Consider the following 53,244-nt stretch of genomic DNA (forward strand, 5'->3'; position numbering starts at 1 on the left):
GGAGGTCCCGCCCGTGGTGACGGAGAAGAGGTCAGCCGGGTTCGTGACGTTTTCGCGCGCGACAAGGTTCTGACGGCCCATCGCGTTGAGCGCCGCGACGGCTTCCTGCTTCTGCGAGGTCGAGACGGCCGCTGCGGCCTCGGCCGCCGTCTTGAAGCCGCCAGCCTGCGAGGCGGACGTGGCGCTGGCGCCGGAGGCGGCCACGGACTCCTGCTTGGCCGAAATGGCGTCCGCCTTCGCCAGGATCGCGTCCGCTCTCGCAGAAACCGCGCCGTCCTTGGCGATGATCGCATCCGCCTTGGCCTGAATCACCGCCGCCTTGTCAGCCGCGACCTGGGCCGCATTGGCCGCCGAACTGGCCGTGTCGCCGTAGACCTCTTCAAGGTCCGCCACCGCCGCCGCGTTCGCCGCGCTGATCTGCTCGACGTCTTGAAGGCGGTCGGTGATCTCCGTAACCGCGATCCGAACCGGGCTCTCGGGGGACAGGTCGCCGGCGACCAAGCTTGGGGCCGTGTATGGCCCCATCACCCCACGGTCGCTCGGCGCGGCGGCTTGCGCTGTCCAGTAGGTGATGGCGATCCAGCATTGCGCGCCAGGCTGCATGCCGAGGATCGGCGCACGGACCACGCCTTCGACCGGAGGGCCGTCGAACGCGGCGTCCCATGGCCCATCTTCCGAGGCGCCATACTCGACCGTCACACGGCGCGGGTTCACCGATCCGACCAGACCGATGACGAGGAAGCCGGACTGGCGCGACCCGTCGGGAGCCTGGGTCAGTTGCGTGACCGACCAGTCGCCGGCCAGGGGCTTCTGGATGGCCTTCTCGTAGACCGTGACCTGAAGCGGCTGGACCGACGCCCGGCCGTCCGCTGTCACGGCCACGATCTGCACCTGAGCGCTCGTCACGTCGGATGCATCCGCCGGCAACTCGCGCAGAGGCGGCAGAACCGCCGTCATGGCGTTGGCGGGCAGGTCCGGCAGGGAAACCCAGGCCGACGACTGCCCCGCCGCCGGCGTCTGGCGCCACCGCACCGTGAAGCTCTTCACCGGCGACCCGCGCCAAGGCGGCATGGAGAAACCGATCCGAACGCCTTCCGCATCGGCCTGCCAGCCGAGCAATGTCGGCGTCGGCGGGTCCATCGACCGTTCGCGCGTCAGGCGGCTTTGCAGCGGCGGGATCGGCCCGGTTTCGGCCGCCATCAACAGCGGCGCGACATAGCGGATGCCGACGAGGGTGGCCGTCAGGTCCGGCCCCGGCGTGATACCGATGACCTCGACATCCTCGCTGATTCGCTCGGGTTCGCCGAAGGCGATCAGATCGCCGCCGCGGGGACTGACGTTCGGGTTGCGGAGGTCCGCGAAGCTGACGATGCGCGTGACGACTGGCTCCGTCGTCGCGGGATTGACCACCGGGACGCCGGTCAGCACTTGATCAGGCAGGCGCAGATCGAGCGCATAGGCCCGGCCCGGCTCCATTCGGACGGGCTGGCTCAGACGCAGACCGGAGACCAGACCGCCCGACCAGATGCGGTTCCTCACCGTCGCATTGGCGGTTCCGACCCGGTCCCAGGCCAGGCGAACCCGGTCGCCATAGCGGCAGACGATATGCTCGATGTCGGTCGACCAGCTATCGACACGGCGCTGATGCAGCCTTGCGGCGAGGTTCCACCGCCCATCGCGGTAGGCGCGCTCAATCGTCTGCTGGCCTTCCAGACGCAGGGCCTCGACCAGCGTCGCGGCCTCGATGACTTTCGTCGGATCGGCCGTCTCGCCATAACCATCCGCATAGACGTAGACCTCGTCGGCCTCGCCGCCCTGGTCGATGTTCTGGAACTCGACGCGCAGCGCGTGGACCGGGTCGGGGAAAACGATCTCCCAGCGGTGATCCTTCAGGTTGGAGCCGGCGAACAGTTGGCGCGGAGCGGGTTTCTCGGTCCAGGTCGAGGCCACCAGCTGCGTGCCGTCCCAGAACAGGGAGGCCCGGCCGTTCATGCCGAGCAGCTGCAGAACCGCGTCCTGCTTGCGGTCCTCGGTCAGATAGATGTGGGCCTTCCAGTTATACTGGTCGCAGAGCGCCGCCCATGTGCGCAGCCCCATATCCGCCTGGATCGAGGACAGCGGCAGCGCAGGCGCCGGGCCGGTCATCAGCCATCGCGTCACCGCCGCCGGGTTGGACGTGGGTGCGGGAGGCCCCCATGCGCTGCCGGTCCAAGTCTCGCAGATCGGCGTGATCCTGCAGGTGAAGGGCGCCAGGTTGCCCTGGTTCAGAGCCGAGGCCCGCACCGCGAACTCGATCAGCGACAGGGTCTCGTCCATCACCGGCTTGCGGAAGGCGATGGCTCGGATAGCGGTCCACCCGATATCGCACCTCCGCTTGGGGTTCGGGTCTTCCGACGGAGACCGCCTGACCTCGAACTGATAGCGGCCGAGCGGCAAAGAGATCGACCGCGTGAACCGCCAAGGGTCGCTCGACGACGACGTCAGGGGAATCGTCAGGCCGTTCGCCCAGGCGCCCGCGCCTGTCGGCACGCCGTTCTGATCGATCGGTCGATAGCGGATCGACACCGTCATAGAGGCCGCCAGCTTGCGGCCGTCGTCCTTGGCGAAATACAGGCCTTGCGGCATGAAGAAATCGAACTCGAACTGCTCGCCTTCCGCCGAAGCGGCCCGAACGACGGGCGTCGAGCCGTCCTGAGGTCCCGGCAACTCCTCCTGCAGGTCCAGCTGGTCCGTGTCGTTGGCGACGATGGAGAAGGTTCGGGGGCCTGGCGTCAGGTGATAGGCGACACGCACGTCGCCGGCGCCCATCGAACTGACCAGCGTGTCGCCGATCTTCAGGTCTTCAGCGGTGCAAGGGCCGTAGTGCAGACCCAGGATGCCGTAGATCCATTGGTCCTCGCCGAGCGCCTGGGTGAAGGTCTTGACGGCCAGGTCGGGCGCGACGACGACCTCGCCCAGCGCCAGGGGCATGGAGCCCCATTGCCGATACTGGTTGGACGCAGAGGACAGGGCGTAGCGGTCGTTCGCCTTGGCGACATTGGTCTCCGGCTTGAAGATGGCTGCAATCGCCATCTGCCCGGCCGTCAGAACGGCCGCCGCCGCCACTTGACGCGCCAGCATCGGCCAGGCGTTCAGAGGGCCTGCCGGGCCGCCGACCCACATGCTCACCGCGATCACGGCGATGGTCAGCAGGATTTGCCCGACGTCCTTCTTTCCGCCCCCGCCCCCGCCGAGCGGCTCGACCACGACATTGATCACCTGGCCCTCGCGCAGGACCATCGTCAGGGCGTCGTCGCGGTCCAGGCGAACCCCATCGACATAGATGTTCGTCCGCGCCAGATCGTCCAGCTTCAGATGCCCGCGCGCGACCGCCGACGTCAGCATGGTCCGCACCGTGCAGCCGGCCGGCGCCTCGACATAGGTCGTCGTGCGCGCGAACGGCTCCGGTGACAGAACGACAGGAACGCAGCCGTCAGCCATGGGACCTCACGATAGTCTGGCCGCGCCGTCAGGCGTGGCGGATGTCGGTGACGAAGGCGGGGACGAAAGCGCCCTTCAGCCTGTAGGCGGCGGCCGGATCGGTCAGATCGAACGTCGCGGTGCCGACGCGGATGTCGGCATGGAGAATGCGGGTCGCCGAGAGCATGAAGCCCACGTGTCCCGCCTGACCCAGCCACGAGAGCAGGGCGACGGCGCCGGGCTGCGGCTGGACCGGCCGCCATGTGGCGCCCAGCCCCTCGGCCAGGAGACGCGCCCGCTCGCGCCGACCGCCTGGCGAAACGATGCCGGCGGCGTAGAGGTCCTGATAGTCCGGCACGGTCACGCCGCACCATTCCCGAAGGCACCAGCGCGCCAGGCCGCGACAATCCCACCCCGAAGGCGCGTCGCCCTTCGCAAGGAAGGGGCGTCCGATCAGGTCCGCCGCCCGATCCTCCAGATCGGCCGGGACGGTCATCAGCATGGTCAGAACATGCCCGGCGTGGTCGAAGGCACGTATTTGACGGCGCAGGCGGGCTCTTCGCTGAAATCGCGCGGACGGATCACGGCGCTGACCTGCATAGCGTCGCCCTCTACGTTCGGCACCTTGGCGCCCAGCACGGCCCTTTCGACCACGTCCGGGTTTTCAACCCGAACCAAAGAAAGGTCGATTTCCGGCGGCGTCAGGGCGGCGTCGCAGGCTTCCTCGATGCGACGATCCACGTTGCCGATGGTCAACTTGCCCTTGCCGAACGGGTCTTCCTTGCTGGCGCCGTGCCAGACCAGTTCGAACGGATAGTGGGGATAGTTCGCGCCGTTGGACGTGATACCGTCGGGCCAGTCCGTGACCATGATCGGCGCGGGGTCCGCATCGGACCGGATCACGATCAGCTGCGCGACCGGCTCTTCCTCGCGTCGCCAGGCGGCCTCTACCATGTCTTCGGTGACGTCGGTCATGCCGTCTCCATCCAAAGGCCAACCTGCATGATGCAGGTCGGGCCGCGCTGTTCGACCATCACGGGCGCGCCATCGGCGGCCCAGCTGGCGATGCAGAGGCGGTCCGTGTCGGGTTCCACCATCCAGAAGTCGCCCGGCCCTTCGCGCCAGAACTGCTCCAGCACCGCGCGCTCGACGCCGTCGCATCGGACCTGGCCGACGAACTTGCGAACGGGGTCCAGGGCGACGCGCCGCGACTTGGGCCGTCCTGCGCCGGACTGATACTCGACCCGACCTGGCTGGGGCTCGCCGCCCGCGCCGCTGCGGAAAGGCTTCAGAATGTCGGGCCAGCCTTGATAGGCGAGGTCGGGATCGTCGTGTTGTCCCGGCGTCCAGAGCAACGGGGCCGCTCGCCCTGTCTCGACGACGGCCAGCATGGGCTTCAGCGTCAGGACCGTCACCGTCTGGTTGGCGGCCGTGGACTGAGCCTCGACCCAAAGACCGGCCTTCACCGTCGCGGCCGGCGCGATCTCTCGCTGCAGGACCGAATAGAAGCTGCCGCGCACACCGGCCCGGCCAGGGCTGTGGGTTCCGATTTCCGGCGCCCGAACCGTGAGGGGGCGGCTTGCGATCACCCCGCCGCCGGCATTGTAGAAGTTCGCGAAGGCGCGCGGCGCGACGGGCGTTTCGACCGTCCCCAGCAATCCGAGCGCACCGACCGACAGTTCGATAGTCTGCCCTGGCGACACGGGAACCCGATCCGCGGCGGCCGGCTCGACCTGAACCGACGCGCCCGAGGTCGGCACGACCTTCGACGCCCGCAGAACGGCGCGGCCAGGCGCGCCCCGGTTCTGCTCGTCGACCGACAAGGCCCCGGCCGAAAGCCAGTGCGCCGCGCCCTGAAGAAACCCGGCGTTCCACAGACCATTCGCCATCAGCGGTCCTTCCCTTTGGGGGTCTGCCGGTAGGACTTCGCCAGGGAGCCGTCCGCGCCCATTTTGCCGACGGCCTTGCGGACCATCGGCTCAAGGATCACGTCGATCCCCTCCGGCGTTTGCCGCGTCGTGGCCTGAAGCTTCTCGGACCCGTTGTTCACGACCGTCACCGGCATGCTGATCTGGGGAGAGACGACCATCCCGCCCCGACTGCCGCCGCCCATGGCCGCGTCGCGAAGCATGCGCTCGCTGCGCTCGGTGTCGTAGATGCGGGCTCCGGCGGGCATGTCCATCAGCTCCAGGCCGAGTTCACCGACCGGAACCAACCCGCGCGCGCCCTGCACGCCGCCGCGCGCCATGCCCTTCATCAAAGCGCCAGGCAGAAGGCCGCCAGTGTCGCCGACAGCCGGAGCGCCGGACTGTCCGCCGCCGAAGCCGCCCATGATGTTGGACAGCAGGTTGCCCAGGAAACCGCCGCTTCCCGACGACCCGCCGCCGAACAAGGCGTTGGTCAGGGGCTTGATCATCAACTGCTGGATCGCGACCTCCAGCAGCGCGTCCTTGATCTTCGTCAGGGCGGACACCCCCACAGCGCCCATGCGGTTGAAGGCGTCACCGGCGCTCGTTGCATTCGACCAGGCGTCGATTAGACCCTTGTTCACGCCGTCGAGGGCTTCGATGGCCTTGGCCTCAAGCCACTGTTGCGTTTCGGGTCCGGTCATCTGACTGTTGCGCCACGCCTCAAAGGGTCCGGCGGTATCGCGTATCACCCTCTCGCGCTGGGCGGCGTGAAGTGCTGGAAGGCGGGCGAGCAAATCCATTTTGCGCGCTTTCTCCATCGGGTCTCTTTCAGCCGCGATTGCAGCCTCAAGTTCGGCCCTCTGGCGGCGCTGCGCGATTTCCAGAAGGTCCAGCTCGATGGCGCGCCGCTCGTCCGAGGTCTTGGCGTTGGCGGACGCAAGCGACAGGATTTCAGCCTGGATATCGCTCTGCGCGCGCTCCGCTTCGAGCGCGGCCTCCCGCTGAGCATTCGTCATGTCCTGAATGATGCGGCCATCCTCCAGGGCGTCTGTCTCGGCATTCATTTCCGCGATCTGCTGGAAGAGAAGCTGGCGGCGCTCGTCCATCGCGCCCTTGGCCTCAAGGTCCTTCCGCATCTCCTCGATCTTGTCGTCTCGCTCCTTGCGGTCCAGCGCGGCCAGGCTCTTGGCCAGCTGGGCGCGATCCGTCGGCGCGTCGCCCGACCAGCGCTCCTGCGTGACGTCGCGGCGAGACGACACGACCTCGCGGTCAAGCTGCTCGTAAAGACGTTCGATCTCGCGCTGTTTCCGTTCGCCCTCGGCGGCACGACGTGCGGCGCCGCCATCTCCACCGCCGCCGCCGCCGCCACCGGCGCCGCCGTCGCCATTCCCGCCGGTTTTTCGGTTGAGACTTTGCGTGATAGCTGCCGACTGTCGCCGCAGCGCCGGATCATCCTGATCGACGCCACTGACGCCCTGATCAATGCCCGTGGCGTGTCGGCTACCCATTGCGATACCCGCCTGCCAAGCTCGCGAGTAGTTGGGGCTGAAAGGCAGAAACCTTGTCCAGTTTTGCAGTGAGACAGCCCAGCCCGGTCCTTTGTTCGATACGCGGTCCATCTCCACGATGAAGTTGCTCAGCCGCGCGCCCGCGTTGGCAAGAAATGTGGCCAACGGCTCGACGGCCCCATAAGCCATGGTCTTCAGCTGCTGGCCCGCCAACTCCGCTTTTCTGTCCGCCTCATCCAGCTTGCGAACGGTCTCGGCGTCCAAGACGACTCCCAAGTCCTTCGAGGCAGACAGTAAATCTCTTAGCCCGTCCTCCCCCTGCCTTAGCGCCGGCAAGGACGCCTCAATGCCGAATGCCCGCGCCGCAGCGACCTGTTCGGACCGATCGCTGATCAGTTCAAGGCGACCCGCTATCATCAGCATCAACTGATCAGCTGTCTGAATGCTGTCGAGATCGCCCTTGCTGATCTGAAGCTTATCGAACCAAGGCTTCAGCTTTGCGTCGCCGATCCCAGCTTTGAATTTGCCGAGGGTGCCGTTCAGCTTTTCGAGATCAGCCTCCAGCGCCTGGACTGGAACGCCGGTTTCGTCGGCGACATAGCGCCATTGCTGTAGCGCCTCCGTGCCGACCCCAATCCTGTCAGATGCATCGGTCAAGGCAGCAGCCGCCTGCGTCGCGTCGTTGGCGATAGCGACAGCGGAGGCGGCCCCCGCAGCGACCGCCGCGAAGCCCGCCGCTGCGGCAAGTCCCCACGGGCCGAACGATTGCAAAACAGACCCGACCGGGCCGGCCCTAGACGCAAATCCGTCCAAGCCGGACTTGGCCTCCCGCATGCCCGTGTCCAGGGCTTTCATTCCGCTCGTGGGCTGGCGCAGGGCGCGGTCGAGATCGCGCGCCATGCGACTGCCGGCCGGGCCGATGCTGGCCAGTTCCGCCCGCACCTGTTCCGCGCCCTTCAGCGACAGCCGAAGGTTGATGCCGCCGCCGTCAGCCATGGATGTCAGTCCTTCGACTTGGTGTCGGCATCTGCCTGTTCGGCCTCCGCCTCCAGCCGCCCCGCCTCGATGGCCCGGAAGGCCGAGAACGCCGCCGCGAAGTCCAGCTGTTCGCGGTTGTCCCCGACTTGGCCCTCGAACAGCAGGAGGGCTTCGCGATAACGCAGTCCCGAGATCACGCCCGTCATGCCCGCGCGCTCCCATATCCCCGAGGCCGTATGGGCGATGTCCCAGGCCGCGACGCCTTCCGGGGTCTGCGGGGCGTTTTGCAGGCGGGGGCAAATCTCGCCCTCGACCGATCCGCCCTTGGCGCACTTGTCGCCTTCGTCCACGCAGGCCCGGCAGCGCGCGGGACCGCCTGACCAGTGGTCCTTCGCCAGGGCGCGGAGACGAATGGTTTCGGCGCCCATGGGGCGCTTGGGCTGGTCGATCCAGGCCAGGAACGGCGTGAGCAGCGGAGAGTCGCTGCCCGGCGCCCCGTGGACCAGGGCGTCGTGGATCGCGTCGGGATCGGCGGGGTCGATCTTCTCGCCGGTCTGCTGGTTCTCCACGCCCGACCAGTCGATCAGGCAGAGGTTGGCGTAGCGCACCGCCGTCAGCAACGAGCTATAGCCGACGATCTGATCCAGGCTCAGGACATGCCCCTGATCCGCCATCTCGGGCTCCAGGCCCAGCGCTTCCAACTCGGCGCGGCCCTGGTAGATGCGCGACATGGCCTGCTGCACATCGGCCGTGACGACCATCTTGTCCGCGCCGTCCGGGCGGCGCAGCAGCCATTTGACGCCGGGCGCCATCGGCACCCACTGAGGTTCGGGCGCCTCCCAGGCGGGGTGCTTGGGCTGCATCAGGCGTAGGTCGCCTGGCTGTTGGTCAGCACCGCCGTCACCATCGAGGCGGCGGTTCCGATTTCGGCGCGGCCGCGCAGCGGAACGTCCAGACGGCCGGGGCCGCTCGTGCCGATGCCGACCCGCGCGAAGCGGACGTTGCGAATGGTCAGGACCAGCTTCATCGAAGCCGACAGCGCCCACTCCAACTCGAAATCGTAGGCGTCCTGGATGAAGGCCCCGACGGCGATCTTGCCCATATCGCGCATGGCGGCGCCCTTGAACCGGCCAGTCAGGTTGAGCGCCGCCGTCCGACCCTCGACCTGCACGTCGTCGACGAACTTCGACCCGTGGTAGCTATCCTCGCCGAGGACGTTGGCGATGGTGGCGTCACCCGAGATCACGGCGGCGAAAGCCGAGCCGTTGCGCTTCAACGTCCCGACCGAACGCGGAACACGATTGGCGATGGTGGGCGTCGTCGGCGTGCCGGCGATGGAGGCGCCGTATTGCTCGAGGCTTTCGCGGGCGAAGTAGTCGGCCGTGACGCGCGTGTAGCCGCGATCCGAACCGACGGGGAACTGCAGGTTCCGGGCGACCGCTCCGGTCGCGCCGTCGAACTGGGTGGGCGTCAGCTTCCGCTCGAAGGTCCGCGACGGGACCTGGACCGACGCGCTGTCGAAGGTGTGGACATAAGGGCCGGTTCCGGCCGTCGACGGCAGGCCGAGAAGTTCGGACAAGGCCCAGCCGATCTGGATCAGGTCCAGAGGCCAGGCGATCCGAACCGACGCACGGTGAACGTCGGGGGCGCCAGGCCGGGCGTCGATGCTGTTGGCGAAGCCGCCGCCCATCAGTTCGTCGTCCTGCGGCTCTTCCTGGGGCGAGGGCGAGAAGTCGTAGAAGTGGCGGCGGACGAAGGTCTGGCCGGGCGCGGCGGCCGGCGTGATCAAGGCGGTCTGCGAGGCGCTGTAGAGTTCGGCCAGACGGCCGCGCGGATCGTTCGAAGTCGTCATGACGGAGGCTCCGTTAGGGGAAGGTCAGGCCGTCCACGAATGGACGAAGGGCTGGGCCAGCTCGACCTCGGCGTCGGTGGCGACGCGGACGCTGTCGGTCGCCAGCAACAGCTTGGCGTCGGCGTCGGAGACCGCGATCACCTGACCGTGGACGAGACGCCGTGCGGAATCATCTTGGGTCACCGCCAGATGCTGAACAGCTGGCGGCGGCGCAACGCCGCCCTTGCGGCCGTCGCCGTCGTGGTCGAGCGGGTCGCGCTTCGGCGGCGCGGCATCGGCGGATGACGAACCCGGTTTGTCAGCGGCGGTCGTGTCGGCGTCTTTGGGCATCGGGATGTCCTTCAGGAGGCGGCGTTCGCGCCCGTGTAGAGGACGCGAACAGGGATCAGCGCCGTGGCGCAGGGCAGGGCGTTCTGAAAGGTGATCTCGTCCTCGTAGGCGGGCGGATCGATCTCGGCGCAGGTGTCCAGGGCGAGGCCGAGGGTGCGGTCGGCTTCAATCGCGGCGACGATGGCCGCGACCTCCAACCTGCGATGCCGGCGGCGTTCGGTTCGAAGCTTGGCGATGTCGTCGCCCTGGCCGGGCTTGATCTGGACGGCGTAGGCGATCACCAGCGTGACTTCGAGTTCGTCGGTCGGATCAGAGACCGCGCCGCGCACGAAGGCCAGCCTGTCTGGCGCGCCCTCGTCTTGGACCGCGACGGCGCGAAGAATGGTCCGGGCTGCGCCGGCGGGGTTGTTGGCCTCTTCCTTGACCTCAGTCCAACGGCTGGGTTCCGGCTCGTTGATCGGCACGGGCAGGTTCAGGGCCTGGCTCACGATGTCGGCCAGGCGGGTGGCGATGTCATCGCGGATTTCAGTCATCAGTCCTCTCGCTGCATCACGCTCATCTCGCCGGCGAGCGCATGCACGAAGTCGCCGGGGAACCCGTTCAGGATTTCGTCTAGCAGGGCGCGGCCCTTGATCCTGCGGCCGAGAGTCGCCGTCTTGGCCAGGGCGAACAGGGGGGTCGGAGCGGCGCTCTGGTTCTTGGCGTTGCGCCCTGTGGCGGTCAGGGTCCGGTTGTCGGCAGCGACGAGAACGCCAGATTGACGGTCAGCGGCGATGATCGGAACCAGGTCCACGCCGAGCGCTCGGGCGACCTGCTCCACATAGCTGTCGTCTTTTTCGAACCGGCCCCAGCTGTCTCGCCCGATCAGCCCCTTGCGCTTCTGCTGTTGCAGGCGACGAACGATGGCCTTGGAGGGACCGACCGGGATGGCGAGGAACTGCGCATTCCCGCGAACCTTGATCACGGCCCCGGTGTCGAAGACTTCGATCAGCAGCCTGGCGCGATTGTAGAGCCAGCCGGCGACGTCGAGGGAGTTCTTCTCTTTCGGATAGACGTTGCCGCGCCAGGTGTTGGCGAGGGCCTGGGCTCGGTGAAAACCGCCGCCGATGATGTCTTGCCGGAGGCGGCCCTTCCCGGCCTCGACCACCCGCTCCATGGCGCGCCAATATGCGCCGTGGAGGTCGCGCAGCTGAGCGTCGATGCTGTCCTGCAGCTTGCCCTGCAAAGCCAGGCCGAGGTCGCTCGTCGGGGCGCCCTCGACGGTCATCACCAGACCACGATCCCCCGTGGTGCCGAGTTGGCGTCCCCATGACGAGACGCCGCGAACGGTGCTCATTCCCGAGTGACCGGGCAAATCCAATCGCGTCCGCCTTGCGCCTCGTCAAGCCAGGGTTCGCCGTGGAAGATGAAATGCCGCCCGTTGATCGTGATGCGCTCGCCCGCCATCGGCCGAGGCGGCGGCGCGGGCCAGATATTTGCGAACTGAGGAATGAGCGCGGCGATCTGCGGCGGTTCGAGGCCCGACAGATCGGGCGCCTTCGCCGCGATCTCGGCAGCGGAAAGCCTGACGGTCATGCCCGCCATCATCGTCGGCATGCCCCCGGCGGACGTCCCCCGCTCGCCGCCTTCGAGGATGGCCGCAACCGTATAGGCCACGCCCTCCATTCGGAACCAGATGGCGGCTGTATCGTCAGCCAGTTCCGTGAAGACGGTGGCGTCGAGATCGGCCAGGAGGTCGCTGAAGCTCATAGAGACCTCCCGGCCGAAATCGTCTTAGGCCTTGGGCGACGGTTTCGGCTTGTCAGCCTTCTCCGGCTCGCCCGCTTCCTTATCCGTGTCGACGCCCGCGCCAGCCTCGACGGCAGCGGCGCCAACCTCGTCGTCGACCTCGCCGACCCAGCCAGCCGGCAGCGTGCGGCGGATGCCCTTATTTCCGGGCACCGGATAGGAGAAGTCGCGCTTCATGCGGATGTTCATGACGGTGCCCTCCTTACAGGGTCAGGCGCTTCATGACCTGCGGACGCAGGGCCACGGGTAGCACGTTGGATTCGGTGTGGACGTCGTAGCCCTTGCCGTGGGGCCGCTCGTCGGTCGAAACGAAGACCTTGGCGGCGGGGTCCGGCGCTTGGTTGGCGTCGTTGATCGTGTCCGGCGGGGAGACGTAACGTTTGAAGTACGGCGTGCCCAACGGGATCGCGATGGCCTCGTTCGGGTTGATGGCCGGACGGGTTTCCAAGGTGCCGTTGGCCAGGCGAACGGCGAACTCCTCATCGACCCGTTCTATAACGGCGCCGCCGTGATCGAAGCCGTCGTCCAGCGCGTCGCGGTTCGGGTTGCGCTGCGACGAGAAGTACTTGTAGGCGTCCTTCACCGTGGCGTGGCCGACGTACTGGGCGAAGAAGTTCTCGCCCGCCAGGATGCGAACGCCGGTCATCGGCGCACCCTTCAGAGCGCGTCGGATATCGGCCTTCAGGTTGCGGGTGACGTTCGCCACGTCGGTCCCGGCCGTGCCCAGTGCGAACGACTGCGGCGTTCCGTCAACGCCGAAGGTCTCGTACAGGTCGAGCAGTTCGAACCCATCGGCATCGAGGATCAGGCCGTTCAGCGCACCCCAGTCGAGGTGGGCGTGGGTCTGGTCGTGTTTGCCGCGCATTTCGATCAGCTTGCCGTTCAGCACGCCCCCGAAGGTTTCGAACAGACGCTCCTGGCCGTAGGCCAGCAGGTTCTGGAAGTCCGACGGCGTGATAGCGTCTTCCAGCGGGAAGTGCGGAATCTCGATCAGAGCCTGCGCATGGCGCTTGCTCATGTTCTTGTTCGTCGGCCCGCCGCGCTCGCGCGACGGGATGATGGTGAAATCGCCATCCTTAACGCCGACCTTCACGTAGGTGGTGGCGATCGGGGTGTCAGTGAACAGGCCGAGCTGCGCGAGGCGGCCGGTCTGGTACGGAGGGATGTTGATCGCCTCCGTCAGCTGCGCGTCGGCGAACTCCGGCGCGCTCATCAGGTCATGAACGGTGGACATGGCTTAGACCCCCCGGCGGGCGACGATGCCCACGGTTTCGAGTTGAGAGAGAGCAGTGGCCTTCTGGCCATCGGTGACGCCGCCGGCCCAGACCAGCGCCTGCTGGACGACCTCGGCGAGACGCGACAGGGCGACCACGCGGACGGCGTCGGCAGAGGTGGCGTCGACTTTCTCCAGCGAGATGCGCGACGCGACCTGTGTGCCGTCGGTCGCTGTGGGCGCCACGGGCTTGTACTTGCCGGTAGCCGTCACCTTCCCAAGCACGGCGCCGACTTCGACGATGCCGGAGCCGGACGCGATCACGATCTCGTCGCGGGAATAGCGGTTCGGACCTTCGGTCTTAACGACGTCGGTCTCGGTCTTCAGGTTGATCGGGGTCATGGATCAGGCCTCCTTCAGGCCGACGCGGCGCCGCATGCTCGCGGCGAGGCTGAAGCGTCCGCTACGCACAGGCGCGTGCAGTCCGCTGATTTCGTCTTCATCGGCATCGGCGGCCTGCTTGGAGGCGAGGGCCTTGCGGATGTCAGCGACGGGCGTCTCGGCCTCGATGAAGGCCTTCGCACGCTGAGGGACGCCGGCGATCTGGCAGAGGTCATTGACCTCCAGCGCATAGGCCAGGGCCTCCGAGCGGGCCGTCGCGACAGCATTGCCGTCCGGCGCCGGCGGAATCGGTGCGGCGGTGCTGTCGCCGCCCGTGGGTTTGGTCGTCATGGTAGGCTCCTGACGTTTGGGGGCTGCGGCGGCTGCCGCCTGGGTCGGCCGGGGCTTGCCCCAGCCGTTGGCGACCGCGAGCGCTTTGATCTGCTCGGGGACGTTTCGGAATGCGCCCGGCTCGTGCCGAAGCATGGTGAAGGCGAGGGGGTCGGGCTCACGCTCTGGGAACTCGATGATCTCGGCGCCCGTGCCGGTGCCGTCGTCGTTGCCGACGCGGTTCGCGTAACCGGCGGCGACCGCATCCTCGGGCGCGAACCAAACCTCGGCGTGCATGTCGGCCAGGGACTGCTCGACGGTGCGGCCAGAGCGGGCGGCGTAGATGCCCGCGTAGCTCTTCTCCAACGCCTTCAGGTAACGCAGCGAGGTCTCGTGATCCGCCGAAGTTCCCCACGTCATGGTGGCGGGGTTGTGGATCATCAGGATTGATCCCGGCGCCATCACGATCTCGTCGCCGGCCATCGCCAGCAGCGACGCGGCCGAGGCGGCGATGCCTTCGATCACGACCGTGACCTTGCCGGCGTGACGCGCCAGTGCGGCGTGGATCGCAGCGGCCTCCGAGGCGTAGCCGCCGTCGCTGTTCAGCCGGATTTGCACATCGGTGTCATGTCCGATTTCGGCCAGGGCCAAGGCGACCTCGGCAGCGGTGAAGCCGGGTTCGTCCCAGTAGAGAACGCCAACCGTGCCGGTGAGCACGATGGTTTGGTTTTCGACGATGACCGCCATGTGAAGCCCCTATGCGGTGACAGAAAAGCCCTGCTCGTCCTCACGAACGGCGGTGGGCGTGACCGCTTTTGCGGCGGTGTTGGAGAAGGTGAGGCCGAGCTCAGCCTCGCGGTCCCGGTCGGCCTTGATCCGGGCATCGACTTCTTCGGGGTCGAAACCTTCGGCCTCGATGATGTCCGAGCGAGACGTCCAGCCACGATCCTCGGCGAGGGCCTGGGCTTGGCGATCCTTCAGCGGATCGACCCAAGGCCAAGACGGCGGGATGTGCTTGGCGGCGACCAGTTTGTTCCGCTCGGCGATCCATTGCGCCGGCGAGATCGGCACGGCTCCGACGAGCACTGCCGCTTCCAGCCACCATTCCCAGACGGGGCGGCACATCTGAAAGATGAGCGTCATGTGCTGGAACTGGTCCATGCGGCGACGCTGCTCGACCTGGCCGCCGCGCTGGCTGCCGTAATTGGCCTTCGACAGATCGCCGCTGACGGTATGGTAGGGCAAACCGACCGCCGCGCTGATGGCGCACAGACTGCGGAACTGAAATGCTTCATAGGCGCCGCCGACATCGGCCGGCTGGCTGAAGGTGACTTCCTCACCCGGAAGCAGCACCTGCATGGTGCCTGGCTGAAGTTCGGCAATGCTCGCCTCAACCGACGTCTCGCTGAGACCTTCGCCGGCGCTTTCCGGCTGACCGTTGAATGCGGGCTCGTCCTCGGGACGCACCTTCTTGATGAACCCCGCGAACATCGCCGCCGTCCGCTTCCGGTCCAGTTCGGCGTCGTCGTACTGGTCCAGCAGATACAGGCGGACCATGCCCGGCGTGATGCCAGGCTGACCTCGAATCTGGCCGGGACGCAGCGGGCGGTACAGGTGAAGCACTTCGCCGGCAGGGACGCGGCTGCGCTCCATGCCGCGCCAGTTCATCGACGCTTCGCCGGGGTGGCTGCGTAGAAAGTGGTACGCGACGCGGCGACCGATGACGTTGAACTCGATGCCGGCGCGGATGACATTGCCGTTCGGCAGAGTCTCGTTGTGGGTCAGCGGCAACATCTCGGCTTCGAGAAGCTGAAGCTGCAGCGGAACGCTCAGGCCGTCGCTCGGCCGGCGGACACGGCGGCGGATGAAGCATTCACCCGCCTCGAACATGGCCCGCGCCGCCAGGGCCTGCATTCCATACAGGTCGGTCTGACCATCAGCGTCAGCCTCGTCGGTCCACCACAGGAAGGACGCCATCGTGGCCTTCTTCGTCTCGGCGTCCATGTTGAGGGGCGACGGCTTGATGCCCGTTCCCACAGCCGCCGAGGCAAAGGCTTCTAGCGCGTTAGCCGCGTAGGGGTTCTCCCGGCACAGTTGGCGTGCCCTTGCGCGGAGCTGATCGCCGCCTGACGACAGGAGCGAGTTGATGTTGCGCCGCTCGGCGACCCAACCTTTCAGGCGGCGGCCGAACCGGCTGGCCTCGAAGCCGAACGCTCGCGCCTTCGACCGCCCGCGTGACGGCCGCGAACTTGAGGCGCCCGCGTTTCTGGTCCACGGCCAGGCCACGTCAGAGGCCCTTCGTGCTGTAGGTTCGAACCTGACGGACCATGCGGCCGGATGTCAGGCGCCCCAGGTCGGCTCTGATCTCATCGCGGCGGCGACGGGTCTCGGAGAGGTCGTACTGTTTCGAGCGGTCGCCGCCCTGGACGCGGACAAGGCCGAACGACAGGACGGTGTTCAGGCGGGCGAGCTCGGTCTCCAGCTCTTCTCTGGTCGGTTCGGCCATATCTCATCCCCTGGTCATGTAGCTGCTCTTCACGACCCGGCGCTGGGGTCCGGCGCGGCGGCGGCGTTCGGGCGCGGCGGCGGATGAAGTCGACCCGTCGTCATCGTCGTCGGTGACGGGTTGAGGCTCAGGCGGCGGCAGATTGGCGATCTGGGCGACGAGGGCGTTCAGCTTGCCGCCCTTCGCCATCCAGCCGGCGAGAGCCGCATAGGCATAGACGCGGCAATCAAGGCCTTCGTTCGCGCGCCCCGGTATCGGCTCCCAAAACCGTATTTTGCGACCGCCGATTACCTTCACGCCGATCCGCTCAGCCGTGATCTGGTGGAACCAGCCGATGTCCCGGTCATGCGGATAGTGCATGTATCCGGGGCCGGGCCTCTCGACCTGAAGTTGGGAGGAGACCAGATCCTTCGCGGCTTGCGTGCCGATGATGTAGGGCCTGAACTTTTCCTTGTTCTTCGCGGTCGGGCGTTTCGCCGGCCAGATCGGTGAGCGTTGGCCTGGCCTGTCGCTGGCGCCCTTGATAGCCCAGATTTGGCGGGCCAGCCGGTCGATCGAGAAACGGTAGACCGATTCCGTGTGGTGCCCGCCGGAGTCATGACAGGCGGCGGCAATCGTGAATGCCCGTCCGTCTGTTCGTCGAAAGCGGCGCTTCAGATACTCGTCCAGCAGGTGCTGGGTGTGTGGATCGCGGAACGCGCCGGGGATGACCTCATAGTCGATGGACCAGCTCTCGAGGTCGCGACCCCAGCCCACCACCTCGATCTCAATGCGGTCGTCCTGCGTATCGATGCCGGCCGTGAGAATGGCGACTCCATCGGGCACCTCGCCCTCAGCCCACGTCTCGCGGCGGGCGGCCAGCATCTCGGCCTGAACAGCCTTTCCGGCGTTGCGGCGATAGGGCTGACCCTGCTGGGTGTTCCACCACGTCTGCAATAGGTCTTCGTCGCCCTGCGCCTCGATCCATTTGGCGGCGATCTTCGCCGGCCGGTCGCGCGGCCACGGGCTGTAGAGTTTTCCGGCCTGGAAGCCGGCGTGGCTGTTGTCGACACCCCACGTGCCGCAAGTCCAGCATTTGGCGCGATAGACCGCGTATCGGTCAGCCGCCCACCAGTCCCAAACCTGTTCGACGGGATCGGTCGGGCATTCCTTTGTCGCTCGGGCGTAGGCCTCGCGCGGGTCTTGTCGCTCACCGCAGCAAACGAACGGCCGCGTCTGGTGCCACCGAATGGTCTGCAGCGCGCCGAGTCGTTCGGCCTCGGTCCAGCCGACGCCGCAACCCTGGCAGAAAATCTGCGCCTTGTGGGTCTGGTGCTCGCGGGGGAGGCCCGGCGCTTCGGTCTTCGGCCACTGGACGGATGACCAGTCGAGGAACTGACGATAGGCGCAGTGCGGACATTCGACCGAGGCGCGCCGCTGGTCGGAGCCCTCATAGCTGCGCTCGATACGGCTTTCGCCGGAATAGGTTGGCGAGCAAACCCGAATGCTAAGGCCGCGCGTGCCGGCCGTAGCCAAACGCTCGTCGCCGATGGTGATGGGGTCGCCTTCCTTCAGAGGCAGATACTTATCGACCTCGTCGTAGAGGACGAGACGGATCGGCCGGCTGGCCAGGTTGGTGGGCGAGCCCGCGCCGACGAGGGCGAGATAGCCGCCGGGGAAGCCCTTATAGACCAGCGTCGAATCCGACCGCCGCGTCCGGCTGTCACCGACAAGGCTACGAAGGACAGGCGTGGCCTGGATGAGTGGGCCGATCCGCTCCTTCGAAAACTGCTCGGCCGCTTCTTCCTTCGGCTGAACCATCAGGATCGGGCAGGGGTCGAGGTGAGCGAAATAGCCGAAGGTGTTCTCCAGTAAGGAGGTCTTCAGCAGCTGGGTCGCGACCATCGCCGAGATTATCTCGACGCCCGGCTCGGTGACGGCGAGCATCGGCCCGCGCGCGATCTCGACCTGCTTAGTTCTCCACTTCCCCCGGCTGTTCCCCGCCTGCTTGGCGTGCTTCCGATATTCGTCCGCCCAATCCGGCACGCTCATCCTCGGCGGCGGCGTGAACCCGCGCCGCGAAGCCAGCGCCAGGCGAGCCAGCTTCTCCGAACGGGTTTTCGGGTTCGCCCATTTCGGCAAGCTGTTGGTGGACATGAACCGTCAGTGCCTCCACCAACTTCTCCGGCTCGATCCCCAGCTCAGCGGCCATGGTCGGGCCAACGCGGTCGGCGAAGCCCATCCAGACATCTCGTGATGCACGCGCCGATTCGAAAAGCGCCGTCTCGGCGTCGGCGATGTCGCAGAGTTCGTTGGCCTTCACGCGGGCGTCCAAGAGGTGCTTGAGCGCCAGCGCATTCTGTTTGACGGTTTCGGCCTCGACGGCGTTGGAATAGCCGCCGGCCGCGATGACGGCGACGAACCGTTGAAGGCCCGGCAGGCTGGCGAACTCGTCACCAACGTCGGATGCCAGGTCGCTGATCTCCTGAGCGAGGCCGGTTGACGCCGTCATCGTGGTTGACGGTTGACGGTTGACGGTTTGCGCGCCGGTTGACGCCTTGGTTGACGGTTCCGCGAACCGCCCCAGGCCGTGGTGGAGCATCAGCCGATCAGACGCCTCGACGTCGATCTTTCCGTCCACGATCTTCAACGCCCCCTTGGCTTTCCACTTGGAAACAGCCTGCTTGGTGGCGCCGTGCATTTCGCCGAAGGTCGCCATGCTCACGAGGGCCATCGTCAACCTCCGTCAACCGTCAACCAGATTTCGGGGGCATAGCTAGAGGAAGATCGCGCCCAGCCCGACCGTATTACGCCCTACCCCCTCGGGAAGGACCCGGATGCGAGGGGTTCGCGGGTCGGGGGCGGAAGGGGCGGGGCGTCAGACGACCCTCACAAGGGCTAAGCGCCTATCCATGACGCGGTGTGGGCGGCGGTCGAGCGCTGGAGGGCGCTCTCTATGCGGATGTCGGCTCTGACCGTCTTGGTGACGGCGCGTCCGAAGATGCCTCTGCGCTCGACGGTGTAGGACGGGCCGGTGATGGCGCTCGTCTGGGCTGACACCGCATCGGTGATGACGCGTCCGGTGCGATTGTCGATCACGACCCTTTCGTCGCCACGGAGCTTGAAGCTGGTCGGCATGGCGCTAGCCTCAGATTGCTGTCGGTCGATAATGCGGCCATCGGCCTTCAAGAACGGGTCGGCCATTGCTCGGATGCGGTCGGACTGTTCAGGGAAGTGGGCTGCGAGTTCTTCTTTGGTCATGGCGGACTCCATGTGCTGAGGACAGGTGCTTGAGGCCGCTGGTCGGGGCGGGTTGTCCAAGAGGCGCTTGATCTCTGGCCATCGTGCGTATGCGTCGTTGTTCATGACCTAGCCTCCATCTGCTCGATGGATCACGACCGAGAGGGCGCAGCCTGCGCGTTCTGCCAGTCAGGGCGCCACATCAGGAACGAAGATACGGAGACCGCCTGCTATCGCGAGGGCCGCCGCACCGCCTACTGCGTACCAAAGGCTCGTATTTAGATGCTTGGCTCGCTCGCAGTTCTCGACGTCAATCTGGGTTATCGCGGTCTGAATGGCCCCGGCAGCCCAAGAGCGGGCGTCGTTCTGAGTGAACGTCGTGAGGACGAGGGCCCCACGCCACCACACTGGCGCGATCCCGGGAAGCTGGATGGCGTCTGACCTTATCCCGCGAAAGGCGACGCACCCGCCGACGACGAACGCCAAAGCAGCGATGCCGAAAAGCCAGCGCTGGAAGGGCTCTACCTCCACGCTAGCAGACAGCGCTGCGGCGGCGAACTGGAGGGCCGCCACCTGAGTGACTCTCTGGTCGAGCGAGTGAGCGGCTGTTTGCAACGCTCGAACACGCTCCATGGCTTGCGCAACGATCAGTTCCGAAACATCGTTCGGCAACGTGTGTACGATCTCTTCCGCCAACTCCTTCTCGGTGTCATCCATGAGCCGTCCTCCACAATCTCCGCCCCCGCCGCCGCCGACCAGGCGTGACGCGCCAATGCGCGATAATACGCGATCCCCGCCGCCGCCGCCTCCTCCCCCGCCACCCCCGCGCCCGCAGGGCTGATCGACACGCTGGGTTCCTGACAGGATCACGACCGAGAGGCCGGCGACGGAACTTGAACCTGCGACCTCGACGCTGCGGTTATCGCTTCCGCTTACCCGCGTCCCCGCGCTCTCCCGGCTGAGCTACGTCGGCGCTCTCGGTCGTGTGGTGTGTCGGTGGCACCAAAGAAAAACCCCGCGCCCTGGGAGGTGCGGGGGTTTATGTTCCAGACGCGCGAAGCGACCTTGGCTTTTGTCCCACTGTTCGGACGCATCGTCAAGCAGCAGCGCGCAGCTCTCTGTGGGCTCGTTCCAGCCTGCCAATGTTGTCTCGGATGAACGCCACGGCAGTGCAGGCGGCCCGCACCGCGCCGGCCTGGGCCTGAGGATGGGTCTCGCTGGTCGAGCGCTCGACGACCGCGCGCCATCGCGTAATCAGGTCGGCGTCTGGCTTAAGCAACTCCATCAGCATGCGCCCATGCGCGGGCGCCATGTTGGCCAGCACCACCTCCAGTCGGAAACTGGCCTGGATCATTGCATCGGTGATGTTCTGTCCCGGCGCACCCTCAGTCGTCGACCGCACGAAGTCCGGCCGGCGCTCCTGGCCATTCTCCCCGTTGGCCGTCCGCACCAACTCATCCAGCCAATCGACGGCCGCGCGCTCGGCGCCGTTCTGGTCCAGCAGCGTGTTGAAGCAGTTCAGCCGCCATGCGCCGGTCAGGCGTCCGGTGCGTTTGTCCACGTTCACCGCAGTCGATGGCTGAGCCCGGAGGCGCGCGACCTCGGCGGCGTTCTCCTGACGCTCGGCCTTATGGCGAGCGGCGGCGCCGGGATCGTAGGGCTTTTTGCGTTTCCGGCTCATGCGGCGGCTCCATGCTCGGGGTGTTCGTCATTCTGATTGTGCGGATTGGGAAGGATCGCGCCCTCCGCTTCCAGCTTCGCCCGCATCGCCGCGCTCATGTGGCTGCCGGCGGGCAGGGGCGCCGAAGGCGTGGGCCTCTGCGCTGCGCGCCGGGCCGCCAGGGCTCTCGCGGTTGGTGTTTCGGACAAGGCCGCCAGGGTTTCCGCCACCATGGCCTGAACTTCTTCGACCGAATGCTTGACCACCGGCGCAGAAACAGCCGCCGCCACCGCCTGCGCTTGGACCACCGCCGCACGGGCGCGGGTGTAGGCGCGAGTCCAGCGGCCTGGAGAAGTGCCTTGGCGGGCCAGATCGGCGAGGCGACCGGGCTTGGGCAGGAACTCGGACTTCGGGTCCGCAACATGGGCCTTCATGCCCGCCTCAATCTGCGCGGGCGTCAGACCACCGAGAGCATCGAAATAGTCGGCCCAGAACGCCGCCGTCTCGCCGGTATCCCGTTCCGGCTGCGGGTAGGTGGCGAAGCGGCTGCCGATGATGTCCCTGATCTCGGCTTCGGTAGCGGGACGAAGGGCGGCGGCGCGCAGCGCGGGCATGACTATCGCCGCTTCACTCCGAAGCAGGTCGCTCTTGGCGATGACGTCGATGGCCTTGGCGTCAGTAGGTTCGTCGAGCAGCCACGAGGTCAACGGCTTGCTCAGCACCGGCGTAGTGACGGTCGAGGTTCGCTCGTTTTGCGGACAGCTTAGCGCTCGGGCGGTGTTCATGGGCTGGGCTTGCATGGCTCTGGGCTTCCGGGATCGAGAGGGCGGCTCGGTTGTCCGCGATGGATTGGGCGATGGCGGTGTCGAAGAACTTCCACGTCCCGACGGCTCGGCGCTGCTTGCGGGCCAGCGTCACGACCACCGGCATCACGTCGTGCTGCCAGGACGCACCGTCGCGGCGCCAGGCGTGCAGCCGGCCCAGCGTGGTCGCGAGACCGGGCTGGCGGGCGGGATCGAGGTGAACCGTGCCCGCCTCTTCGACCAGCAGGGCGGCATGGCGGCCGGCGTCGCCCTCGGGCCAATCATCGTCCTCCGGCTGGCTGGTGGACGTCTGGACCACCGTCACCGCCTGCACGTTCGTCGGCGCTCGCGCGTCAACAACAGCGAGTGATGGTTCTAGTGACGGTTCGAACGTAGTGAGGGTGGCACGTGGTGCAGTCTGTACCGGCACGTCGTGCAGTCTGTCGGCGTCGCAGACTGCATCTGGTGCAGTCTGAACGGATCGGCACCTCCTGCCGCCTGCACGTGGTGCAGTCTGTGTCTCGCCGCCGTCGGGGAACAGGGTGAACAGGTCAGACGTCTGCGTGCCGTTCTTGCGGCGGCGCGTGGCCTTCTCGATGGCCCTGACGCTGATCAACAGCTGAATGGCGTTGCGCACGGCCCGGTCGCTCAGGCCCGTCTCTGCAACGATCCGCTTCACCGGAGGGAAGCACTGCGCGTTCTCGTCCGCATAGTTGGCCAGGGCCAACAGGACCAGCTTGGTCGTCGGGCTCGGGGCCTCGAAGGCGAATGCCATGGAGATGCACTGGACGCTCATGGCGCTCTCGCCATGGCCATGACCACGTCGCACCAGGCGCGACGGGTCTCGTATGCGCGAACGCCCGCAATGACCGTCGTGTGGTCGCGACCTCCGAACAAGGCGCCGATGCGCGGGTAGGACAGGCCGAAACGGGCCTTTATGGCCGCCATGGCCTCGTGGCGAGCCCAGGCGAAGCGCTTGCTATGCCGCCGCGAAATCAGATCGGCAGACCTTAGACCATACCGAGAGGCAACGCCCTCGATCAGGGACATCTGCGCCTCTCTGGGAGACTGTCCGGCAGGCGCGGCCACGAGGACCGGCGTCAGGGGCGGCGTGGGCGGCGGCGTGTAGCCGATGCGCCTAGGCCGGAGCGGCTCCATAGGCCGCACCTGGTCGACGTGCATTCCGCAGATCATCGACACGGCCTGAACGCTGTAGCCCCGTTGCAGCAGGGCCGCTGCGTAGTCTCCGGGCGTTGACGCGTGCAGCGTCATACTGAAGCACTCCGGGCGCGCGAGGCGCTCCAGCCTTGACGGAACGCACGCGAAATCACCGCGGACTTCGTGGCTCCGGGGATACGCTGCGCCACGACCGACGCTGGATATCCGGCCGTTACGAAATCCCTCAGGACCAACTGGTCCAACTCCGGCGTCCAGTCCACGCTGGCGACGCGGCGGCGGCTGCGGGGGCTCAACCCCAGGCGTCGCACCATCTTTTGAATGCCGCTGCGCTGGATGCCGAAGCGGGCCTCTAGGTCGTCCAGGCTGACGCCGGCGGCCCACAGGGTCTTGAACAGCGCCTCTCGGGCGCTCCGATCATCCTTTGATCGCCGTTGCAGCCCTTGGCGCCTGATCTGGGCTTTCGTGGCTTCGTCCGTCCGATTCAGCGCGGCTGCGCAGGCTTCGGCCGAAAGGCCGTGATCCACATACATCGTGCGAAGCCTCCGAACGTCTTCTGGCGTCCAGGGCGCCGGCGGGTCAGGGCGCGCAGGGGATGGTGACGACTCGCGCAATGCGGTCTGTTCGAAAGACAACACGGCCCGCACGTCCGTCTCACAGCGGCCCGTGATCTTGGCGATCTGCGCCGCTGTCGCTCTGGAGCCCAGGCGACGACGCACACGTTCGATCTCGGCGCGGTCGACGTTGCCGCGCCGAGTGGTCGCGAACGCCCCGGCGCCGTTCAGCGCCGCCGCTGCATTCACACTGAACGCCATGACGATCAGACCTCGCCGAGAGCGGACAAATAGAGGTCCATGACGGCCTCTTCCTCCTGGCGCTTGGCCTTGTCCTGCTTCCTGATGCGGATGACCTTGCGCAGGACCTTGACGTCGTAGCCCTCGCCCTTGGCCTCGGCGAAAACCTCCTTCATGTCGGTCATGACGGCCTGCTTGTCCTCTTCGAGGCGTTCCAGCCGCTCGATGATGGTGCGCAGGCGGCCCGCCGAGGTGCTGGTCAGAATGTCGGGTTGGGCGTCGAAGTTGGCGGCGGCCATGTCAGGCTCCAGTTGGTTGGCCCCGAAGGGCGGCAAGGGTGAAATCGCGGCGCGCCCTCCGCTCCCGGCCGACCTGACGGTCTGCGCCTCGGGCGGCGGCGGCGCGTTCGCGCATCTGGGATTGGCGGTGAAAGGCCGCGAAGGCGTCGTCGACGGCCGGCATCGGCAGGGGCGCGTCGAACAAATCGGCGTCCCTGACCGGCTCGCGAAAGCAGCCGCAGTTCCGACACCGCGCCCAGGGCATCAGATCAGCCTTTGGCGGTGCAGGAGGATCAGCAATGCAGCGTGGGCATGTTGAAACAGACGTCCCATCAGGCTCGCACCTCCCTCAGGTGGGCGCTGCGCAGGCCCTTTCGCAGGATGCTGATGCGCTCTTCCAGATCAGCCAGTTCGTGGTCGCAGTTGCTAAAGTCCGATGCCGAGACGGAGCCGTCAGCCATCGACTCTTGCACTGCCGCCAGCACGTCCGACGCGTCGCGGATCAAGCCGCACGCATGGTGCATCGGATCGGCGACCACCGTCACAGGCGCATCAACCTCGCCACGCTGGGCATCGGAGTAGAGCGTGGTCCCGCCGGCGACCTGCAGCGCGCTGATCACGTCCCCCGGCATCGATCGGTCGGGGCGATTTGGGTTCTGATACAGCGAGAGGTCGCTTTCGCGAACGCGACACAGGTCGGCCGCCTTACGCAGCCCCCCGACATGCTCGATCAGGCGGCGGGCGAGGTGGGCGTGTTCGAGAGCAGAGAGCCTGTCCATGATATGTTCTCGTGGGCTTTCGCAGTGACGGTGAAGCTGGTGGGGGCGTAGGACGATCAGGCCGCCGGTCGGGGCGGCTCAGGCGGATGTTCGACGTGCGGGTCATTGGCGACGGGAAAGGGCAGGATGGTCGCGGAGCGAGGCCTGAGACCGTGCTCGCTCAGGAACTGACCTATGGCCGCGACCTCTTCGGGCGTGGCCTCGCGAAAACCACCGCACGGGGGATGATCGACCACCGCCCTCAGATCGGCGGCCAGGCCGATGGCCACGGCCAGGCGGTTCTCGAACCAGGTGTTGAACCACCGCATCAGCATGGGATGCTCCGGCGGGAGCGGAGGGGGAGGGGAACCCCCGCCGGAGCACACGCGCACCCCTTGGGGGCCGAGGCGCGCGCATCTACAGTGGCTTTGTCACAACCCACTGGAGAGGAAAGCAGATGTTCGATAATGCTGAGGTTGGCGTTCCCTGCCCGAAGTGCGGCCAAGAGAATGTGCGCACGGTCGGAAGCCTTCGCGCCAAGACTGAGTTTGAGTGCGCCGGATGCGGTGCAACCATCGTCCCTGATGGCGACCTCGAACAAGGAATGCGGAAGGCTGAGAAAGCCGTCGAGGACCTTCGGAAATCGCTCCGAAAGTTCGGCAAGCGATAGGGCCTCAAGAGCGATCTGCTCAAGCGTTTCGGAGAGCGTCGCCATCTATGCCGCCTCCCCTTGGGCAGGGGTGTCGTTGGCGGCTCGGCGAGCGATGACCGTTTCAGGAGCGGCGGGCTCATACAGGCGCCGCAGCGTCTTGATCTCGGCGGGCGACTTGTCCGCTAGTGGGCCGACCTTGAGTCCATCGTGTTCGTACAGCCAGAGAGCAAGTGGAAGGCTGACCGAGCGGATGCCGTTCACCACATGATAGGCCATGGACTTCGAGAGCCCGGCCTTGATCAAAGTCTGCGCGTGAGGATTAGCCATGGCTCATGCCTACGCTCCGTAGACGATCAGCGCAAGTCAAAAGTCTACGCTGCGGCGGACGACCTCAGATCGGAGCGGCTGCATAATGTAGACATGAGCGCGTCTTATCCCAACCATATCCGCGAGTGGCGCGAATTTCGTCACATGACCCAAGATGAGTTGGCCGATGCTGTCGGTTGTTCGAAGGCGTCAATCGGCCATTGGGAAAACGGCGTCCGAGAGGTCGCGCCGAAGTGGCTCTATCCAATCGCCAAAGTCCTCAATACGTCGCCCGGCTATCTGCTGGACCACGATCCGAACAACCTGCCGACCGCCGTGCTCGACATTTGGGCTGACATTCCATCCGAAGATCAGCCGAAGGCGCTGGAGATGCTTCGCGTGTTCAAGCGCACAGGCACAGAGGGCTGACCGCTTGACTCTCACCCGCTGAGGTTGGGAGAAGCACAAGATTACGGGGAGGGGTGATGGATCAGGATCGCAAGAGCGAAATTGAAGCGTTGCAGCGCAGGCTGGCTGAGCTTGAGGCCGCCGATGCAAATGGCGCCGACGCGAATCCGTCTCAAACCTTTCCTCCATCGCCTGTTCAACCTGCGAATAACAAAACTGCCTTGTTCGGCGTTTTCGCCATGATCGTTTTGTTGTTCGGTCTTGTGGCCTATTGCAATAGCCTGTCTCACGAGAGTGCGGCCCCCGCCACGTCGGGCTACACGCCCGCTGAAACGGCATATATGGAAAAGCGCGTCGCTGAGATTTCGGCGTCGGGTCCGGCATGGTCCTACCGCGACGACACCGATCCCATGACGGATCGGAAGACCCGCTTCGCGTGTGTAACCTCGACCAACGAAGTTCGCCTCAATCGTCCCTATGATGACGTAAAGGCCGAACTCTGCATTCGACAATCCCCTCGCTATGGCCTTGATGCCTACGTTCAACTCCTCGGAGAGGGACAAATCATCTGTCGCTCTTACGACAACTGCACGGTGAAGGTTCGGTTCGGCGATGGCGCTCAGCAGTCGTTCAGCGCGGCCGACGCTGCCGACGGCTCTAGCAACGTCACGTTCATCTCCAATGCCAGCAGATTCGTGACCGGCGTGAAGACGGCGGACGTCACACGTATCCAGATGACCTTCTACGAGGCTGGCGACCAGGTGATAGAGTTCAACACTAAGGGGCTGGAGTGGCCCCGGCCCGCCAGCTGACACCCGTCTTTAGTTCTGGGAGGGGACTTTATGGATGCAATCGACGAAGTCCGTCTAAAAATAGCGACCCTCGAAGCGCAACTGTCCATCTTGAACGTCGAGCGGTCGCCCGGCGACATGCGTGCTTTGGAACAGCGGGTCAGCAAGATCGAAGCCGTGTTGCCATCGATCGAAAACAAGTCGCTTGAGGGGCAAGCCATTGCGGTAATGGCAAGCGGCCAAGCTGCTATGTTACAAGACTCCCTGCTCCGACTTACCAATCAAGTCGCAATCGTCGCCGCGACATTGGGTTCTGCTATTCATGCGCTTAAACGAGGCGACACGTCTGCATCTGACAAAGCCCTCAGTGACGCGCTGGCCAGTCAAGAGCGGCTCGGATCGATGCTGAACGAAGTGTCGGGGCGGTCGCGATGACGGTTCATAGCTTCGAAGAGGCACGGCGCCAGCGAGAAGAGGCGGTGTTCGACGCGCCCGCGCCCTTGAAGAAAGGCGATGGCGGTGGCACATCTAAGAGCATGCCGGATTTGACATCCAGAATGCAGCGGATCGAGGTGGCCTGGGTGTCCGGTATGGCCTTCGTATTGGTCGCTTTCGCGTCAGGCTTCCTCTTCATCGCGGCAAAGATGGACTCGTCCTTCGCTCGGATGGACGACAAGCTAGACGCGCTCGGCAGTCAGGTATCCGAGGTGCGGTCGGATGTGGCGGTCTTAAAGGAGCGCACCGGTCCCAACAGGCCATAGGAATAGAAACGGCGGCCCCTTATGGAGCCGCCGTTGGTCGTTCTGGATGGTGGCCCGATTAACCGGCGGTAGCCGTTGACGCGACCTGCTGCGGTGCGGTGCACTGCTTCTGAACTGCAATCGTCTTCTAATACGGAGACGCGAAGCTGCTGGCGCTGCTCATGGACGAGGATAAATGCTGCGCTTGGTTGTCCTGCATCCCGACAAATCCAATAGCTGCGAACACGCAGGCAAAAAGGGTTAATGCCCCCAGCACGATAAGGCCCTTACGGGATGATCGATTGGATGCCAGGCCGATTTGTAAAATCTCGACCCCCTTCAGCACCAGATAGAACGCCATCATGTAGGTCATGATCTGAAGCATTCCGGCCATATTGATTTCCCTCCCAAGCGGCCCCCGCCGCCATCAACGGTTTTGTTACTGACAGCTAAGCCGCGAGTCTAGGCCGCCAGGTCTTCGGCCGACGGCGCGTCGCCCATGATCTCGATCACCCTCGGCTCCTCCCACAGGTCCACGTCGGGGTGGCCCTCCATGCTGAATACCGCAACGCCGTCCGCGCCGGTCAGCAGGATTTCCCCGCCCTGTCGGGCGCGCTCCTCATTCAAAAACTGGCGCACCTCGCCGCCGATCAGACGCCCATCTCGGCGCCAGAAGGCTTGCGCGCAGTAGATCGTCTTTCTGGCCATCTGCCTGCTCCTCTCTCCCGTTAACGAATCACTGGTTGCGGAGCGAAGTCGAGTCTCGACCGATACCCATGCGACCGTTCCTGACGTGACCGCCGAAAAGAAAGTCCACGAAGAGTAGACTTTTCGTTTGACGTTGAAGTCTACGCAGCGTAGCGTCTCTCCACACCCAAGGAGGGACTGATGCAGACCCAATCCACCAACACCGAAAGCTTGAACAAGCGCCAAATCGCCAAAGCTGCGACGCGCGCCAAGTTGATCGCCGCAGCCCGCAAGCTGTGGGCTGAGCCTGGCACTTACGAAGTCGTCGGCATCCGTGAGATCGCCACCGAAATGGGTATGAGCCCAGGCGCCGTGTTCGCTAATGTCGTCAGCAAGGCAGACCTGTGGCGGCTCGCCATGGGTTACGAGCCCCCTGTGGATGGACCCGCTGTTCGCAAGGTGTTGCGGGCCGCTGCTGGACGCGCCGCTGTCGAGGCGTTCAGGGCTCGGCGGGAGGCGGCGTGATGGGCGCCGTTGTCGCATTCCGCCGCCCGGCCCACGCCGAGAGCCTGATCAAATACACCGCGCGCCTCGATTGGCTGGACCGTCATGGCGAGCAGCACGTCGAACGCTTCGCCGCCTGGACTGCCCGTGAGGCGACCCGCGCCGCGTGGCGCCGGGCGCGGTCGCTGCGGCTGTCGGGCGAGGCCACCACGTTCCGCACCCAGCATTTCGAACAGGCCTATGTCTGATGGTCGAGTTCGTCATCACCACCGCCATCACGCCAAAGAGGGACGTCGACCTTTTCGGCGTGACCACCGTTATGGTGCAGGCGAAGCGCGATCCCGCAAGCTCGGGCGTCCCGGTCCTCTACGTGTCTCCCTATGTCAGCGATCCGATGGTCTTTGCGCAGCGATGCGCCGACGCGCTCGCCTGGCTGGACGGAGAGACGACAGTTTCACCACCGGCAAGGGCCGGGGCCGCGCCGAACAAGCCGGCCCCGGAAGCCGCGGCGCCCGTGGCGTCGCCGTCCGCCGCATACGCCATGCCCGAGTTTGTGGAGGATGTGGACTACAGCGAGCGTCTTCCGCTCTCCGATCCGATGAGCCTGGACGATTGGAAAGCCTGGGCCGCCGCCATGTCGCGTCGGGTGGAGCTTGCGCAGGACAGCTTGCAGCTGGCGGCGCTCAGCGCCGCCAACGACTACGGCATGAAGTTCTGCCCGCCCCAGTTGATGGCGACCGTGCGCAAGGCGCTGAACGACGCCTACGCTGTCACCTACAATCAGGCGGCGGCGGCATGAGCGGTTTTGAGTTCACCCCCGTTGAAGCGGCCTTGCTGTGCGCAATGAAGGGCGACGCTCGGTTGATCCGCGCAGCCTTCGCCGGCCAACCCTTCCGTATTGAAGATGAGGGCGTTGGCTCCGAGGTTGCGCGTTGGCCAGAGGTTGTCGTCCTCGGCCTGATCAAGCGTGGCTTGATGCGCGCCACCCAGCAGACCGAAGCCTGGGTTCAGCGCGGGACGCCGCCAAGGCCGTTCACCGTCGCACTGACGCCCGAGGGCCAAATCGCCCGCAAGCGCATCCTCGAAGGCCGCGCCGATCTTAATGAGGCGGCCTGACCATGCTTTCTCGCCAAGACCGCGAAACCCTTCAGGCCGCCCAGCGCATCAAGCGCGCCATTGCCCGCGACCGAAAGCGGGACGTCACCACCGCACGAAAGCCGGGCGGCAAGGCCAGCCGGGGCAGGGAGCGCGACACCGGCTATCTGGCCTTCCTTCGCCGCCAGCCTTGCGCCTGCGGGTGCGGTGCGCCGGCGCCCAGCGATGCGGCTCACATCCGCATGGCCAGCCCGGAGCGCGGCAAGCTGCCGACCGGAATGCAGGTGAAGCCGTCAGATCGGTTCGCCGTGCCGCTGAACCGCGTCTGCCATGAGCGCCAGCACTCCGGTTCAGAGGCCCGGTTCTGGTCCGCCCTGAACCTCGATCCATTCGTCATCGCTGACCGCCTCTACGCCGAATACCAGGGCGCCCCATCCCCCAGCAGGATAGACCAATGACAAAGACCGCCACGATTCCGTTCGAGGTCCGCAACCGCTGGACGGGTGAGGTTCAGTTCACCGCGCAGATTACCTGCGCGCCCGATGCGACGCCGGCCGTTAAGCTGGGCCTGGCGGTGAAGTGGGGCGTTAAGGAAAAGGCCAACCTCGCCGGGGCCAACCTCGCCGGGGCCAACCTCGCCGGGGCCGACCTCGACGGGGCCAACCTCGCCGGGGCCAACCTCGCCGGGGCCGACCTCGACGGGGCCAACCTCGCCGGGGCCTACCTCGACGGGGCCAACCTCGCCGGGGCCTACCTCGTGGCCCTTGGCGACATGCGCTTCGTCAAGACGCTCCAGCTTGAGCGCTGGATGATCGGCTACACGGCGGACACGATGCAGATCGGCTGTCAGCGCCACCCGATCACCGACTGGTGGGCGTTCGATGACAGCCGGATCGCCCGGATGGACCCTGCTGCCCTGGAGTGGTGGGGTCGCTGGAAGCCTGTGCTTCAGCAGATCATCGCCATGAACCCGGCAGAGCCGACCGGCTATGTCGCGGCGGCTGAACCGCTCGCCTCCAACAGGGAGGCCGCACAGTGAGCGCCCTTTCATACGAAGACGCCTTTGAGGTTGCGTCATTGCTGCGATCTCGGGCGGATGACCTGGAGACGCGCGCCGTCGAGTTCGACAAATGGCAGGGCGAGAAGTCTGGCTACACCGCCGCATCGCAAGCTTGGGCGAAAGATGTGCAGCAGAAGTGGCGGAATAGCGCCGTCGCTTACCGAGCGTTTGCGCGCGATCTGCTGACCCGCGCCTCCAACAGGGAGGGCTAGAGGATGGGCGTGACGGTTCACCATGGCGATAGCCGCGAGGTGCTGAAGGGTTTTGCGGATGCGTCGATCGACAGCGTCGTCTGCGATCCTCCGTATGCTCTGGTCAGCATCGGCAAGAGGTTCGGTGCTGAGAACGCGGCGGCTGCGAAGTCGGGGAAGACCGGCGCCTATGCCCGCGCGTCGGCAGGCTTCATGGGGCAACGCTGGGACACCGGCGAGACGGCCTTCGACCCTGAGTTCTGGGGCGGCGTCCGCCGTGTGATGAAGCCGGGCGCGCATCTGCTGGCGTTCGGCGGCACACGGACCTTCGGAGAACTCCAGGTCGCCATCGCGGCGGCCGGGTTCGAAATCCGCGACACCATCCTCGACTTAGTCGACCCCGATGGCGCGGTTCAGGCCTTCCTCAACAGCCTGAACGAGGAACAGATTCGGGCCTTCGTCAAATGCTACGACAACGCGACTTGGGGCGCGCTGCTCGCCTGGATTTTCGGCTCGGGATTCCCGAAATCCCACAACCAGAAGGGCGAGTGGGAAGGCTACGGCTCCGCGCTCAAGCCGGCCTTCGAACCTATCGTAGTCGCCCGCGTCCCGATGATCGGGACCATAGCGGCGAACCTGGCGGCGCACCGGACGGGCGCGCTGAATATCGACGGGTGCCGGATTGAGGCCAACGACGACCGATCAGGCGGCTTTGGGGCGGGCAACCGCCCATGGCAGACGGGCGCAAGGGGCGAGACGAACAAGGTTGAGGCCGGATCGTTAGGCCGCTGGCCCGCCAACGTCATTCACGACGGCTCACAAGAGGTGGTCTTTGCATTCCCTGATACCGCCAGTGGAACCGGAAAGAACTTCAAACGTGCATCTGCGGGCTATGAAGGACCCGCGCTGGGAAAAGACAGCCGAAAGCCAGGCGCCGCATGTGTTGTGCATGGCGACGCCGGTTCGGCCGCCCGTTTCTTCTACAGCTCCAAGGCCGACGCCGCCGACCGCTGCGGCTCTAAGCACCCGACCGTCAAACCCATCGACCTGATGGCCTACCTTTGCCGGCTGGTGACGCCTCCCGGGGGCGTGGTGCTGGACCCCTTCGCAGGTTCGGGATCGACCGGCATGGCCTGCCTGCGCGAGGGCTTCGACTGCATCCTGATCGAGCGCGAAGCCCAATACGTCGAGGACATTAACCGGCGCTTGAAGCACGTCGAAGGCGCGGATACTCCGCTCTTCTCGACCGATGCCGCGCCTCAACTCTTCGGAGACGCCGCCTGATGTCTGACCAGACCATCACATCGCCCGCTAGAATCACCGAGGTCGTGAAAGGCGATCTGTTCGGCGACGTTGGCGCTGAACGCTTCGACGAAGCCCTGGACGCTCTCCATCTCTTTGCGCAGGCAACGGGATGCCCGGCTGGTGGGAGCGTTATCGCTTGGTTCGCGGAGAAAGACCGCGAAGCCCAAGACGAGTTCCGCGCTCGATACGAAGCTGCAAAGGCCCGCGCCCAATCTGAGGCCCGCGTCTGATGGGGGAGAAGCAGGGACATACGCCGGAGCGATTGAGCGCCAATGAGCGCGACCGCGAAGCGATCCTCGACGCAGCTGCGGAGCATCCGGGTTCATCGCCTGTATGGATCGCTCGGAAGATCGGCGTCAGCAAGGGGCAGGCCTACTATCACATGACGAAGGCGGGCTACTGGCCCCTGCCTGATGCGGTTACCCACAGCGGAGGGCGAGGCAACCCGTTCACCGCTGCCGAGGATGCCGTGTTGCAGCGCCTGCGTATAGCCGGCGCAAACCCTTACGAGATCGGCCGCTCCATGGGGCGGGCGCACAGTTCAGTTCGTGCGCGCCTGTCGTATCTGGCGGCGAGGGCGCACTGATGGACTTCTTCGTCGGACTTCATCACCCAGGCGACGCCCAACACTTCGACCGAGCCTGCATCAGCCGCAACAGGCTCGCCAAGCGTCGGAAGCCCGTCGCATGCCGCGAGACGATCATCGACTGCGCGGGGTTCAAGACCATCGACCTGCACGGCGGATACCCGCATCCGGCGTCGGAGTGGGCGGCGGAGCTGCACCGTCTTTGGACGAATGGCGTTGTGAAGATCACGGTCGCGGTGTCCGAAGATTACATGTGCGAGCCGTGGATGCTGGTGAAGACCGGCATGACGATAGAGCAGCACCAAAGGCTGACGGTCGAACGATACGACGACCTTCTGGTGGCGCTGCACGACCTGTTTGACGGCCCGCCTCCGTTCGAAGTCATGCCGGTGCTGCAAGGCTATGCGATCACCGACTACCTGCGGCACATCGAAATGTATGGCCCCCGACTGAAGCCAGGGATGTGGGTGGGGGTCGGCTCCGTCTGCAAGCGCCAGGGCAACGTCGCGATCATCGAAGACCTCCTGTCCGCCATCAAGGAGGTGCGGCCGGACATTCGGCTGAACGGCTTTTGGCGTGAAGCTGACCGCCCTGCAAAGCCCGCTCGTGCGGAGACTCCTCTACAGCGCCGACAGCATGGCGTGGTCGTTCGACGCGGCCAGGGTTTGCGCGCGAATGGTCGGGCACCTGATGCGCGCGTTCAATCGCGAGAAGATCAGAACGCCCGTCGCACGCCGCTACTACCGGCGCCTGGGCAAGCACCTGCCGGACGCCAACGACTGGCGCGAAGCCAAGGCGTTCGAAAAGCGCGCGCTCACCCCCTCAACCGAACCGGAGCAGCTGCGGCTGTTCGCGGCGTAATGGAGCAAGCAGAATGATCCCCGCCATTTCCCGCGCCACCGGAGAAGACAGCCCCGCAAACAGCCAGACCCAGGAGCATCGCTCGTGACCGCGACCCAAGCCCCCACACCCGGCCCGCTGGACAGCGAGAGCGTGAAGCTGCTCGTGAAGGGCGATTTGCTTCGGATCGACACGGGCGGCGCGCTGTATGAGTTCGTGCGCCGGAAAGCGCCTCCCAGCGCTCTCATCGTCGCCAAACCCGCATTGGACGGGTCAGAACGCTACTACGACCGATGCCGGTTTTCGTTTGTCGAGCGTCCGAGCCTCGCCCCCACCGCTCCGGTCGAAGCGAGCGGGTCGGAGCGGGAGAGCGAAGCTTGGAAATGGCTCGGACAGCTTTACCCGAACGACGCGCCGTCTGACCTCGCATACGATGCTAACGAAATGGTTGATGCCTTCTTGGCTGGGTCGGGACGCTCTGATCGCATGGCGAAGGCGTTGGAGCGTATCGCAGGTGAACAGCAATACCGTTCCGGTTACTGCCAGACTGACATCACTGTAGAGCCTGCGCTGAGCGCTGATGAGGCGCAGACAGTGGCGCGAGAAGCGCTCGCTCACAATCCCGCCCTCCGCCCCCAACCGAGCGGAGAGACGCGGGCGGCGCTAGACCGGCTGAAGATGGCGGCCCACGTCTATGAAGACGACGAAATGGCCGCCGACTGCGCGACACTGGAAGCCCTCCTATCCGCCCGCCCCCTCGCCTTGGGAGGCCAGCAGGGGGAGGAACGTCTTAGCGCCGCGCTCATCGCAATGGTCGAGCATTTCGAGCGCGTTGACGCCGGGCCGGAAGACAAAGCAGCCATTCAGGCGGCATGCGAGGTCTGGGCTAGCGCCAAGCGTGACAAAGCCCTCTCCACCACCCCCGCCCGAGCCGAGGCCCTAGACGAAGGGGCGGCGGGGGAGACGATCCTCACGGCTTTGGTCGAGGCCATGCCGAAAGAGCATGACGTCACCGGGCCGCAGTTCGAGCGCATCGCCAAGGCCATCTTTAAGGCTCTCCGCGCCCACCCATCCCCGCCGCCCGCCGACGATGAAGACAGGGTGCGGGAGGCGGCGACGCTTTTGACAGAACTTCTCGACGGCCCCAGCCATGGAGGCTTCCACGGTATTAATGGCGCTCTGAGAGGCAAGCTAGCGACGATCCGTCAAACGCTTCAACGAGCCGCCCTGAAATCGGAGGGGCGGTCATGATCCGTCAAAACAAGGCCGGCGTGTATTACTGCGACGGCCGGGAGTGCGGTTACGAACTCTCTTATTCCCCGCCAACGGATGAAGATCACGCGGAGGTCCATTGCCTGGATTGCGGAGCGGGACTTTTCATCAACAACGCCGCCTTCAAACGGGACGCCTCCGCAAGAGCCGCCCTGAAATCGACCGCCGCGAAGGAAGGGGAGAAGTCGTGATGAAGATGACCGAGAAATGGAAAACGGAGTGCCAGCACGTTTGGATGGCCCTTCGATTGCAAGTCCCCACGTGCGCCAAGTGCGGTGTTTCCAAGATTCTCCACGACACCAAAGAGTATCAGGAAAGTCGAGAAAAATGGGGGGGCATCAAATGACCGCCCCCTCCCAAACCCCCGAAGCTGCGGGGCTGGAAGTGGCTTTGTCCGCTGTTCTGGCCCGCGCGATCTGCGAGAGCGAAGGAAAAGAGTGGGCCGCGCTAGATAACACCCGCGAGGATGTGGAGCGCTGGTTCCGGCTTGGTGAAATCACCGCCGCGTCCGCTCAAGCCGCAATAGACGCCGAGAAAGCCAAGGTCGCGGAGTTGGAGGCTTTGGTTGCCAGCTACCGAAAGACGGCCGACCTTGAAGCTCAAGGCTGTGACGCAGCCGAAGCCCGAGTGGATCGGCTGGCTGAGATCGCGAGCAAGCTGGATGCAGCGATTGCCTGGCTCGATTACCCGTTCATCGACAACCGAACGCCAGAAGCCGAACTGCGGCAACGCATCGGGTTCATGATGAAGGATGCCGAGCCAAACCGAGCCGCCCTACAGCAGGAGACGCAGCCGTGAGCACTCAAACCACGCTCTTTTACATCGTCGAGTTCACAGACGAGATCGTGCCCTGTGACTGCACCTTGGGCGGCTGGGCCAAATGGCTAAGCATGCCCGATGAAGATTGGAACCGGGACGCGCCTGCTGAGGATGGGGAGACGTTCAAGGCCTCGACAATCCAAGTGCTGGGCGATGTTCGGGTCGAGTTCATCAACGGCATGTGGACGGCTGTCGAGCCAATCCCCGAAGGCACGGAAATGTTTTGGCTGAGGCACTACGAGGGGGGCACGGGCTGGGATGCTGACTTCGCTGCCCCAACGATCACAGACGCGACCGACTGCCTTGATGAAGAGGACGGGCCGGTCTGGTTCGCCTGCACGAAGGATGGCCCCGATGTCCTTTTGACCTACTGCGCCGATGGTCCGCACATGGACGTGGAGCGACCCCAATGACCCAGACCCCCACCGATGCGCTGCGCCTGGTGCCTGTTCCGTATGTCGTTCTGAGCGAGGCTGCGGGCCTTCTCGACTGCGAAGGCTACGGACCACTCGCCCTGACGCTCAACAACCTCCTAGCAGCCGCCCCCGCATCGCCGCTGCCAGGGGGCGGGTGGCAGGACATCAGCACCGCGCCGAAGGATGGGACGCTTGTATTGACGTGGGGCTATCTTCACGACGATGGCGGCCCATACGATACCGACGGTCGTTCGTTCACCGGAGAGACGCCTAGCGTTCAGATTTCCGGCATGACTGACTTTGGCTGGTCGTGTCCCTTGCTTGGAGGGCATCACCCCACCCACTGGATGCCTTTGCCCGCCGCCCCGACAGGTGACGCATGACCGCGTCCGACCTAGACGCGCTGGAGAAGCTGGCGGATGAGGCGAGCATGGCGCGCGGCCTTTGGGACGAAATCCACTGCCTGAACAAGTTTCACGACCATGCCGACCCCGCCACCATCAAAGCCCTGATCGCTGAACTGCGGGAGGCTCGCGGACATTTGTCGCGGTGCGTTGAACTTGTCCCCGAACCTGGCGCAATCGATGCTGCCGACGCCTTCAATGGGAAGGGGGAGGGATGAGCGCGCACCGCTTCCGTTCGACCGAACTCACCAGGGCGATGAAAGCCGCCTTCGCATCAGGAGCGACCGATTTCGACGTGACCTTTGACGATCATGGGCGCCCCATCATTAAAGTGCGGTCGACGCCCGCGAACGACACCGAACAGACCGCACTGGACGAGTTGAATGCCTGGAAGGCCGAGCAGGGGGACGCTGCCTAAGGGCGTCTGGTTTCAGAAAAAGCGCCTGGCGACTGGCGAGGTCATCCGATACGGCTACCTCGGGCGCGGGCCGGGCGCCCAGGCGTTGGGGCGCGAGGGATCGTCCGAATTTCACACCGCCCTTGCTGAGGCGATGCGGCGCACTCCGAGCGAAGGCAAGGTCGCCTTCCTGATCTGGAAATACCGATCATCGCCCGAGTTCGCCAAGCTGCGGCCACTGACGCAGCGGGACTACAACCGTCAACTCGACAAGATCGGCGCTCGTTACGGCAAGCTGGGGCTGTCGGTGTTCGATCTTCGCGAGATCAGCCGCGAGTTCTACGGGTGGCGCGACTTGTTGGCCAAGACCTCGCCCCGGCAAGCCGACTACGCGATGGCCGTTCTGAAAGCACTGAACGAATGGGGCGTTCGGCGCGGATATCTCCACCATAACCGCGCGGCCGGTATCGAGAACGTCTATCGAGCGGATCGCTCTGAAAAGACGTGGTCAGACGAACAGGAGGAGGCATTCATGGCCGAGGCGTCGCCATCTATGGCGCTAGGCTTCCTCATGGCCTCAGAGGCGGGTATCAGCCCCGAGGACATCTACGTCATGCCGAAGACGGCCATTCGCGGGACGATCCTAGTTGGCCGGCGCCAGAAGACCGGTGTTCCGTTCGCAGTCCCGATCTCCCCCACGCTCCGGGCCGCATTCAGCGCTGCGCCCGCGAGCGATTCGGTGACGATCCTGAACAAGGCTGATGGACGCCCCTTCGATCCCAAGGGCAACGGCTTCCGGTCAGTCTTCCGGGCGACCAGGGAAGCGGCCGGGGTGGAGGATAGAACCCATAAGGATTGTCGTGGCACCTTCATGACCCGGCGGCGCGCCATGGGCTGGACGGCCGAAGAAGTCGCCCTGTGTGTCGGGCATCCCATCGCTGGCGAAAAGGGCGCGCAATCCGCCTACATCGACAGAATCGCCGTCGCCATCGCCAACGCAGAAAGGCTATGGACGCGCTGGTATGGATCGAATGAGGAACGCGATCTGCAAACTGCCGTGCAAACCGCAGACAAGAAAGCCGCCCCGAAAGGCGGCTAACTTACTGAAATCGCGATGGAGGCCTGACCGGGAATCGAACCCGGGTGCAAGGATTTGCAGTCCTCTGCGTCACCACTCCGCCATCAGGCCGCTTTTCATCCCCGATTTCTCGGGGGCGGTCATCGCGAGGGGCGTTCGCTATCAGATCGGATTGTCCGCTGCAACGCACGGACCTATAAGCGCGCGAGTTTTCCTCCCGGATTATCGTTGAAGGCTGCCTACAGATGGATTTCACCGCCGAGCGCAAGGCCATGGTCGACTCGCAGGTGCGGGTGAACGACGTGACGGATCGCGCGATTCACCTGGCCATGCTGGCCGTGCCGCGCGAACAGTTCTGCGCGCCCGACCGCGCCTTCGCCGCCTACTCCGAAGAGGCCTTGCCCATCGCGGGGGACCGCCGCCTGATGCCGGCGCGCGATGTGGCCAAGCTGCTTCAGGCCGCCGATGCGCGCGAGGGCGAGAAGGCCCTGGCCATCGCCGCTCCCTACGCCGCCGCCGTGCTGGCCCGGATGGGCCTGGCCGTGACCGCCCAGGAATCGGACGCGGCCGTCTTCGACGTGGTCGGACAGGCCTTGGCCGCCGAGGGCGTGGCCACGACCGTCCAGCCCCTGTCCCAGCCGGCCGGCCAGGACTGGGCCCTGATCGTGTCCGAAGGCGGGATCGAGGCCTTGCCCGAATCGTGGGGCGCGGCCCTGCGGCCGGGCGGGCGCATGGTCGTGGTGGAGCGCCGCGGCGCCATCGGCAAAGCGGCGCTGTTCGTCAAGTCTCCCGAGGGGCTGTCGCGGCGCGAACTGTTCGATTCGTCGCCAGCGGTCCTTGCCGAGTTGACGCCGGCGCCTACGTTCGCGCTGTAGGCGCGCAGGCGGGCGGCGACGGATCGCGCGGCCGCAACCGTGAAGAAAACTTAACTGGCGTGTGGTTCGGTCAGGCCGCAGTTACGCCTGATAAAACATTCGGGCGTTCTTTCAGGGCGTCGGGCTAAGGACGGACAATGTTGAAACGCTCGCGTGTGCTGGCTTCGGCCGCAGTGGTCGCCGTGATGACCGGCCTGGGCGCGCCCGCCTGGGCCGAGACCCTCCAGGACGCCATCGCCCTGGCTTATCGCACCAATCCCGATCTTTTGGCCCAGCGCGCCACCCAGCGCGCGCTGGACGAATCCGTGGTTCAGGCGCGATCGGGCCTTCGCCCGACGCTCAGCGCCTCGGCCGGGGTGGACTACACCCGCAGCGACTTCCCCGCCGTGACCCAGTTCGTGGATACGAACAACGACGGCGTGCCGGACACCCAGGTGTCCTCCTCCTCGTCCGAGACCCAGGGTGCCAATCTCGGCGTCAGCCTCAGCCAGAACCTGTGGACCGGCGGGCGCACGGCGCGCGCCATCGACCAGGCCCGCGCCAGCGTCCTGGCCGGCCGCGAGAACCTGCGTCAGATCGAACAGTCGGTCATGCTGTCGGTCATCCAGGCCTATGTGAACGTGACCCGCGACATGGAGATCCTGCGAATCCGCCAGGAGAACCTCAGCGTCCTCCAGCGCCAGCTGGACGAGACCAGCGCCCGCTTCGAGGTGGGCGAGATCACGCGCACCGACGTCGCCCAGGCCGAGGCGTCCCTGGCCCAGTCCGAGGCCGATCTGGCCAACGCCCAGGCGCAGTTGGCCACCTCGCGCGCCGCCTACGCCGCGGTCGTGGGCCAGTCGCCGACCGATCTGGAGGCGGCCCCGACCTTGCCGGCCGTGCCGACCGACTTCGACGCGGCCATCGAGGCCGCGCTGCAAGGCAATCCGGGCGTCCTGGCCGCCGCCTATCAGCTGCAAGGGGCCGAGGCCGCCGTCGCCGCCGCCCGTTCGGAATATATGCCGTCGGTGCGCGCCACCGCCTCCTATGGCGGGTCGTCCGACGACCTGGGCGACCTGGGCCAACTGGCCGACCGCCGCAGCTTCACCGCCGGCGCGACCCTGTCGGTGCCGCTGTTCACCGGCGGTCTGAACCGGTCGCGCGTGGCCCAGGCGCTGGAGCGCGCCAACGCCGCCCAGATGGCGGTCGAGAGCGAACGCCGCACGGTGCTTCAGAACGTCAGCTCGGCCTATGCCCAGGTGCTGTCGACCCGCGCCAATGTGACGGCGGGGACCGAGGCGGTGCGCGCCGCCGCCGTGGCCGCCGAAGGCGTCCGCCAGGAAGCGCAGGTGGGCCTGCGCACCACCCTGGACGTGCTGAACCAGGAAGTGACCCTGCGCGCGTCCCAGACGGCCGTCGCCAACGCCCGCGCCGCCGAATATGTGGCCCGCGCCTCGCTGCTGGCCGCCATGGGCCGACTGGACGGACCGGCGCTGAACCCGACCGTCGACGCCTACGATCCCCAGGCCAACTACGACCGGGTCCAGGGCCGCGGCGGCCTGCCGTGGGACGGGGTGGTCGAGACGCTGGACCGCGTGGCCTCGCCGCCCATCGTCGGGACGATCGACGCCCCCGACGCGCCCATCGACGCCCAGCTGAAGGGCGAGGCCGTGCGCACCGCGCCGCCCAGCTGACGTCGAACGGCCGTCCGGCGAAGGCGCCCGTTGATTCCATCGGGCGAAGATGCGACGACAAGGCGGAGATTCCAGACGATCCGTCGTCTGGCGTCGCCCCGTTCGCGGCGCGCGGATCGTTCCGTGAGCCAACTTCTTCCCAGGCCACGCCCAAGGTTGCGCCATGACCGATCAGTCCGCCCAGGAACCGACCATGGAAGAGATTCTGGCGTCGATTCGCCGGATCATCTCCGAAGACGACGCCCCGGCCGAAACGCCGGCCGCCGCATCGGAGCGTGAAGTCGAGGCCCAGCCCGCTGCAACGCCCCCGCCCGTCGCGGCCGAGACCGTCTTCGCCGCCCCGTTCGAGCCTGAGCCGGCCCCGGCCGGCGAGGACGACGTGCTGGAGCTGACGGACCGTTATGACGCCCCGGCCGAAACCATCGGCGACCTGGACGTGACCCCGGCCGAGACCTATCAGGCCGCCGAAGCGCCCGCGCCGACCCCGGCCCCTGCGCCCGAACCGTCGTACGACACCTTGGTCGGCGACAGCGCCGCCGCCAGCGCCGCCTCCGCCTTCGCCGGCCTGGCCGCCAGCTTCAAGAAGCCCGAGCCCGCCCCGGCCGCCTCGGGCGACCTGCCATTTGTCAGCGGCAACACGGTCGAGGCCATGGTCGCCGAAATGCTGCGCCCGCTGCTGAAGGACTGGCTGGACGCCAATCTGCCCGGCATCGTCCAGACGGCGGTGCAGAAGGAAGTCGAACGCATCGCGCGCAGCGCCTAGCCCTTCGCCTCAGCCCAGACTAATCCGAGGGCGGCTCCTGGAGGGGCCGCCCTTCTGCATTCCGAGACACCGCTCATATAGTGACGCGCCGCGCGCGGAGCGTTAGCGAACGAAAATGACCATGCTTGAGAAGACTTTCGAACCCCAGGCCGCCGAACCGCGCCTCTACGCCCAATGGGAGGAGAGCGGCCTGTTCGCGCCCCGCAGCGAAGGAGCGGCGGATGCCTATTCGATCGTCATTCCGCCGCCGAACGTGACCGGCAGCCTGCATATCGGCCATGCGCTGAACAACACCTTGCAGGACATTCTGGCCCGCTATCACCGGATGAAGGGCGAGGCGGTGCTGTGGCTGCCCGGCACCGACCACGCCGGCATCGCCACCCAGATGGTGGTGGAGCGCAAGCTGGCGGCCGAGGGCAACCAGGGCCGCCGCGACATGGGCCGCGACGCCTTCGTCGAGAAGGTGTGGGAATGGAAGGCCGAATCCGGCGGGACCATCGTCCAGCAACTGCGCCGCCTGGGCGCCAGTTGCGACTGGTCGCGCGAACGCTTCACCCTGGACGAGGGGCTGAACGCCGCCGTCCGCAAGGTCTTCGTCCAACTGCACAAGGACGGCCTGATCTATCGCGACAAGCGTCTGGTGAACTGGGATCCGCACTTCCAGACCGCCATCTCGGACCTGGAGGTCGAACAGCGCGAGGTCGAGGGCGCCTACTGGCACTTCGCCTATCCGCTGGCGGACGGCGTCACCTATGAACATCCGGTCGCCTTCGACGACGAGGGCAAGCCGACCGAGTTCGAGACCCGCGACTTCATCGTCGTGGCCACGACCCGGCCCGAGACCATACTGGGCGACACCGGCGTCGCCGTCCATCCGGACGACGAACGCTACGCCGGTCTGGTCGGCAAGTTCGTGACCCTGCCGATCACCGGCCGCCGCATCCCCGTCGTCGCCGACGACTACGCCGATCCGACCAAGGGTTCGGGCGCGGTCAAGATCACCCCGGCCCACGACTTCAACGACTTCGGCGTGGGCAAGCGCGCGGGCCTGCCGTCGCTGAACATCCTGGACGCCTTCGCCCGCGTCACCGACGTCGATACGCCGGACGTGCCGTCCGAATACGTCGGCCTGGACCGCTTCGCCGCGCGCAAGGCCATCGTCGCCCGCGCCGAGGAAGAGGGCTGGCTGAAGGCGATCGAAAAGACCAGGCACGTCGTCCCGCACGGCGACCGTTCCGGCGTGGTCATCGAGCCCTGGCTGACGGATCAGTGGTATGTCGACGCCAAGGTCCTGGCCCAGCCCGCGCTGAAGGCGGTGGAGCAGGGCGACACCGTTTTCGAACCGGCCAGCTACGCCAAGATCTATTTCGAATGGCTGCGCAACATCGAGCCGTGGTGCATTTCGCGCCAGCTGTGGTGGGGCCACCGCATCCCCGCCTGGTACGGCCCGAACGGCGAGATCTATGTCGCCGAGACCGAAGAGGACGCCCGCGAACTGGCGATGGCCGACTACGATTCCGAGGTCGCCCTGACCCAGGACGAGGATGTTCTGGATACCTGGTTCTCTTCGGCCCTGTGGCCGTTCTCGACCATGGGCTGGCCCGAGAAGACCGAGGATCTGGAGCGCTTCTATCCGACCAGCGACCTGGTGACGGCGGCGGACATCATCTTCTTCTGGGTCGCCCGCATGATGATGATGGGCCTGCACTTCATGGACGGCGTGGCGCCGTTCAAGCGGGTCATCATCAACGGCCTGGTCCGCGACGAGAAGGGCCAGAAGATGTCGAAGTCCAAGGGCAACGTCATCGACCCGCTGGGGATCATCGACGAACTGGGCGCCGATCCCCTGCGCTTCACCATGGCCATCCTGTCGGGCACGCGCGACATCAAACTGTCGAAACAGCGCATCGAAGGCTATCGCAACTTCGGCACCAAGCTGTGGAACGCCGCGCGCTTCAGCCAGATGAACGAGGCCAAGCGCGTCGCGGACTTCGACCCCGCGACCGTCGAACAGACCATCAACCGCTGGATCAGGGGCGAACTGACCAAGGCCGAACGCGCCGTCTCCGACGCCATCGAGGGCGGGCGGTTCGACGATGCGGCGGGCTCCCTTTATCGCTTCGTCTGGAACGTCTTCTGCGACTGGTATCTGGAACTGGCCAAGCCTGTCTTCCAGGGGACGGACGAGGCCGCCAAGGCCGAAACCCGCGCCATGACGGCCTGGACCCTGGACCAGACGCTGAAGCTGCTGCACCCGGTCATGCCCTTCATCACCGAGGAACTGTGGGCCGAACTGGGCAAGGAAGGTCCGCCGCGCGAAACCCTGCTGATCGGCGCCGAATGGCCGGTTCTGCCGGACGCCTTCATCGACGCCTCGGCCGAGGCCGAGATCGGCTGGCTGGTCGATCTGGTCGGCGAGATTCGCGGCCTGCGCGCCGAGATGAACGTGCCGGTCGCGGCCAAGCCGGCCCTGGCCTTCGTCGCGCCCGATGCGATCACGGCCGAACGGATCGCCCGCCACCGCGACCTGATCCTGACCCTGGGCCGCGTTTCCGAGGTCGGATCGGCCGAGGCCGCGCCTGCGGGCGTCGTCACCTTCGTCTCCGGCGGTTCGACCGTGGCCCTGCCCCTGGCCGGGGTCATCGACCTGGCCGCCGAACGCGCGCGTCTGGAAAAGGAGATCGCGGTCTTCGACAGCGACATCGGCCATGTGAACAAGAAGCTGGGCAATCCCAACTTCGTGTCCCGCGCCGCGCCCGAGGTTGTCGAGGAGCAACGCGCCAAACTGGCCGAGGCCGAGGCCGGCAAGGTCAAGCTGCAGGCGGCCCTGGCCCGTCTCGGCGAGATCGGATGAGCGGGGATGAAGGGGCGCGCTGATCAGCTATTGGTCGCGCGCGGCCTGTTCGACACGCGCGCCCGCGCCCGCGCCGCCATCGAGGCGGGGCGGGTCAAGGCGGACGGCCGCGTCGTCGCCAAACCGTCCGAACAGATCGCCGACGACGCCGAGATCGAGGCCGAACCCGCCCACCGCTGGGTCGGACGCGGCGCCCTGAAACTGGATCACGCCCTGACCGTGTGGCCCGTGGCGGTTCAGGGCCGGGTGGTGCTGGATGTCGGCGCCTCGACCGGCGGCTTCACCGAGGTCTGTCTGGATCGCGGCGCGGCGAAGGTCTTCTCCGTTGACGTCGGCTTCGGCCAGATGCACGACCGGGTCGCCGCCGATCCCCGCGTGGCGAACCTGGAACGCACCGACGCCCGCGACCTGACGCCGGACCTGATCCCGCAGCCGCCGTCCCTGATCGTCTGCGACGCCAGTTTCATCAGCCTGTCCAAGGTGCTGTTGGCGGCTCTTGACCTCGCTGCGCCTGACGCCGACCTGATCACCCTGGTCAAGCCGCAGTTCGAGGGCGACGGACCCAGGTCGGTCGGCAAGAAGGGCGTGGTCAAGGACCCCGTCGCCCACGCCGCGGCCGTCGACCGTGTCCGCGACTGGCTGGAGGCCCTGGGCTGGTCGGTCCGGGCCGTGACCGAAAGCCCGATCACCGGCGGCGACGGCAATGTCGAATTCCTGCTGTGGGCCAAGAACGGGGCCAGGAACGGGGTCGGAAACGCGGGCTGAGACGCCCCCGCCATCCTTTTGCGGTTGGCGAAGACGCTTCGGATCAAGGGTTTGCGCGGTTTGTCGAGCGATCTGCCCGCCTGAGGTCGCGTCTATGCGATAATGGCGCAGCCTCGTCGCGTCGGACCGGGGTGCTGCGGCGGGGGCGCCGGGATTTCACACTATTCACACCATTCAGACGGTGTTTTTCGTCGGGGCAGGCGCGATTTCACACCATTCACACCATTCAGACTCAATTTTTCCAAGTCTGAAACGGGATGGATCGGGGCTCGCGCGAAGCGTGGCCGCCCCTAAGGGTGAGAACCGCCGGAGGTCTCCCTCCGGCGGCTCCCGTCACGTCGTCGATCGACAGGGGGCCTGAAAATTAATCGACGACGCGATAGCGGCCGTACTGGTCGGGGCAGGTGCGGACATAGCGGGTGTCCGTGCGACCATCGGGCAGACGGATCTGGCTCTCGGCCAGGCGGCATCCGTCGGAATTGCGATAGGATTCGACCGGGCGCGAGCGGTCGTCGTAATAGCCGCCGCCGTCATAGGCGTAGTCGGCGCGACGGTCGTAGTCGTCGTAGCGATAGCCCTGATCGCCGGTGTAACGATCGTCGTAATAGCCATAGGTCGGCTGGCTGTAGCCCTGGTTGTAGTAACCGCCGGAGCCATAGCGGCTCTGATAGGTTCGGCAGGCGTCGGAACTGGAACGGCCGACCTGGGATCCGACCACGGCGCCCAGCACGCCGCCCAGGATGCTGCCCTCGGTGCGGCGGCCGCGCGCGGCCAGCTGCGAGCCGATGACGGCCCCCGCGCCGCCGCCGATCACGGCCCCGGCCCCGGTGCGTCCCTGACGCTCTCTCGCGCAGGGATCGTAGGACGGATAGCCGCGACCGTAGTCGTAGGACGGGCCATAGGCGCCGGTGCCGTAGTTCTGGCTATAGCCATAGCCGTAATAGTTCTGAGCCGACGCCGCCATCGGGGCGACGGTCACGCCGACGGCCAGGGCGGCCGCGGCGGCGAGCGAAGACTTGGAGAGACGCATTTTTCAACCCTTCCGAGGACCGAACGATTTCCGTCAACCTCAACGGCAAGCCTCGTGTCTCGTTGCAGTCCGATTTAAGACAGCGAAGCTGAACGGCGTTTGAGCGCCTTGTTCATCTTCGTTCATCTCCCAGGCGAGTGACGACCGGCCGCCGCCGCCGCGGCTTGAGCGGGCTTCCCACGGCGGCTAGAAGCCCGGCGATGGAGACTTTCACGATCGACCGCGTGGGCGGCCAGGGCGACGGCGTCGCCCGCACCCCGTCCGGGCCGGTGTTCGCCAGCCTGACCTTGCCGGGCGAGACGGTGCGGGGTCAGGTGGTCGACGGGCGGCTGGAAGGCGTCGAAATCGTCGTCCCGAGCCCCGATCGGATCGCGCCGGTCTCGCCGCAATATGGCGACTGCGGGGGCTGTTCGCTGCAACATTGGGCCGAGAGGCCCTATCTGGGCTGGAAACGCGAACAGGTTCGACTGGCCCTGGCGCGCGAGCGGATCGAGACCGAGGTGGAGGCGACCGTGGCCACGCCGCCGGGCGGGCGGCGCCGCGTGGCGCTTCATGCGCGTCGCAACGCCGACGGCCGCGTCGTCCTGGGGTTCAAGGCGCGGCGGTCCTGGCGGTTGGTGGCGGTGACGGCCTGTCCCGTCGCCGATCCGCGCATCGTCCAGGCCATCCCGGCCCTGACCCAGGTGGCCGCCGCCTTCTTCGAACATCCGAAGTCCGCCCCGACGCTGCATGTCACCTGGACCCTGGCGGGGCTGGACGTGGATGTGACGGGGGTGGAGCGGCGCTCGGGCGGCGGGCTGTCGGCGGACGCCCGGACCCAGGCGGTCCAGGCCGCCTATCGCGCCGACCTGGCGCGTCTCAGCCTTGCGGGCGAGACCCTGGTCATGGCGCGCCAGCCCACGGTGGCGTTCGGCCCGGCGACCGTCGCCCTGCCGGCCGGCGGCTTCCTGCAGGCCGCGCCCCAGGCGGAGGCGGCCATGACGGCGCGCGCCGTTGCGGCGGTGAAGGGCGCCCGCAAGATCGCCGACCTGTTCTGCGGCGCGGGGACCTTCACCTTTCCGCTGGCGACCGTCGCCCCGGTGATCGCCGCCGATGCGTCCAAGGCCGGCATCGACGCCCTGAGGTCCGTCGGCTCCGCTAAGGGCATGAAGGCGATCACGGCCGAGGCGCGCGACCTGTTCCGTCGTCCGATGACGCCCTACGATCTGAAGGGTTGCGACGCCATCGTGTTCGACCCGCCCCGCGCCGGCGCCGTCGAGCAGACGGCCCAGATCGCCGCGACCAAGGCTGCGGTCGTGGTGGGGGTGTCCTGCAACCCCCAGACCTTCGCGCGCGACGCCCGCGTGCTGATCGACGCCGGGTTCCGGCTTGAGACCGTCACCCCGATCGACCAGTTCCTGTGGTCCGCCCACGTCGAACTGGTCGGCGTGTTCAGGCGATAGGAACGACGATGACCGACACGAGCGATGCCTTCGACCCCGAGGACGGCGGCGGGTTCGACGCCGACGACTGGACGCGGCTGAAGCCTTTCGTCGGCGCGGTGGCGACGCTGGACGACGTCCAGGCCCGCCGCGCCATCTTCGCCCTGGGCGACACCGACGATCCGCGTCCCATCGCCATGGACCTGCCCCAGCCGGTGATCTGGTGGGATGAGGATGGCGAACAGGCGGCGGTCGCCGTCCAGGCCGAAAGCCATCTGGGCGCCGACGGCGAAGAGATGGAAATCCTGGGTCTGATCCTGCCGGACGGGGAAGGCGCGGTCGCCCTGCTGGAGGATGTCGATCTGGTCGATGACAGCGATCCGACCTGGCGCGACCTGGTGACCCGGGCCATCGACCCCTCGGCCGCCGGCGATCAAGCCTAGTCCAGGGCGGCCGCGACCCGGGCGACGAAATCGGGCTGATCGGGAATGTCGCCGTGGTCGGCGCGCGGGAAGACCAGTCGCCGCACATCCACGCCGCGTCTCTCCAACGCCTGGGCCAGGATTCGGCTGAGAGCCGGCGGCAGGGTCCGGTCGCGACCGGCCTCCAGGACCACGACCCGCCCCGGATAGCCGTCCAGGGCGGCCGGGATGTCGACGGCCGCCAGGGCGTCGGCCATCCGCACGCGAACCAGGGGCCGCCACAGGCCCAGCATTTCGTCCACCGCGGCGCGGGCGGTCGGGGTCGTGGTCTCCAGCACCAAGGCGTCGGCGCGGATGGCGCGAGCGGCCTCGGCGCAGACCGGGCCGCCCAGCGAATGACCCCAGGCGATCAGGCGGCGGCCTTCCGCATCGGCCAGGGCGCGGGCGCTGGCGGCGACGCTGTCGCCTGCGGCGCGATAGCTGGCGAAATCGGCCCGCCCCGGCGTGTCGCCCGATCCGGGATAGTCGAACATCAGCACATCGCCGAACGGCGCCAGCCTTCCGGCCACGGCCGCGCCATTGACGCTGCGACGAAACAGATTGCCTCCGCAGTACAGGATCAGCGGCGCATCGGACCGCCCCGTCCTGACCCGGGTCGCGGCGACGGCGCCGCCGGAATAGGGCAGGGACAGAACCTCGCCGCCGGGCACGGCCGGTCCGGGGGTCAGAACGATGTTCTCGGCCTTGATCCGCGCGTCGGGGTAAAAGAACTGGCCTTCCGGCACGCTGACGGTCATGCAGCCGGAAACGAGCCCGGCCAGGCAGACGACCGCTAACAGGCGCTTGAACATCGAAATCCCCCGCAAGATGCGGTTGAGCTAACCTCAAGTGGAGGCTTCAGGCAATCCGGCTCGCCGGCTCGCCGGGCGCCGTGTCGAACAGATCCATCTGCGGTCGGGCGTCGGGCGGCACGCGGAACTGGGTCTCGTCCAGCAGGCGATGGGGCGTATCCAGGCCATAGCGCTTGACGGCGGCCTTGAACCGGGCGCCGATCAGTTCGGCGACCGGGCCGGTCCCCTTCATCCGCTGGGACCAGTCGGCGTCATAGTCCTTGCCCCCTCGCGTCTGGCGGATCAGCGACATGACGCGCGCGGCGCGGTCGGGCCGGGCGTCGGCCAGCCATTCGCGAAACAGATCCTTGATTTCCAGCGGCAGGCGCAGGGTGACGTACATGGCCCGCGTCGCTCCCGCCTTGGCGGCCGCTTCCAGAATGGATTCCAGTTCGTGGTCGTTCAGTCCGGGGATGACGGGGGCGAAACCCACGCCGACCGGACAGCCCGCGTCGGCCAGGCGCGAAATGGCCTCCAGCCGTTTCGCGGGCGTGGAGGCGCGCGGCTCCATCGCCCGCGCCAGTCCGCGATCCAGGGTGGTGATGGAGACGAAGGCCGAGGCCAGACCCGCCTGTCCCATAGGCCCCAGTATGTCGGCGTCGCGCCCGATCAGCACCGACTTGGTGATGATGCTGAATGGATGGTTGAAGCGCCGCATCACCTCCAGGATCGACCGGGTCGATCTCAGCTCACGCTCGACCGGCTGATAGGGATCGGTGTTGCCGCCTATGTGGATGCGCCTGCATCGGTATCGGGGTGCGAGGAAGGCCTGTTCCAGCAGATGTGCGGCCTGGGGCTTGAAGAAGATCCGGCTCTCGAAATCCAGGCCCGGGGATAGGCCCATCCAGGCATGGGACGGACGGGCGTAACAGTAGATGCAGCCATGTTCGCAACCTTTGTACGGGTTGATGGAGCGGTCGAATCCGATGTCCGGGCTGTCGTTCCGGGCGATGATCGTGCGGGCGTGTTCCGGCGTGAGGGTAGTGCGCAGGGGAGCGGCCTGGGCGTCGTCGCGCGTCCAGCCGTCGTCGAACGACAGGTGCTGCTCAGGTTCGTAGCGGCCGGTGGCATTCGAACGCGCGCCTCTTCCCTTGGCGGTTTCCATGGGAAGGACGATGTATCATCGGCGGGAACAAATCAAGAACATTTGCTCTGCTCCCTTTGCGTTCGTCAGCCGGGGCTGATCACCATGCAGGTGACGCGCCGCTCGGCCAGCGCCTCGCACGCCGTCTTGGCGCCGGTTTCGGTCATGCCGACGAAGCGCGAGCGGTACCAGTCGCCGGCGGTCTGGACGTTGCGCTCGGCGCTGGCGAACTGGATGCGGAAGCGGCGGTTGAGTTCGGTCAGCCAGTCGTTGGCCACCTTCTCGTCGCGGAAGGCGCCGACCTGGACGGCCCAGCGTCCGGCGGGCGAGCGGGCGACGGTCCGGGCGGGCTCGCGCGCCGGGGGCGGCGTGGCGCGGCGGGGGGTGGTCGAGGGGGCGACCGCCGCATTGGACGGCGCGCCGTTCAGGGAGGCGGTGACGTTGTGGGGCGCGCGGGCCGTGGCGGCGACGCTCCGGCCCGCCGCCTGCGCGGTCGCGGCGGCGCGCTGGCTGGCGGCGCGCTCGGACGGCGCGGGCGCGACTCGGGTCGGCAGGACGGCGGGGGCCGGCGCGGCGGTGTAGGCGACGGCGGTGGAGCCCATGCCCTCGCCATCCTCGTCGTCGCGAAGCGAGGCGTAGGCGACAGGCGCTTCGCCGCCGATGGAATCGCCGCCGACGCCGAAACCGCGCTGTTCGAAGAAGGTCTGGGCCACCTGGATGCGCTCGCCCTGGGCGCGGCGGCGTTCGACCTCGAAGCCGGTGTCCATCAGTTCGGCGACATGGGCGTTGCGGCTGGCGGTGGAGCGTCCGCCCAGGACGATGGTGATCAGACGCCGCCCGTCGCGCACGGCCGAGGCCGCCAGATTGTAGCCCGAGGCGTTGGTGTAGCCGGTCTTCATCCCGTCATAGCCGCGCCCCGTCGGCAGCAGGCCGTTGGTGTTGCGATAGGTGCGGCCGTTATAGGCCCAGTCGTGCAGGCCGAAATAGCTGTAATACTGGGGGAAATCGCGCATGATCGCCCGCGCCAGGATGGCCTGGTCCCGCGCCGAGGTCAGCTGGCGCGCGTCGGGCAGGCCGTTGGCGGTGACATAACGCGTCTGCGTCATGCCCAGCTGTTCGGCCTTCATCGTCATCATATTGGTGAAGCGCGCCTCGGACCCGCCGATATGCTCGCCGATGGCCAGGGCCATGTCGTTGGCCGAACGGACGGCCGTGGCGCGCATGGCGTTGTCCAGGGTGATGGTCTGACCCGCCGCCAGCCCCAATTTCGAAGGCGGCTGCGAGGCGGCCCGCGGCGATATGGTCAGCACGTCGTCCAGCTTCGCCTTGCCCTGCTCCAACGCCTCGAACGTCAGATACAGCGTCATCATCTTGGTCAGGGACGCCGGATAGCGGCGGCTGTCGGCGTGCCGGGCGAACAGCACCTCGCCGGTCGCGGCGTCGACGACGATGGCGGCGTAGCGGCTGCTCTCCTGGGATTGGGCCTCGATCGGTCGAACATTCGCGCCCAGCACCAGGGAGACGGCGAGCAGGGCGAAAAGGCCGCGGCGGAGGAAGGCGATCATGGGCGATACAACCCTTTGGTAATCAAGCCCTTGGCGAGCAGGGTGCGGCAGGCCCCCCGGCCGACGCGACGAAAGGCCTAGCATAGGAACCTCGGGTTTCATGGTGGTTAACCGCCCGTCAACGCGAATTTGAACCGCCTATCGGAGTTATCCTTTCGGCTTGGCGACGATCCGATTGTGCAGCGCACAATGGCATCTTGCATTCATTTCGCACTTGCAGCATATTTCGGGTCTGCGAGGGGTCGCCTCGCTTTCAATTTTCCGCAGCGTTCCATTCCCCGGACGCGCATGCAGGACCGGACAGACGATCATGACCGACGCCGCCGAAACGATGAAGAAGACCGCCGATCAAGCCGCCGCCGCCACCGCCTCGGTCGGCGCCAAGGTCAAGGCTCAGGCCGAGACCCTCCAGGCCGCCGGGACCCAGGCCTTCCGCGAAGGCGTCGACAAGTCGGTCGCCTCGCTGGGCGAACTGAACGCGCAAGGCAAGAAGAACCTGGACGCCATCGTCGAGTCGGCCAGCGTCGCCCAGAAGGGCGCCGAGGCCCTGTCGCAGCAGGCCCTGGGCTTCGCCAAGACGGCTTGGGAAGACGGCGTCGCCGCCTCCAAGGAGCTGTCGACCGCCCGCTCGGTGCAGGAGTTCTTCGAGCTTCAGACCGCCTGGGCCAAGAAGTCCATGGAACGCTATGTCGCCGAACTGACCAAGACCAACGAGATCGTCACGGCTACGGTCAAGGACAGCCTGAAGCCGATCAACGAGCGCGTCACCGCCTCGGTCGAAACCTTCCAGGCCGCCCGCTGAGCCCAGCGACGCCCGCGATAGTCGGAAAGGCCCCGGAGTCCGCTCCGGGGCCTTTTTCGTTCCGCATCCGTGATTTGCCCTTCACGCAATCCGTGACTGGACGCCGCTTCAAATCGGGCCATCATTCCCTATCTGTTAGCCAAGACGACTCCCCGACTACGGAACACGAATGCCCATTCAAAGGCCCGGCGAGACGGGCGGCGGTCAAGGAACCGCCGTCGTCACCGAAACCAAGCCGAAGCTTCAGAAGCCCTCGCTCTATCGGGTGCTGATCCTGAACGACGATTATTCGCCGATGGAATTCGTCGTCTATGTGCTGGAGCGGTTCTTCCAGAAGAGCCGCGAGGAAGCGACCCGCATCATGCTGCATGTGCACCAGCATGGCGTGGGGGTCTGCGGCGTCTTCACCTACGAGGTCGCCGAAACCAAGGTCGCGCAGGTCATCGAAACCGCGCGCCGCCACCAGCACCCTCTGCAATGCACGATGGAAAAGGACTGAGAGGAACCTCCCTATGCCTTCATTTTCCCGTCCTCTCGAAGAAACCCTGCACCGCGCGGTGGGATACGCCAATGCGCGCAGGCACGAATATGCGACGCTGGAGCACC

General features: G+C 66.4%; 70 protein-coding genes and 1 tRNA gene (1 of these 71 only partly in view). 33 read left to right on the plus strand and 38 right to left on the minus strand.

The window, feature by feature from the left end:
• The 31 genes from DI624_RS04035 to DI624_RS04185 form a co-directional block, all read right to left on the minus strand.
• On the minus strand, positions 1-3,480 hold a 3,480-nt coding region (locus tag DI624_RS04035; protein ID WP_291536168.1), incomplete at its 3' end, for a hypothetical protein.
• 28 nt (positions 3,481-3,508) lie between these two features.
• Entirely contained in the window at positions 3,509-3,961 is a 453-nt protein-coding gene (locus DI624_RS04040) for an NlpC/P60 family protein (protein WP_291536170.1), read from the minus strand.
• Positions 3,962-3,963: 2 nt separating this feature from the next.
• A complete protein-coding gene (locus tag DI624_RS04045; RefSeq protein ID WP_291536171.1) occupies positions 3,964-4,434 on the minus strand; it encodes a DUF1833 family protein in 471 nt (156 codons plus the stop codon).
• Complete coding sequence (locus DI624_RS04050) at positions 4,431-5,348, minus strand: hypothetical protein (RefSeq protein WP_291536172.1); 918 nt, start codon at positions 5,346-5,348, stop codon at positions 4,431-4,433. The genes DI624_RS04045 and DI624_RS04050 overlap by 4 nt, the downstream gene beginning before the upstream one ends.
• Positions 5,348-7,873 (minus strand): hypothetical protein, encoded by a 2,526-nt coding sequence (locus DI624_RS04055; RefSeq protein ID WP_291536173.1) that lies wholly within the window; start codon positions 7,871-7,873, stop codon positions 5,348-5,350. Before DI624_RS04055 ends, DI624_RS04050 begins: the two co-directional genes overlap by 1 nt.
• Positions 7,874-7,878: 5 nt before the next feature.
• Positions 7,879-8,718, minus strand: coding sequence for a hypothetical protein (locus tag DI624_RS04060; protein ID WP_291536174.1), 840 nt, complete (start codon positions 8,716-8,718; stop codon positions 7,879-7,881).
• Positions 8,718-9,707: a phage tail tube protein gene (locus DI624_RS04065; protein WP_291536176.1), complete on the minus strand. Its 990-nt coding sequence runs from the start codon at positions 9,705-9,707 to the stop codon at positions 8,718-8,720. The genes DI624_RS04060 and DI624_RS04065 overlap by 1 nt, the downstream gene beginning before the upstream one ends.
• A gap of 24 nt (positions 9,708-9,731) precedes the next feature.
• Positions 9,732-10,037: a hypothetical protein gene (locus DI624_RS04070; RefSeq protein WP_291536177.1), complete on the minus strand. Its 306-nt coding sequence runs from the start codon at positions 10,035-10,037 to the stop codon at positions 9,732-9,734.
• Between the two features lie 11 nt (positions 10,038-10,048).
• On the minus strand, positions 10,049-10,570 hold the full coding sequence (locus DI624_RS04075) for a hypothetical protein (RefSeq protein WP_291536178.1): 522 nt from the start codon (positions 10,568-10,570) through the stop codon (positions 10,049-10,051).
• Positions 10,570-11,373 carry a DUF6441 family protein gene (locus DI624_RS04080; RefSeq protein WP_291536179.1) on the minus strand — a complete coding sequence of 268 codons (804 nt, stop codon included), beginning with the start codon at positions 11,371-11,373 and terminating at the stop codon, positions 10,570-10,572. The genes DI624_RS04075 and DI624_RS04080 overlap by 1 nt, the downstream gene beginning before the upstream one ends.
• Positions 11,370-11,786, minus strand: coding sequence for a hypothetical protein (locus DI624_RS04085; protein WP_291536180.1), 417 nt, complete (start codon positions 11,784-11,786; stop codon positions 11,370-11,372). The genes DI624_RS04080 and DI624_RS04085 overlap by 4 nt, the downstream gene beginning before the upstream one ends.
• Positions 11,787-11,810: 24 nt before the next feature.
• Positions 11,811-12,014, minus strand: coding sequence for a hypothetical protein (locus DI624_RS04090; RefSeq protein WP_291536181.1), 204 nt, complete (start codon positions 12,012-12,014; stop codon positions 11,811-11,813).
• Positions 12,015-12,027: 13 nt separating this feature from the next.
• Complete coding sequence (locus DI624_RS04095) at positions 12,028-13,038, minus strand: major capsid protein (protein WP_291536184.1); 1,011 nt, start codon at positions 13,036-13,038, stop codon at positions 12,028-12,030.
• A gap of 24 nt (positions 13,039-13,062) precedes the next feature.
• Positions 13,063-13,440, minus strand: a complete 378-nt coding sequence (locus DI624_RS04100; protein ID WP_291536186.1) for a head decoration protein — start codon at positions 13,438-13,440, stop codon at positions 13,063-13,065.
• Positions 13,441-13,443: 3 nt separating this feature from the next.
• Positions 13,444-14,496 carry a head maturation protease, ClpP-related gene (locus tag DI624_RS04105; RefSeq protein ID WP_291536187.1) on the minus strand — a complete coding sequence of 351 codons (1,053 nt, stop codon included), beginning with the start codon at positions 14,494-14,496 and terminating at the stop codon, positions 13,444-13,446.
• A gap of 9 nt (positions 14,497-14,505) precedes the next feature.
• Positions 14,506-16,035: a phage portal protein gene (locus DI624_RS04110; protein WP_291536189.1), complete on the minus strand. Its 1,530-nt coding sequence runs from the start codon at positions 16,033-16,035 to the stop codon at positions 14,506-14,508.
• Between the two features lies 1 nt (position 16,036).
• Positions 16,037-16,255, minus strand: a complete 219-nt coding sequence (locus tag DI624_RS04115; protein WP_291536191.1) for a hypothetical protein — start codon at positions 16,253-16,255, stop codon at positions 16,037-16,039.
• Between the two features lie 3 nt (positions 16,256-16,258).
• Positions 16,259-18,286, minus strand: a complete 2,028-nt coding sequence (locus DI624_RS04120; RefSeq protein WP_291536298.1) for a terminase gpA endonuclease subunit — start codon at positions 18,284-18,286, stop codon at positions 16,259-16,261.
• The gene (locus DI624_RS04125; protein ID WP_291536193.1) at positions 18,207-18,968 is read right to left on the minus strand and encodes a hypothetical protein; all 762 of its coding nucleotides are present in this window, start codon (positions 18,966-18,968) and stop codon (positions 18,207-18,209) included. Before DI624_RS04125 ends, DI624_RS04120 begins: the two co-directional genes overlap by 80 nt.
• 164 nt (positions 18,969-19,132) lie before the next feature.
• Complete coding sequence (locus tag DI624_RS04130) at positions 19,133-19,495, minus strand: hypothetical protein (protein WP_291536194.1); 363 nt, start codon at positions 19,493-19,495, stop codon at positions 19,133-19,135.
• Between the two features lie 168 nt (positions 19,496-19,663).
• The gene (locus tag DI624_RS04135) at positions 19,664-20,191 is read right to left on the minus strand and encodes a hypothetical protein (protein ID WP_291536196.1); all 528 of its coding nucleotides are present in this window, start codon (positions 20,189-20,191) and stop codon (positions 19,664-19,666) included.
• Between the two features lie 379 nt (positions 20,192-20,570).
• Entirely contained in the window at positions 20,571-21,155 is a 585-nt protein-coding gene (locus tag DI624_RS04140) for a hypothetical protein (RefSeq protein WP_291536198.1), read from the minus strand.
• Positions 21,152-21,841: a hypothetical protein gene (locus DI624_RS04145; protein ID WP_291536200.1), complete on the minus strand. Its 690-nt coding sequence runs from the start codon at positions 21,839-21,841 to the stop codon at positions 21,152-21,154. Before DI624_RS04145 ends, DI624_RS04140 begins: the two co-directional genes overlap by 4 nt.
• Entirely contained in the window at positions 21,810-22,733 is a 924-nt protein-coding gene (locus tag DI624_RS04150; protein ID WP_291536201.1) for a helix-turn-helix domain-containing protein, read from the minus strand. The genes DI624_RS04145 and DI624_RS04150 overlap by 32 nt, the downstream gene beginning before the upstream one ends.
• Positions 22,730-23,209, minus strand: a complete 480-nt coding sequence (locus DI624_RS04155) for a helix-turn-helix domain-containing protein (protein ID WP_291536203.1) — start codon at positions 23,207-23,209, stop codon at positions 22,730-22,732. The genes DI624_RS04150 and DI624_RS04155 overlap by 4 nt, the downstream gene beginning before the upstream one ends.
• A complete protein-coding gene (locus tag DI624_RS04160) occupies positions 23,206-23,928 on the minus strand; it encodes a hypothetical protein (RefSeq protein WP_291536204.1) in 723 nt (240 codons plus the stop codon). The genes DI624_RS04155 and DI624_RS04160 overlap by 4 nt, the downstream gene beginning before the upstream one ends.
• A gap of 5 nt (positions 23,929-23,933) precedes the next feature.
• A complete protein-coding gene (locus DI624_RS04165; RefSeq protein WP_291536206.1) occupies positions 23,934-24,206 on the minus strand; it encodes a DUF2312 domain-containing protein in 273 nt (90 codons plus the stop codon).
• A 1-nt stretch (position 24,207) separates the two neighbouring features.
• On the minus strand, positions 24,208-24,390 hold the full coding sequence (locus DI624_RS04170; protein WP_291536207.1) for a hypothetical protein: 183 nt from the start codon (positions 24,388-24,390) through the stop codon (positions 24,208-24,210).
• 127 nt (positions 24,391-24,517) lie between these two features.
• Positions 24,518-24,964: a hypothetical protein gene (locus DI624_RS04175; protein WP_291536208.1), complete on the minus strand. Its 447-nt coding sequence runs from the start codon at positions 24,962-24,964 to the stop codon at positions 24,518-24,520.
• Between the two features lie 56 nt (positions 24,965-25,020).
• Positions 25,021-25,278, minus strand: coding sequence for a hypothetical protein (locus DI624_RS04180; RefSeq protein WP_291536209.1), 258 nt, complete (start codon positions 25,276-25,278; stop codon positions 25,021-25,023).
• Between the two features lie 380 nt (positions 25,279-25,658).
• The gene (locus DI624_RS04185) at positions 25,659-25,922 is read right to left on the minus strand and encodes a hypothetical protein (protein WP_291536210.1); all 264 of its coding nucleotides are present in this window, start codon (positions 25,920-25,922) and stop codon (positions 25,659-25,661) included.
• Positions 25,923-26,015: 93 nt separating this feature from the next.
• Here DI624_RS04185 and DI624_RS04190 point away from each other — a divergent pair, with 93 nt between their 5' ends.
• Genes DI624_RS04190 through DI624_RS04205 form a run of 4 tightly spaced genes read left to right on the plus strand, consistent with a single transcriptional unit; the run spans position 26,016 to position 27,861 of the window.
• Positions 26,016-26,330 carry a helix-turn-helix transcriptional regulator gene (locus tag DI624_RS04190; RefSeq protein WP_291536211.1) on the plus strand — a complete coding sequence of 105 codons (315 nt, stop codon included), beginning with the start codon at positions 26,016-26,018 and terminating at the stop codon, positions 26,328-26,330.
• Positions 26,331-26,386: 56 nt separating this feature from the next.
• Positions 26,387-27,121 carry a hypothetical protein gene (locus DI624_RS04195; RefSeq protein ID WP_291536212.1) on the plus strand — a complete coding sequence of 245 codons (735 nt, stop codon included), beginning with the start codon at positions 26,387-26,389 and terminating at the stop codon, positions 27,119-27,121.
• A gap of 30 nt (positions 27,122-27,151) precedes the next feature.
• Entirely contained in the window at positions 27,152-27,535 is a 384-nt protein-coding gene (locus tag DI624_RS04200; RefSeq protein WP_291536213.1) for a hypothetical protein, read from the plus strand.
• The gene (locus DI624_RS04205; protein WP_291536214.1) at positions 27,532-27,861 is read left to right on the plus strand and encodes a hypothetical protein; all 330 of its coding nucleotides are present in this window, start codon (positions 27,532-27,534) and stop codon (positions 27,859-27,861) included. Before DI624_RS04200 ends, DI624_RS04205 begins: the two co-directional genes overlap by 4 nt.
• Before the next feature lie 127 nt (positions 27,862-27,988).
• Here the strand turns inward: DI624_RS04205 and DI624_RS04210 are convergent, their stop codons facing one another.
• Entirely contained in the window at positions 27,989-28,234 is a 246-nt protein-coding gene (locus DI624_RS04210) for a hypothetical protein (RefSeq protein WP_291536215.1), read from the minus strand.
• Positions 28,235-28,302: 68 nt separating this feature from the next.
• Entirely contained in the window at positions 28,303-28,548 is a 246-nt protein-coding gene (locus tag DI624_RS04215; protein ID WP_291536216.1) for a hypothetical protein, read from the minus strand.
• 180 nt (positions 28,549-28,728) lie between these two features.
• On the opposite strand from DI624_RS04215, the gene DI624_RS04220 reads away from it, so the two are divergent.
• The 19 genes from DI624_RS04220 to DI624_RS04310 all read left to right on the plus strand — a co-directional run bounded on the left by DI624_RS04220 (position 28,729) and on the right by DI624_RS04310 (position 38,515).
• Positions 28,729-29,052 (plus strand): TetR/AcrR family transcriptional regulator, encoded by a 324-nt coding sequence (locus tag DI624_RS04220; RefSeq protein WP_291536217.1) that lies wholly within the window; start codon positions 28,729-28,731, stop codon positions 29,050-29,052.
• Positions 29,052-29,279, plus strand: a complete 228-nt coding sequence (locus DI624_RS04225; RefSeq protein WP_291536218.1) for a hypothetical protein — start codon at positions 29,052-29,054, stop codon at positions 29,277-29,279. Before DI624_RS04220 ends, DI624_RS04225 begins: the two co-directional genes overlap by 1 nt.
• Positions 29,279-29,830: a hypothetical protein gene (locus DI624_RS04230; protein ID WP_291536219.1), complete on the plus strand. Its 552-nt coding sequence runs from the start codon at positions 29,279-29,281 to the stop codon at positions 29,828-29,830. The genes DI624_RS04225 and DI624_RS04230 overlap by 1 nt, the downstream gene beginning before the upstream one ends.
• A complete protein-coding gene (locus tag DI624_RS04235; RefSeq protein WP_291536220.1) occupies positions 29,827-30,147 on the plus strand; it encodes a hypothetical protein in 321 nt (106 codons plus the stop codon). The genes DI624_RS04230 and DI624_RS04235 overlap by 4 nt, the downstream gene beginning before the upstream one ends.
• Positions 30,148-30,149: 2 nt before the next feature.
• Complete coding sequence (locus DI624_RS04240; RefSeq protein WP_291536221.1) at positions 30,150-30,584, plus strand: hypothetical protein; 435 nt, start codon at positions 30,150-30,152, stop codon at positions 30,582-30,584.
• On the plus strand, positions 30,581-31,165 hold the full coding sequence (locus DI624_RS04245) for a pentapeptide repeat-containing protein (RefSeq protein WP_291536223.1): 585 nt from the start codon (positions 30,581-30,583) through the stop codon (positions 31,163-31,165). The genes DI624_RS04240 and DI624_RS04245 overlap by 4 nt, the downstream gene beginning before the upstream one ends.
• Positions 31,162-31,398 carry a hypothetical protein gene (locus DI624_RS04250; RefSeq protein ID WP_291536225.1) on the plus strand — a complete coding sequence of 79 codons (237 nt, stop codon included), beginning with the start codon at positions 31,162-31,164 and terminating at the stop codon, positions 31,396-31,398. The genes DI624_RS04245 and DI624_RS04250 overlap by 4 nt, the downstream gene beginning before the upstream one ends.
• Before the next feature lie 3 nt (positions 31,399-31,401).
• Complete coding sequence (locus tag DI624_RS04255; RefSeq protein WP_291536227.1) at positions 31,402-32,661, plus strand: site-specific DNA-methyltransferase; 1,260 nt, start codon at positions 31,402-31,404, stop codon at positions 32,659-32,661.
• On the plus strand, positions 32,661-32,912 hold the full coding sequence (locus DI624_RS04260) for a hypothetical protein (RefSeq protein WP_291536228.1): 252 nt from the start codon (positions 32,661-32,663) through the stop codon (positions 32,910-32,912). Before DI624_RS04255 ends, DI624_RS04260 begins: the two co-directional genes overlap by 1 nt.
• A complete protein-coding gene (locus tag DI624_RS04265; RefSeq protein ID WP_291536230.1) occupies positions 32,912-33,268 on the plus strand; it encodes a hypothetical protein in 357 nt (118 codons plus the stop codon). Before DI624_RS04260 ends, DI624_RS04265 begins: the two co-directional genes overlap by 1 nt.
• Complete coding sequence (locus DI624_RS04270; protein ID WP_291536231.1) at positions 33,268-34,146, plus strand: hypothetical protein; 879 nt, start codon at positions 33,268-33,270, stop codon at positions 34,144-34,146. The genes DI624_RS04265 and DI624_RS04270 overlap by 1 nt, the downstream gene beginning before the upstream one ends.
• Before the next feature lie 67 nt (positions 34,147-34,213).
• Positions 34,214-35,359 (plus strand): hypothetical protein, encoded by a 1,146-nt coding sequence (locus DI624_RS04275; RefSeq protein WP_291536232.1) that lies wholly within the window; start codon positions 34,214-34,216, stop codon positions 35,357-35,359.
• Positions 35,356-35,571 carry a hypothetical protein gene (locus DI624_RS04280; RefSeq protein WP_291536233.1) on the plus strand — a complete coding sequence of 72 codons (216 nt, stop codon included), beginning with the start codon at positions 35,356-35,358 and terminating at the stop codon, positions 35,569-35,571. Before DI624_RS04275 ends, DI624_RS04280 begins: the two co-directional genes overlap by 4 nt.
• 151 nt (positions 35,572-35,722) lie before the next feature.
• On the plus strand, positions 35,723-36,178 hold the full coding sequence (locus DI624_RS04285; protein WP_291536234.1) for a hypothetical protein: 456 nt from the start codon (positions 35,723-35,725) through the stop codon (positions 36,176-36,178).
• Positions 36,175-36,612, plus strand: a complete 438-nt coding sequence (locus tag DI624_RS04290; protein WP_291536235.1) for a hypothetical protein — start codon at positions 36,175-36,177, stop codon at positions 36,610-36,612. Before DI624_RS04285 ends, DI624_RS04290 begins: the two co-directional genes overlap by 4 nt.
• On the plus strand, positions 36,609-36,998 hold the full coding sequence (locus DI624_RS04295) for a hypothetical protein (protein ID WP_291536237.1): 390 nt from the start codon (positions 36,609-36,611) through the stop codon (positions 36,996-36,998). Before DI624_RS04290 ends, DI624_RS04295 begins: the two co-directional genes overlap by 4 nt.
• The gene (locus tag DI624_RS04300) at positions 36,995-37,237 is read left to right on the plus strand and encodes a hypothetical protein (RefSeq protein WP_291536238.1); all 243 of its coding nucleotides are present in this window, start codon (positions 36,995-36,997) and stop codon (positions 37,235-37,237) included. Before DI624_RS04295 ends, DI624_RS04300 begins: the two co-directional genes overlap by 4 nt.
• Positions 37,234-37,437, plus strand: coding sequence for a hypothetical protein (locus tag DI624_RS04305; RefSeq protein ID WP_291536239.1), 204 nt, complete (start codon positions 37,234-37,236; stop codon positions 37,435-37,437). Before DI624_RS04300 ends, DI624_RS04305 begins: the two co-directional genes overlap by 4 nt.
• Positions 37,403-38,515: a hypothetical protein gene (locus DI624_RS04310; RefSeq protein WP_291536240.1), complete on the plus strand. Its 1,113-nt coding sequence runs from the start codon at positions 37,403-37,405 to the stop codon at positions 38,513-38,515. Before DI624_RS04305 ends, DI624_RS04310 begins: the two co-directional genes overlap by 35 nt.
• 16 nt (positions 38,516-38,531) lie before the next feature.
• Here DI624_RS04310 and DI624_RS04315 read toward each other — a convergent pair.
• Positions 38,532-38,605: transfer RNA gene (locus DI624_RS04315), tRNA-Cys, on the minus strand.
• A 134-nt stretch (positions 38,606-38,739) separates the two neighbouring features.
• Between DI624_RS04315 and DI624_RS04320 the strand changes: the two genes are divergently transcribed.
• The 5 genes from DI624_RS04320 to DI624_RS04340 all read left to right on the plus strand — a co-directional run bounded on the left by DI624_RS04320 (position 38,740) and on the right by DI624_RS04340 (position 45,424).
• The gene (locus DI624_RS04320) at positions 38,740-39,369 is read left to right on the plus strand and encodes a protein-L-isoaspartate O-methyltransferase (protein ID WP_291536241.1); all 630 of its coding nucleotides are present in this window, start codon (positions 38,740-38,742) and stop codon (positions 39,367-39,369) included.
• A gap of 137 nt (positions 39,370-39,506) precedes the next feature.
• Positions 39,507-41,042: a TolC family outer membrane protein gene (locus tag DI624_RS04325; RefSeq protein ID WP_291536242.1), complete on the plus strand. Its 1,536-nt coding sequence runs from the start codon at positions 39,507-39,509 to the stop codon at positions 41,040-41,042.
• Positions 41,043-41,205: 163 nt separating this feature from the next.
• A complete protein-coding gene (locus tag DI624_RS04330; protein WP_291536243.1) occupies positions 41,206-41,805 on the plus strand; it encodes a DUF2497 domain-containing protein in 600 nt (199 codons plus the stop codon).
• 121 nt (positions 41,806-41,926) lie between these two features.
• Positions 41,927-44,659, plus strand: a complete 2,733-nt coding sequence (locus DI624_RS04335; protein WP_291536244.1) for a valine--tRNA ligase — start codon at positions 41,927-41,929, stop codon at positions 44,657-44,659.
• 6 nt (positions 44,660-44,665) lie between these two features.
• On the plus strand, positions 44,666-45,424 hold the full coding sequence (locus DI624_RS04340; RefSeq protein WP_291536245.1) for a TlyA family RNA methyltransferase: 759 nt from the start codon (positions 44,666-44,668) through the stop codon (positions 45,422-45,424).
• 364 nt (positions 45,425-45,788) lie between these two features.
• On the opposite strand, the gene DI624_RS04345 is transcribed toward DI624_RS04340, so the two are convergent.
• A complete protein-coding gene (locus DI624_RS04345; RefSeq protein ID WP_291536246.1) occupies positions 45,789-46,454 on the minus strand; it encodes a glycine zipper 2TM domain-containing protein in 666 nt (221 codons plus the stop codon).
• 200 nt (positions 46,455-46,654) lie between these two features.
• Here DI624_RS04345 and DI624_RS04350 point away from each other — a divergent pair, with 200 nt between their 5' ends.
• Both DI624_RS04350 and DI624_RS04355 read left to right on the plus strand, forming a co-directional pair.
• Positions 46,655-47,896: a class I SAM-dependent RNA methyltransferase gene (locus tag DI624_RS04350; RefSeq protein ID WP_291536247.1), complete on the plus strand. Its 1,242-nt coding sequence runs from the start codon at positions 46,655-46,657 to the stop codon at positions 47,894-47,896.
• Between the two features lie 8 nt (positions 47,897-47,904).
• Positions 47,905-48,318, plus strand: a complete 414-nt coding sequence (locus DI624_RS04355) for a hypothetical protein (protein ID WP_291536248.1) — start codon at positions 47,905-47,907, stop codon at positions 48,316-48,318.
• Here the strand turns inward: DI624_RS04355 and DI624_RS04360 are convergent.
• The 3 genes from DI624_RS04360 to DI624_RS04370 form a co-directional block, all read right to left on the minus strand.
• On the minus strand, positions 48,315-49,148 hold the full coding sequence (locus DI624_RS04360) for a S9 family peptidase (protein WP_291536249.1): 834 nt from the start codon (positions 49,146-49,148) through the stop codon (positions 48,315-48,317). The genes DI624_RS04355 and DI624_RS04360 overlap by 4 nt on opposite strands.
• Positions 49,149-49,194: 46 nt before the next feature.
• Positions 49,195-50,292, minus strand: a complete 1,098-nt coding sequence (locus DI624_RS04365) for a PA0069 family radical SAM protein (protein ID WP_291536250.1) — start codon at positions 50,290-50,292, stop codon at positions 49,195-49,197.
• 65 nt (positions 50,293-50,357) lie between these two features.
• Positions 50,358-51,836, minus strand: a complete 1,479-nt coding sequence (locus DI624_RS04370; protein ID WP_291536252.1) for a serine hydrolase — start codon at positions 51,834-51,836, stop codon at positions 50,358-50,360.
• 310 nt (positions 51,837-52,146) lie between these two features.
• Between DI624_RS04370 and DI624_RS04375 the strand changes: the two genes are divergently transcribed.
• The 3 genes from DI624_RS04375 to clpA form a co-directional block, all read left to right on the plus strand.
• Positions 52,147-52,638, plus strand: a complete 492-nt coding sequence (locus DI624_RS04375; RefSeq protein WP_291536254.1) for a phasin family protein — start codon at positions 52,147-52,149, stop codon at positions 52,636-52,638.
• A 169-nt stretch (positions 52,639-52,807) separates the two neighbouring features.
• Positions 52,808-53,137, plus strand: coding sequence for an ATP-dependent Clp protease adapter ClpS (gene clpS, locus DI624_RS04380; RefSeq protein ID WP_017504641.1), 330 nt, complete (start codon positions 52,808-52,810; stop codon positions 53,135-53,137).
• A 13-nt stretch (positions 53,138-53,150) separates the two neighbouring features.
• Positions 53,151-53,244, plus strand: partial view of an ATP-dependent Clp protease ATP-binding subunit ClpA gene (gene clpA / locus DI624_RS04385; RefSeq protein ID WP_291536258.1) — the 5' portion only. Its footprint extends 2,210 nt past the window's final position; the window shows 94 of its 2,304 coding nt (coding positions 1-94); the start codon lies at positions 53,151-53,153; its stop codon lies beyond the right edge, outside the window.

The sequence above is a fragment of the Brevundimonas sp. genome, assembly GCF_003248455.1.
GTDB lineage: Bacteria > Pseudomonadota > Alphaproteobacteria > Caulobacterales > Caulobacteraceae > Brevundimonas.

Coding starts and splice junctions, on each gene's coding strand:
- DI624_RS04040 (WP_291536170.1), bottom strand. CDS start 3,961: ATGCTGATGACCGTCCCGGCCGATCTGGAGGATCGGGCGGCGGACCTG.
- DI624_RS04045 (WP_291536171.1), bottom strand. CDS start 4,434: ATGACCGACGTCACCGAAGACATGGTAGAGGCCGCCTGGCGACGCGAG.
- DI624_RS04050 (WP_291536172.1), bottom strand. CDS start 5,348: ATGGCGAATGGTCTGTGGAACGCCGGGTTTCTTCAGGGCGCGGCGCAC.
- DI624_RS04055 (WP_291536173.1), bottom strand. CDS start 7,873: ATGGCTGACGGCGGCGGCATCAACCTTCGGCTGTCGCTGAAGGGCGCG.
- DI624_RS04060 (WP_291536174.1), bottom strand. CDS start 8,718: ATGCAGCCCAAGCACCCCGCCTGGGAGGCGCCCGAACCTCAGTGGGTG.
- DI624_RS04065 (WP_291536176.1), bottom strand. CDS start 9,707: ATGACGACTTCGAACGATCCGCGCGGCCGTCTGGCCGAACTCTACAGC.
- DI624_RS04070 (WP_291536177.1), bottom strand. CDS start 10,037: ATGCCCAAAGACGCCGACACGACCGCCGCTGACAAACCGGGTTCGTCA.
- DI624_RS04075 (WP_291536178.1), bottom strand. CDS start 10,570: ATGACTGAAATCCGCGATGACATCGCCACCCGCCTGGCCGACATCGTG.
- DI624_RS04080 (WP_291536179.1), bottom strand. CDS start 11,373: ATGAGCACCGTTCGCGGCGTCTCGTCATGGGGACGCCAACTCGGCACC.
- DI624_RS04085 (WP_291536180.1), bottom strand. CDS start 11,786: ATGAGCTTCAGCGACCTCCTGGCCGATCTCGACGCCACCGTCTTCACG.
- DI624_RS04090 (WP_291536181.1), bottom strand. CDS start 12,014: ATGAACATCCGCATGAAGCGCGACTTCTCCTATCCGGTGCCCGGAAAT.
- DI624_RS04095 (WP_291536184.1), bottom strand. CDS start 13,038: ATGAGCGCGCCGGAGTTCGCCGACGCGCAGCTGACGGAGGCGATCAAC.
- DI624_RS04100 (WP_291536186.1), bottom strand. CDS start 13,440: ATGACCCCGATCAACCTGAAGACCGAGACCGACGTCGTTAAGACCGAA.
- DI624_RS04105 (WP_291536187.1), bottom strand. CDS start 14,496: ATGGCGGTCATCGTCGAAAACCAAACCATCGTGCTCACCGGCACGGTT.
- DI624_RS04115 (WP_291536191.1), bottom strand. CDS start 16,255: ATGGCCGAACCGACCAGAGAAGAGCTGGAGACCGAGCTCGCCCGCCTG.
- DI624_RS04120 (WP_291536298.1), bottom strand. CDS start 18,286: ATGAGCGTGCCGGATTGGGCGGACGAATATCGGAAGCACGCCAAGCAG.
- DI624_RS04125 (WP_291536193.1), bottom strand. CDS start 18,968: ATGGCCCTCGTGAGCATGGCGACCTTCGGCGAAATGCACGGCGCCACC.
- DI624_RS04130 (WP_291536194.1), bottom strand. CDS start 19,495: ATGACCAAAGAAGAACTCGCAGCCCACTTCCCTGAACAGTCCGACCGC.
- DI624_RS04135 (WP_291536196.1), bottom strand. CDS start 20,191: ATGGATGACACCGAGAAGGAGTTGGCGGAAGAGATCGTACACACGTTG.
- DI624_RS04140 (WP_291536198.1), bottom strand. CDS start 21,155: ATGAGCCGGAAACGCAAAAAGCCCTACGATCCCGGCGCCGCCGCTCGC.
- DI624_RS04150 (WP_291536201.1), bottom strand. CDS start 22,733: ATGAGCGTCCAGTGCATCTCCATGGCATTCGCCTTCGAGGCCCCGAGC.
- DI624_RS04155 (WP_291536203.1), bottom strand. CDS start 23,209: ATGACGCTGCACGCGTCAACGCCCGGAGACTACGCAGCGGCCCTGCTG.
- DI624_RS04160 (WP_291536204.1), bottom strand. CDS start 23,928: ATGGCGTTCAGTGTGAATGCAGCGGCGGCGCTGAACGGCGCCGGGGCG.
- DI624_RS04165 (WP_291536206.1), bottom strand. CDS start 24,206: ATGGCCGCCGCCAACTTCGACGCCCAACCCGACATTCTGACCAGCACC.
- DI624_RS04175 (WP_291536208.1), bottom strand. CDS start 24,964: ATGGACAGGCTCTCTGCTCTCGAACACGCCCACCTCGCCCGCCGCCTG.
- DI624_RS04180 (WP_291536209.1), bottom strand. CDS start 25,278: ATGCTGATGCGGTGGTTCAACACCTGGTTCGAGAACCGCCTGGCCGTG.
- DI624_RS04185 (WP_291536210.1), bottom strand. CDS start 25,922: ATGGCTAATCCTCACGCGCAGACTTTGATCAAGGCCGGGCTCTCGAAG.
- DI624_RS04190 (WP_291536211.1), top strand. CDS start 26,016: ATGAGCGCGTCTTATCCCAACCATATCCGCGAGTGGCGCGAATTTCGT.
- DI624_RS04195 (WP_291536212.1), top strand. CDS start 26,387: ATGGATCAGGATCGCAAGAGCGAAATTGAAGCGTTGCAGCGCAGGCTG.
- DI624_RS04200 (WP_291536213.1), top strand. CDS start 27,152: ATGGATGCAATCGACGAAGTCCGTCTAAAAATAGCGACCCTCGAAGCG.
- DI624_RS04205 (WP_291536214.1), top strand. CDS start 27,532: ATGACGGTTCATAGCTTCGAAGAGGCACGGCGCCAGCGAGAAGAGGCG.
- DI624_RS04210 (WP_291536215.1), bottom strand. CDS start 28,234: ATGGCCGGAATGCTTCAGATCATGACCTACATGATGGCGTTCTATCTG.
- DI624_RS04215 (WP_291536216.1), bottom strand. CDS start 28,548: ATGGCCAGAAAGACGATCTACTGCGCGCAAGCCTTCTGGCGCCGAGAT.
- DI624_RS04220 (WP_291536217.1), top strand. CDS start 28,729: ATGCAGACCCAATCCACCAACACCGAAAGCTTGAACAAGCGCCAAATC.
- DI624_RS04225 (WP_291536218.1), top strand. CDS start 29,052: ATGGGCGCCGTTGTCGCATTCCGCCGCCCGGCCCACGCCGAGAGCCTG.
- DI624_RS04230 (WP_291536219.1), top strand. CDS start 29,279: ATGGTCGAGTTCGTCATCACCACCGCCATCACGCCAAAGAGGGACGTC.
- DI624_RS04235 (WP_291536220.1), top strand. CDS start 29,827: ATGAGCGGTTTTGAGTTCACCCCCGTTGAAGCGGCCTTGCTGTGCGCA.
- DI624_RS04240 (WP_291536221.1), top strand. CDS start 30,150: ATGCTTTCTCGCCAAGACCGCGAAACCCTTCAGGCCGCCCAGCGCATC.
- DI624_RS04245 (WP_291536223.1), top strand. CDS start 30,581: ATGACAAAGACCGCCACGATTCCGTTCGAGGTCCGCAACCGCTGGACG.
- DI624_RS04255 (WP_291536227.1), top strand. CDS start 31,402: ATGGGCGTGACGGTTCACCATGGCGATAGCCGCGAGGTGCTGAAGGGT.
- DI624_RS04260 (WP_291536228.1), top strand. CDS start 32,661: ATGTCTGACCAGACCATCACATCGCCCGCTAGAATCACCGAGGTCGTG.
- DI624_RS04265 (WP_291536230.1), top strand. CDS start 32,912: ATGGGGGAGAAGCAGGGACATACGCCGGAGCGATTGAGCGCCAATGAG.
- DI624_RS04270 (WP_291536231.1), top strand. CDS start 33,268: ATGGACTTCTTCGTCGGACTTCATCACCCAGGCGACGCCCAACACTTC.
- DI624_RS04280 (WP_291536233.1), top strand. CDS start 35,356: ATGATCCGTCAAAACAAGGCCGGCGTGTATTACTGCGACGGCCGGGAG.
- DI624_RS04285 (WP_291536234.1), top strand. CDS start 35,723: ATGACCGCCCCCTCCCAAACCCCCGAAGCTGCGGGGCTGGAAGTGGCT.
- DI624_RS04295 (WP_291536237.1), top strand. CDS start 36,609: ATGACCCAGACCCCCACCGATGCGCTGCGCCTGGTGCCTGTTCCGTAT.
- DI624_RS04300 (WP_291536238.1), top strand. CDS start 36,995: ATGACCGCGTCCGACCTAGACGCGCTGGAGAAGCTGGCGGATGAGGCG.
- DI624_RS04305 (WP_291536239.1), top strand. CDS start 37,234: ATGAGCGCGCACCGCTTCCGTTCGACCGAACTCACCAGGGCGATGAAA.
- DI624_RS04310 (WP_291536240.1), top strand. CDS start 37,403: ATGCCTGGAAGGCCGAGCAGGGGGACGCTGCCTAAGGGCGTCTGGTTT.
- DI624_RS04320 (WP_291536241.1), top strand. CDS start 38,740: ATGGATTTCACCGCCGAGCGCAAGGCCATGGTCGACTCGCAGGTGCGG.
- DI624_RS04325 (WP_291536242.1), top strand. CDS start 39,507: ATGTTGAAACGCTCGCGTGTGCTGGCTTCGGCCGCAGTGGTCGCCGTG.
- DI624_RS04330 (WP_291536243.1), top strand. CDS start 41,206: ATGACCGATCAGTCCGCCCAGGAACCGACCATGGAAGAGATTCTGGCG.
- DI624_RS04335 (WP_291536244.1), top strand. CDS start 41,927: ATGCTTGAGAAGACTTTCGAACCCCAGGCCGCCGAACCGCGCCTCTAC.
- DI624_RS04340 (WP_291536245.1), top strand. CDS start 44,666: ATGAAGGGGCGCGCTGATCAGCTATTGGTCGCGCGCGGCCTGTTCGAC.
- DI624_RS04345 (WP_291536246.1), bottom strand. CDS start 46,454: ATGCGTCTCTCCAAGTCTTCGCTCGCCGCCGCGGCCGCCCTGGCCGTC.
- DI624_RS04350 (WP_291536247.1), top strand. CDS start 46,655: ATGGAGACTTTCACGATCGACCGCGTGGGCGGCCAGGGCGACGGCGTC.
- DI624_RS04355 (WP_291536248.1), top strand. CDS start 47,905: ATGACCGACACGAGCGATGCCTTCGACCCCGAGGACGGCGGCGGGTTC.
- DI624_RS04360 (WP_291536249.1), bottom strand. CDS start 49,148: ATGTTCAAGCGCCTGTTAGCGGTCGTCTGCCTGGCCGGGCTCGTTTCC.
- DI624_RS04365 (WP_291536250.1), bottom strand. CDS start 50,292: ATGGAAACCGCCAAGGGAAGAGGCGCGCGTTCGAATGCCACCGGCCGC.
- DI624_RS04370 (WP_291536252.1), bottom strand. CDS start 51,836: ATGATCGCCTTCCTCCGCCGCGGCCTTTTCGCCCTGCTCGCCGTCTCC.
- DI624_RS04375 (WP_291536254.1), top strand. CDS start 52,147: ATGACCGACGCCGCCGAAACGATGAAGAAGACCGCCGATCAAGCCGCC.
- clpS (WP_017504641.1), top strand. CDS start 52,808: ATGCCCATTCAAAGGCCCGGCGAGACGGGCGGCGGTCAAGGAACCGCC.